General features: G+C 72.2%; 50 protein-coding genes. 21 read left to right on the top strand and 29 right to left on the bottom strand.

What is annotated here, in order from left to right:
• Window positions 1-64 precede the first annotated feature (64 nt).
• The 6 genes from ACIRF9_RS34410 to ACIRF9_RS34385 form a co-directional block, all read right to left on the bottom strand.
• Window positions 65-1,192 (bottom strand): LOG family protein, encoded by a 1,128-nt coding sequence (locus ACIRF9_RS34410; RefSeq protein ID WP_403830304.1) that lies wholly within the window; start codon window positions 1,190-1,192, stop codon window positions 65-67.
• A 45-nt stretch (window positions 1,193-1,237) separates the two neighbouring features.
• Window positions 1,238-1,657, bottom strand: coding sequence for a VOC family protein (locus tag ACIRF9_RS34405; RefSeq protein ID WP_403830302.1), 420 nt, complete (start codon window positions 1,655-1,657; stop codon window positions 1,238-1,240).
• Between the two features lie 124 nt (window positions 1,658-1,781).
• A complete protein-coding gene (locus tag ACIRF9_RS34400; protein ID WP_403830300.1) occupies window positions 1,782-3,266 on the bottom strand; it encodes a hypothetical protein in 1,485 nt (494 codons plus the stop codon).
• Window positions 3,248-4,033, bottom strand: a complete 786-nt coding sequence (locus ACIRF9_RS34395) for an ABC transporter ATP-binding protein (protein WP_403830298.1) — start codon at window positions 4,031-4,033, stop codon at window positions 3,248-3,250. Before ACIRF9_RS34395 ends, ACIRF9_RS34400 begins: the two co-directional genes overlap by 19 nt.
• Before the next feature lie 191 nt (window positions 4,034-4,224).
• Complete coding sequence (locus ACIRF9_RS34390; protein ID WP_403830296.1) at window positions 4,225-5,589, bottom strand: aspartate aminotransferase family protein; 1,365 nt, start codon at window positions 5,587-5,589, stop codon at window positions 4,225-4,227.
• A gap of 19 nt (window positions 5,590-5,608) precedes the next feature.
• Complete coding sequence (locus ACIRF9_RS34385; RefSeq protein ID WP_403830294.1) at window positions 5,609-6,124, bottom strand: Lrp/AsnC family transcriptional regulator; 516 nt, start codon at window positions 6,122-6,124, stop codon at window positions 5,609-5,611.
• A 191-nt stretch (window positions 6,125-6,315) separates the two neighbouring features.
• Between ACIRF9_RS34385 and ACIRF9_RS34380 the strand changes: the two genes are divergently transcribed.
• The gene (locus ACIRF9_RS34380; protein ID WP_403830292.1) at window positions 6,316-7,755 is read left to right on the top strand and encodes a gamma-aminobutyraldehyde dehydrogenase; all 1,440 of its coding nucleotides are present in this window, start codon (window positions 6,316-6,318) and stop codon (window positions 7,753-7,755) included.
• Window positions 7,756-7,846: 91 nt separating this feature from the next.
• Window positions 7,847-9,049 carry a PotD/PotF family extracellular solute-binding protein gene (locus tag ACIRF9_RS34375; protein WP_403830290.1) on the top strand — a complete coding sequence of 401 codons (1,203 nt, stop codon included), beginning with the start codon at window positions 7,847-7,849 and terminating at the stop codon, window positions 9,047-9,049.
• A gap of 305 nt (window positions 9,050-9,354) precedes the next feature.
• Here the strand turns inward: ACIRF9_RS34375 and ACIRF9_RS34370 are convergent, their stop codons facing one another.
• The 4 genes from ACIRF9_RS34370 to ACIRF9_RS34355 form a co-directional block, all read right to left on the bottom strand.
• Entirely contained in the window at window positions 9,355-9,945 is a 591-nt protein-coding gene (locus ACIRF9_RS34370; RefSeq protein ID WP_403830288.1) for a hypothetical protein, read from the bottom strand.
• A 22-nt stretch (window positions 9,946-9,967) separates the two neighbouring features.
• A complete protein-coding gene (locus ACIRF9_RS34365; RefSeq protein WP_403830286.1) occupies window positions 9,968-10,747 on the bottom strand; it encodes an SDR family oxidoreductase in 780 nt (259 codons plus the stop codon).
• Between the two features lie 111 nt (window positions 10,748-10,858).
• Complete coding sequence (locus tag ACIRF9_RS34360; RefSeq protein ID WP_403830284.1) at window positions 10,859-11,068, bottom strand: hypothetical protein; 210 nt, start codon at window positions 11,066-11,068, stop codon at window positions 10,859-10,861.
• 315 nt (window positions 11,069-11,383) lie between these two features.
• Window positions 11,384-12,154, bottom strand: a complete 771-nt coding sequence (locus ACIRF9_RS34355; RefSeq protein ID WP_403830281.1) for an SDR family NAD(P)-dependent oxidoreductase — start codon at window positions 12,152-12,154, stop codon at window positions 11,384-11,386.
• A 192-nt stretch (window positions 12,155-12,346) separates the two neighbouring features.
• Between ACIRF9_RS34355 and ACIRF9_RS34350 the strand changes: the two genes are divergently transcribed.
• From ACIRF9_RS34350 to ACIRF9_RS34340, 3 genes are all read left to right on the top strand, one after another.
• On the top strand, window positions 12,347-13,000 hold the full coding sequence (locus ACIRF9_RS34350) for a TetR/AcrR family transcriptional regulator (protein WP_403830279.1): 654 nt from the start codon (window positions 12,347-12,349) through the stop codon (window positions 12,998-13,000).
• 670 nt (window positions 13,001-13,670) lie between these two features.
• Window positions 13,671-13,805 carry a hypothetical protein gene (locus tag ACIRF9_RS34345; RefSeq protein ID WP_403830277.1) on the top strand — a complete coding sequence of 45 codons (135 nt, stop codon included), beginning with the start codon at window positions 13,671-13,673 and terminating at the stop codon, window positions 13,803-13,805.
• 267 nt (window positions 13,806-14,072) lie between these two features.
• A complete protein-coding gene (locus ACIRF9_RS34340) occupies window positions 14,073-14,921 on the top strand; it encodes a LuxR C-terminal-related transcriptional regulator (protein WP_403830275.1) in 849 nt (282 codons plus the stop codon).
• A gap of 345 nt (window positions 14,922-15,266) precedes the next feature.
• Here ACIRF9_RS34340 and ACIRF9_RS34335 read toward each other — a convergent pair whose 3' ends face one another.
• Both ACIRF9_RS34335 and ACIRF9_RS34330 read right to left on the bottom strand, forming a co-directional pair.
• The gene (locus ACIRF9_RS34335) at window positions 15,267-16,124 is read right to left on the bottom strand and encodes an amidohydrolase family protein (RefSeq protein WP_403830272.1); all 858 of its coding nucleotides are present in this window, start codon (window positions 16,122-16,124) and stop codon (window positions 15,267-15,269) included.
• Window positions 16,121-17,077 carry a hypothetical protein gene (locus ACIRF9_RS34330; protein WP_403830269.1) on the bottom strand — a complete coding sequence of 319 codons (957 nt, stop codon included), beginning with the start codon at window positions 17,075-17,077 and terminating at the stop codon, window positions 16,121-16,123. The genes ACIRF9_RS34335 and ACIRF9_RS34330 overlap by 4 nt, the downstream gene beginning before the upstream one ends.
• A 255-nt stretch (window positions 17,078-17,332) precedes the next feature.
• Here ACIRF9_RS34330 and ACIRF9_RS34325 point away from each other — a divergent pair, with 255 nt between their 5' ends.
• From ACIRF9_RS34325 to ACIRF9_RS34310, 4 genes are read left to right on the top strand one after another with little or no spacing between them, the layout of a single operon-like run.
• Entirely contained in the window at window positions 17,333-18,196 is an 864-nt protein-coding gene (locus tag ACIRF9_RS34325; RefSeq protein WP_403830267.1) for a DUF1932 domain-containing protein, read from the top strand.
• Window positions 18,197-18,213: 17 nt separating this feature from the next.
• Window positions 18,214-20,127 carry an NAD(P)/FAD-dependent oxidoreductase gene (locus tag ACIRF9_RS34320; protein ID WP_403830265.1) on the top strand — a complete coding sequence of 638 codons (1,914 nt, stop codon included), beginning with the start codon at window positions 18,214-18,216 and terminating at the stop codon, window positions 20,125-20,127.
• 30 nt (window positions 20,128-20,157) lie between these two features.
• Window positions 20,158-21,549: a cation:proton antiporter gene (locus ACIRF9_RS34315; RefSeq protein WP_403830263.1), complete on the top strand. Its 1,392-nt coding sequence runs from the start codon at window positions 20,158-20,160 to the stop codon at window positions 21,547-21,549.
• Window positions 21,550-21,599: 50 nt separating this feature from the next.
• Window positions 21,600-22,223: a hypothetical protein gene (locus ACIRF9_RS34310; RefSeq protein WP_403830260.1), complete on the top strand. Its 624-nt coding sequence runs from the start codon at window positions 21,600-21,602 to the stop codon at window positions 22,221-22,223.
• A 13-nt stretch (window positions 22,224-22,236) separates the two neighbouring features.
• On the opposite strand, the gene ACIRF9_RS34305 is transcribed toward ACIRF9_RS34310, so the two are convergent.
• The gene (locus ACIRF9_RS34305; protein ID WP_403830439.1) at window positions 22,237-22,566 is read right to left on the bottom strand and encodes a hypothetical protein; all 330 of its coding nucleotides are present in this window, start codon (window positions 22,564-22,566) and stop codon (window positions 22,237-22,239) included.
• 233 nt (window positions 22,567-22,799) lie between these two features.
• Between ACIRF9_RS34305 and ACIRF9_RS34300 the strand changes: the two genes are divergently transcribed.
• Window positions 22,800-24,311 (top strand): MFS transporter, encoded by a 1,512-nt coding sequence (locus ACIRF9_RS34300; protein ID WP_403830258.1) that lies wholly within the window; start codon window positions 22,800-22,802, stop codon window positions 24,309-24,311.
• Between the two features lie 121 nt (window positions 24,312-24,432).
• Window positions 24,433-25,095 carry a 1,4-alpha-glucan branching protein gene (locus ACIRF9_RS34295; protein ID WP_403830256.1) on the top strand — a complete coding sequence of 221 codons (663 nt, stop codon included), beginning with the start codon at window positions 24,433-24,435 and terminating at the stop codon, window positions 25,093-25,095.
• Here ACIRF9_RS34295 and ACIRF9_RS34290 read toward each other — a convergent pair.
• The 11 genes from ACIRF9_RS34290 to ACIRF9_RS34240 all read right to left on the bottom strand — a co-directional run bounded on the left by ACIRF9_RS34290 (window position 25,092) and on the right by ACIRF9_RS34240 (window position 36,603).
• A complete protein-coding gene (locus ACIRF9_RS34290) occupies window positions 25,092-25,712 on the bottom strand; it encodes a TetR/AcrR family transcriptional regulator (protein WP_403830254.1) in 621 nt (206 codons plus the stop codon). The genes ACIRF9_RS34295 and ACIRF9_RS34290 overlap by 4 nt on opposite strands.
• A 212-nt stretch (window positions 25,713-25,924) precedes the next feature.
• A complete protein-coding gene (locus tag ACIRF9_RS34285) occupies window positions 25,925-27,163 on the bottom strand; it encodes a glycosyltransferase (protein WP_403830252.1) in 1,239 nt (412 codons plus the stop codon).
• A gap of 157 nt (window positions 27,164-27,320) precedes the next feature.
• Window positions 27,321-27,983 (bottom strand): YceI family protein, encoded by a 663-nt coding sequence (locus ACIRF9_RS34280; protein ID WP_403830249.1) that lies wholly within the window; start codon window positions 27,981-27,983, stop codon window positions 27,321-27,323.
• A 103-nt stretch (window positions 27,984-28,086) separates the two neighbouring features.
• Window positions 28,087-29,304: a hypothetical protein gene (locus tag ACIRF9_RS34275; protein ID WP_403830246.1), complete on the bottom strand. Its 1,218-nt coding sequence runs from the start codon at window positions 29,302-29,304 to the stop codon at window positions 28,087-28,089.
• A 65-nt stretch (window positions 29,305-29,369) separates the two neighbouring features.
• Window positions 29,370-30,200, bottom strand: a complete 831-nt coding sequence (locus ACIRF9_RS34270; protein ID WP_403830243.1) for an IclR family transcriptional regulator — start codon at window positions 30,198-30,200, stop codon at window positions 29,370-29,372.
• Window positions 30,197-30,910, bottom strand: a complete 714-nt coding sequence (locus tag ACIRF9_RS34265; RefSeq protein ID WP_403830240.1) for an MBL fold metallo-hydrolase — start codon at window positions 30,908-30,910, stop codon at window positions 30,197-30,199. Before ACIRF9_RS34265 ends, ACIRF9_RS34270 begins: the two co-directional genes overlap by 4 nt.
• Complete coding sequence (locus ACIRF9_RS34260) at window positions 30,901-32,106, bottom strand: M20 family metallopeptidase (RefSeq protein WP_403830238.1); 1,206 nt, start codon at window positions 32,104-32,106, stop codon at window positions 30,901-30,903. Before ACIRF9_RS34260 ends, ACIRF9_RS34265 begins: the two co-directional genes overlap by 10 nt.
• Entirely contained in the window at window positions 32,103-33,050 is a 948-nt protein-coding gene (locus ACIRF9_RS34255) for an ABC transporter permease (RefSeq protein ID WP_403830236.1), read from the bottom strand. Before ACIRF9_RS34255 ends, ACIRF9_RS34260 begins: the two co-directional genes overlap by 4 nt.
• Window positions 33,047-34,000 carry an ABC transporter permease gene (locus ACIRF9_RS34250; protein ID WP_403830234.1) on the bottom strand — a complete coding sequence of 318 codons (954 nt, stop codon included), beginning with the start codon at window positions 33,998-34,000 and terminating at the stop codon, window positions 33,047-33,049. The genes ACIRF9_RS34255 and ACIRF9_RS34250 overlap by 4 nt, the downstream gene beginning before the upstream one ends.
• Window positions 33,993-35,522: a sugar ABC transporter ATP-binding protein gene (locus ACIRF9_RS34245; protein WP_403830231.1), complete on the bottom strand. Its 1,530-nt coding sequence runs from the start codon at window positions 35,520-35,522 to the stop codon at window positions 33,993-33,995. Before ACIRF9_RS34245 ends, ACIRF9_RS34250 begins: the two co-directional genes overlap by 8 nt.
• Window positions 35,523-35,535: 13 nt before the next feature.
• Window positions 35,536-36,603: an ABC transporter substrate-binding protein gene (locus ACIRF9_RS34240; protein WP_403830228.1), complete on the bottom strand. Its 1,068-nt coding sequence runs from the start codon at window positions 36,601-36,603 to the stop codon at window positions 35,536-35,538.
• 307 nt (window positions 36,604-36,910) lie between these two features.
• On the opposite strand from ACIRF9_RS34240, the gene ACIRF9_RS34235 reads away from it, so the two are divergent.
• The 7 genes from ACIRF9_RS34235 to ACIRF9_RS34205 all read left to right on the top strand — a co-directional run bounded on the left by ACIRF9_RS34235 (window position 36,911) and on the right by ACIRF9_RS34205 (window position 41,539).
• Window positions 36,911-37,267 (top strand): sortase-dependent protein, encoded by a 357-nt coding sequence (locus ACIRF9_RS34235; protein WP_403830437.1) that lies wholly within the window; start codon window positions 36,911-36,913, stop codon window positions 37,265-37,267.
• Window positions 37,264-37,905 (top strand): class F sortase, encoded by a 642-nt coding sequence (locus tag ACIRF9_RS34230; protein WP_403830226.1) that lies wholly within the window; start codon window positions 37,264-37,266, stop codon window positions 37,903-37,905. Before ACIRF9_RS34235 ends, ACIRF9_RS34230 begins: the two co-directional genes overlap by 4 nt.
• Window positions 37,902-38,408 (top strand): RNA polymerase sigma factor, encoded by a 507-nt coding sequence (locus tag ACIRF9_RS34225; protein WP_403830224.1) that lies wholly within the window; start codon window positions 37,902-37,904, stop codon window positions 38,406-38,408. The genes ACIRF9_RS34230 and ACIRF9_RS34225 overlap by 4 nt, the downstream gene beginning before the upstream one ends.
• Window positions 38,392-38,925: a hypothetical protein gene (locus ACIRF9_RS34220; protein WP_403830221.1), complete on the top strand. Its 534-nt coding sequence runs from the start codon at window positions 38,392-38,394 to the stop codon at window positions 38,923-38,925. The genes ACIRF9_RS34225 and ACIRF9_RS34220 overlap by 17 nt, the downstream gene beginning before the upstream one ends.
• 77 nt (window positions 38,926-39,002) lie before the next feature.
• The gene (locus ACIRF9_RS34215; RefSeq protein ID WP_403830219.1) at window positions 39,003-39,962 is read left to right on the top strand and encodes a hypothetical protein; all 960 of its coding nucleotides are present in this window, start codon (window positions 39,003-39,005) and stop codon (window positions 39,960-39,962) included.
• 58 nt (window positions 39,963-40,020) lie between these two features.
• Window positions 40,021-40,683 carry a hypothetical protein gene (locus ACIRF9_RS34210; protein ID WP_403830216.1) on the top strand — a complete coding sequence of 221 codons (663 nt, stop codon included), beginning with the start codon at window positions 40,021-40,023 and terminating at the stop codon, window positions 40,681-40,683.
• A complete protein-coding gene (locus ACIRF9_RS34205) occupies window positions 40,655-41,539 on the top strand; it encodes an inositol monophosphatase family protein (RefSeq protein WP_403830214.1) in 885 nt (294 codons plus the stop codon). Before ACIRF9_RS34210 ends, ACIRF9_RS34205 begins: the two co-directional genes overlap by 29 nt.
• Here the strand turns inward: ACIRF9_RS34205 and ACIRF9_RS34200 are convergent.
• Complete coding sequence (locus tag ACIRF9_RS34200; protein ID WP_403830212.1) at window positions 41,493-42,902, bottom strand: SLC13 family permease; 1,410 nt, start codon at window positions 42,900-42,902, stop codon at window positions 41,493-41,495. The genes ACIRF9_RS34205 and ACIRF9_RS34200 overlap by 47 nt on opposite strands.
• Before the next feature lie 92 nt (window positions 42,903-42,994).
• Between ACIRF9_RS34200 and ACIRF9_RS34195 the strand changes: the two genes are divergently transcribed.
• A complete protein-coding gene (locus ACIRF9_RS34195; RefSeq protein WP_403830210.1) occupies window positions 42,995-48,805 on the top strand; it encodes a TIR domain-containing protein in 5,811 nt (1,936 codons plus the stop codon).
• Between the two features lie 4 nt (window positions 48,806-48,809).
• Here the strand turns inward: ACIRF9_RS34195 and ACIRF9_RS34190 are convergent, their stop codons facing one another.
• Window positions 48,810-49,697, bottom strand: a complete 888-nt coding sequence (locus ACIRF9_RS34190) for a hypothetical protein (protein ID WP_403830207.1) — start codon at window positions 49,695-49,697, stop codon at window positions 48,810-48,812.
• Between the two features lie 89 nt (window positions 49,698-49,786).
• Window positions 49,787-50,947 carry a serine hydrolase domain-containing protein gene (locus ACIRF9_RS34185; RefSeq protein ID WP_403830205.1) on the bottom strand — a complete coding sequence of 387 codons (1,161 nt, stop codon included), beginning with the start codon at window positions 50,945-50,947 and terminating at the stop codon, window positions 49,787-49,789.
• A 259-nt stretch (window positions 50,948-51,206) separates the two neighbouring features.
• Between ACIRF9_RS34185 and ACIRF9_RS34180 the strand changes: the two genes are divergently transcribed.
• On the top strand, window positions 51,207-52,901 hold the full coding sequence (locus tag ACIRF9_RS34180; protein WP_403830202.1) for an RNA polymerase sigma factor: 1,695 nt from the start codon (window positions 51,207-51,209) through the stop codon (window positions 52,899-52,901).
• Between the two features lie 15 nt (window positions 52,902-52,916).
• Here ACIRF9_RS34180 and ACIRF9_RS34175 read toward each other — a convergent pair whose 3' ends face one another.
• On the bottom strand, window positions 52,917-53,603 hold the full coding sequence (locus tag ACIRF9_RS34175) for a glycerophosphodiester phosphodiesterase (protein ID WP_403830199.1): 687 nt from the start codon (window positions 53,601-53,603) through the stop codon (window positions 52,917-52,919).
• Window positions 53,604-53,653: 50 nt separating this feature from the next.
• Window positions 53,654-54,760: an adenosine deaminase gene (locus tag ACIRF9_RS34170; protein WP_403830197.1), complete on the bottom strand. Its 1,107-nt coding sequence runs from the start codon at window positions 54,758-54,760 to the stop codon at window positions 53,654-53,656.
• Window positions 54,761-54,953: 193 nt separating this feature from the next.
• Between ACIRF9_RS34170 and ACIRF9_RS34165 the strand changes: the two genes are divergently transcribed.
• Complete coding sequence (locus ACIRF9_RS34165; RefSeq protein ID WP_403830195.1) at window positions 54,954-56,039, top strand: DUF4190 domain-containing protein; 1,086 nt, start codon at window positions 54,954-54,956, stop codon at window positions 56,037-56,039.
• The last annotated feature ends 316 nt before the right edge of the window (window positions 56,040-56,355 follow it).

Raw genomic sequence — 56,355 nt, 5'->3', positions numbered from 1 at the left:
TATAAGCGTTCCATAAGAAGTGTCAATGCGGGGAGGCCTCTGAGGACTTGGCTTTGCCCGCTTATTAACCACCGAGACGTTTCAACGCCTCCGGAGCCTCCTCGATCCGGTCAACGAGGGCGATACGGGACTCCATCGACCGCTCCCGGGCGAGACTGCGCAAGAGCGGCCAGGCGGGCAGGTGTTCCGTCCAGTGCGCCCGGTCCACGAGCACCATCGGCGTCGGCTCGCCCCGCGACTCGTAGTAGTTGGGCGTCGTGTTGTCGAAGATCTCCTGTACGGTCCCGGCGGCGCCCGGCAGGAAGACCACTCCGGCGTTGCAGCGGGCCAGCAGGCCGTCCTCGCGGGTGGCGTTGGAGAAGTACTTGGCGATGTGCGCCGCGAACGGGTTCGGCGGCTCGTGGCCGTAGAACCAGGTGGGGATGCCCACGGAGGGGCCGCCGCCGGGCCAGTTCGCGCGTACCTCGAAGGCGGCCCGCGCCCAGTCGGTGACCGAGGGCGTGAACTTCGGCGCCTTGGCGAGCAGTCGCAGGGCGTCGGTCAGCATCCCGCCGTCGAACGGGGCGGCGTACGCGCCGAGGTTCGCCGCCTCCATCGCGCCGGGGCCGCCGCCGGTCGCCACCGTGAGCCCCGCGCGGGCGAGTTCACGGCCGAGGCGGGCCGCGCCGGCGTACGCGTCCGTGCCGCGCGCCATGGCGTGGCCGCCCATCACGCCCACCACCCGGGCATCGGCGAGGAGTTCGTCGAGCGCGTCCGAGACGGCGTCGTCGTGGATCGAGCGGAGCATCGAGCCGAAGATGTCGCCGTCGGCCTTCGTCTGCTGGAACCAGGCGTAGGTGCGGGCGTCCGGGGTCGCCTCGTACCCCTCGTCGAGGGTCTCGAACAACTCGTCGGGGGTGTAGACGAATCCGCGGTACGGGTCGAAGGACAGACCCGGTACGGGCGGGAAGACCAGGGCGCCAGAGGCGCGGGCCTTGGCTGCGGCGTCCGGTGCCATCGGGCAGCCCAGGAACAGGGCGGCCGAGGTGTCGAGCGCGAGCAGGACGTCCGTACGGTCCGTCAGGTCGACGGACTGGATCCGGAAGGGGGAGAGGGTGCCGAAGTCGCGGATCACCTCGTCGAACTCGGCGAGGGACTCGATCTCACGGTCGTGGGAACCGTCGAACGGCTGGGCGGGTGTCGTCGGATGCACCCGCCCATGCTAGGCACTGCCGTACGGCGGACCGGCCGGGTTCGGTCAGCTCTCGACGGCCGACGGGTCCATCCAGACGATTTCCCAGATGTGGCCGTCGAGGTCGTCGAAGGAACGGCCGTACATGAAGCCCATGTCCTGCGTCTGGCCACTGGGCGAACCGCCGAGCGACAGCGCCCGGTCGACCAGCTCGTCGACCTTCTCGCGGCTCTCGGCGCTCAGTGCGACGAGGACCTCGCTGGTCTTCGTGGCGTCCGCGATCTCCTTCTTGGTGAAGGTCGAGTAGAACGGCTTGGTGAGCAGCATCGCGACGATCGTGTCGCTGATGACCACGGAGGCGGCGTTGTCGTCGCTGAACTGGGGATTGATCGAGTAGCCCAGTTCCGTGAAGAACTTCTTCGAGGCGTCGAGGTCGTTCACGGGCAGGTTGACGAAGATCATCTGCTGGTAGGCGGGGGTGGTCATCGGGCTCTCCCATCGGGTGCGGTGCGCTGTGTGCGTCTCGTGCGTGCTCGTGCTGTTCGGTGGGGTAGACCGGGGGGTCGCGCGGAACTCATCGGTGGGCGCGATCTTTTTTCGTACGAGTTCTTCAGCGGGCCAGGGGGAGGGACGCGAGCTCCGCCACCAGGAGGGTCAGCGGGACGAAGAGGGTCAGGAGCGCGCCGGTGCGCATCGCGGCGGCGGTGCGCAGTGTCTTCGTGGGGGCGCCGAGGCGGAGCAGGGCGGCGGTGGTGTCGGCGCGGGCCTGCCGTGCCTCCACGGCGGCCGTGAGGAGCGTGGCGAGCGTGCAGCCCGCCACTACGGCGGCGCCGAGGGCGGTGAGGGGGCCGGAGGAGGGGTCCGCGGGGTCGTACAGGGCGGCCACCGTGTACGCGCCCGAGGCGACCGCGCAGACCACGCCCAGGGGGCGGCCGATGCGGGAGGCCTCCTGCATCAGGCCGCGGCCCGCGAGGAGACGGAGGGCGCCGGGGCGGGCGGTCTGCAGGAGGCGGCCACAGAGGTGGGTGAGGCCGGGGCCGGCGAGGGCGAGGCCGATCGCGGTGAGGGTCCAGCCCAGGAGGACCGCGGTGGGGGCGGTGGGGAGGCCGGTGGGGAGGGGGAGGTCGGTGGCGGTCGAGGTACGGCTGGCGTAGCCCTCCACGGCCAGGCCGGTGGCCAGGAGGGCGGCGCCCCAGGGGAGCGCGGTGGGGTTGAGCGGCGGGGCGTCGGGCTGGTGGTCCGGGGTGGGGTGGGTGCCGTCGGCCGGGGCTGGGGGGTGGGCCGCGCTGCCCGGCGCTGTCGGGGTGCCGTCCGTGCCCACCCTCCCCCACTCTCGGCTTCGCTCGAGCGGGGGGACCCCCATCGCCCCAGCGGCACGACTGCCCGCGGGCTGACGAAGGGGCTGGATGCTGCCGTCGGTCGCGGCGTGGGGCGCGGGCTGGTGGTGGGGTTGGGTGCCGTCGTCGGTCGCGGTGTGGGGCGTGGGCTGGTGGGTGCCGTAGCGGGCGTAGTCGCCGAATCTTGCTCTTGGGGACGGGCGTCCGCTTGTGCCCAGGTGTCCGACGCGTGGGGCTGCCAGGCGGGTGTCCCTGGGGCGGAGCATCAGGGACACCGATACCGATGCGGTGGCCGGGACCAGGGAGAGCAGGGTCAGGGCTGCCGGCAGTGGCAGGCGGTGGTCCGCCGCGAGGAAGTCGGCTGCCGCTCCGTCGAAGGGCATGCCCGTGAGGTCGCCGCGGAGGTGGAGGAAGACGAGGAGGGCCAGCATCGAGCCGAGGAGCGTCGACAGGGCTGTCGTCGTGGCCGAGACGGCCATCAGACGGGCCGGGCCCAGGCCGATGGCCGCCAGGCCGGGGCGGGGGCGGGTGCCGGGGTCGGTGCGGGCGACCGCGAGGGCGAGGTGGACCGTCGCGGACAGGGGGACCGCGCACCAGGTGAGACGGAGGAGGGAGGCCGGTGAGGCCTCCGGGTGGGTCAGGGCGTGGCCCAGGGTGGAGAGGAGGAGGAAGCCGGTGGCCGCCGAGGCCGCCGCCACCAGGAGGCGGCGGAGCTGGACGGCGGGGTGGGCGGTGCGGGTCAGACGGAGAGCGAGCACGTGGCCCCCCGGCCTTCCGGTCCGGCCCCCCGGCCTTCCGGCGTGCCCTTCAGCTCGTGCGGTTCTGTGATCGGGGGGAGGTGGAGCGTGTTGACGCGGCGGCCGTCCAGGAGGGTCACCCGGCGGTCGGCCAGGGCCGCGGTTTCCGGGTCGTGGGTGGCCAGGACGACCGTGATGCCGTGGGAGCGGGCGGCCGTGGTGAGGGTGCGCAGGACGTGGGCGCGGTCGGCGCGGTGGAGGGGGGCCGTCGGCTCGTCGGCGAAGAGGACGGAAGGGGCGGGAGCCAGGGCTCGGGTGATGCAGACGCGCTGGCGTTCGGCCTGGGTGAGTTCGTGCGGGCGGCTGCGGGACCTGTCGCCGACGTCGAGGCGTTCCAGCCACTCCAGCGCGGCGACCTTGGCGCGGCGGCGGCTGGTGCCGCGCAGCATCAGGGGGAGGGCCGCGTTCTCCCAGACGTTCAGCTCGGGGACGAGGACCGGGGCCGGGTCGATCCAGCCGAAGCGGTCGCGACGCAGCCGCTCGCGGGCCATCGGGCCCATGGTGTGCACGGGGACGCTGTTGAACCAGACCTCGCCGCGCTGGGTGGGCACCAGGCCGGACAGACAGTGCAGCAGGGTCGTCTTGCCGCTGCCGCGCGGTCCGCTGACGGCGAGGATCTCGCCCTCCCGGACGCCCAGCGAGACTCCGCCGAGCGCCGGTGAGCCGTCGCGGTGCGTGTAGTGCAGCGAGCGTGCCCAGAGCACGTCGTTGTCCGGCGGGGCCTCCATGGGCGTACACCTCGGTTCAGATCCGTAGTTCCCGTGCCTGTCCCCCGTCCGGGGGAACGAAGGCAGGGGCGATCGGTCACGAGCACGCTAAGGAGGTCGCGGCGGGCATCCGCACAGCACACGGCCCCGGGCCGCCGTTTCTCACTCGAACGGCGGACACCGGGGCCGGTGCTGATCACAGGGTCAGTTGATCACAGCTTCGTCCATGCCTCCGTCAGCGTCGCGCGCAGGATCTGCTCGATCTCGTCGAACGTCTCCTGGTTGGAGATCAGCGGCGGGGCGAGCTGGACGACCGGGTCGCCGCGGTCGTCGGCACGGCAGTACAGGCCGTTCTCGAAGAGGGCCTTGGACAGGAAGCCGTACAGGACGCGCTCGGTCTCCTCGGCGTTGAAGGACTCCTTCGTCGCCTTGTCCTTGACGAGCTCGATGCCGTAGAAGAAGCCGTTGCCGCGGACGTCGCCGACGATCGGCAGGTCGTGCAGCTTCTGCAGGGTCTGCAGGAACGCGGACTCGTTGTCGAGGACGTGCTGGTTGAGGCCCTCGCGCTCGAACAGGTCGAGGTTGGCGAGGCCGACCGCCGCCGAGACGGGGTGGCCGCCGAAGGTGTAGCCGTGCAGGAAGGTGTTGTCGCCCTTGTAGAACGGCTCGGCGAGCTTGTCGGAGATGATGCAGGCGCCGATGGGGGAGTACCCGGACGTCATGCCCTTGGCGCAGGTGATCATGTCCGGGACGTAGCCGAACTTGTCGCAGGCGAACATGGTGCCCAGCCGGCCGAAGGCGCAGATGACCTCGTCGGAGACCAGGAGCACGTCGTACTGGTCGCAGATCTCGCGGACGCGCTGGAAGTAGCCGGGCGGGGGCGGGAAGCAGCCGCCCGCGTTCTGTACCGGCTCCAGGAAGACCGCGGCGACGGTGTCGGGGCCCTCGAACAGGATCTGCTGCTCGATCTGGTCGGCGGCCCAGCGGCCGAAGGCCTCCGGGTCGTCGCCGAAGATCGGGGCGCGGTAGATGTTGGTGTTCGGGACCTTGTGCGCGCCGGGGACCAGCGGCTCGAAGGGGGCCTTCAGGCCGGGCAGGCCGGTGATGGACAGGGCGCCCTGCGGGGTGCCGTGGTAGGCGACCGCGCGGGAGATGACCTTGTACTTGGTCGGCTTGCCCTTGAGCTTGAAGTACTGCTTGGCCAGCTTCCACGCGGTCTCGACGGCCTCGCCGCCGCCGGTGGTGAAGAAGACCTTGTTGAGGTCGCCCGGCGCGTAGTCGGCGAGACGCTCCGCCAGCTCGACGGCCTTGGGGTGGGCGTAGGACCAGACCGGGAAGAACGCCAGCTCCTGCGCCTGCTTGAAGGCGGTCTCGGCCAGCTCCGTGCGGCCGTGACCGGCCTGCACCACGAACAGGCCCGCGAGACCGTCGAGGTAGCGCTTGCCCTTGTCGTCGTAGATGTAGGTGCCCTCGCCCCGGACGATCGTCGGAACCGGGGAGTTCTCGTACGAGGACATGCGGGTGAAGTGCATCCACAGGTGGTCGTACGCGGTGCGGCTGAGGTCCTTGGAGCTCACGGTTATCGGGTCCTCACGGTTATCGGGTTCCCCACATGTAGGTCTGCTTCTTGAGCTTCAGATAGACGAAGCTCTCGGTGGAGCGCACGCCGGGCAGGGCACGGATGCGTTTGTTGATGACGTCCAGCAGGTGGTCGTCGTCCTCGCAGACGATCTCGGCGAGGATGTCGAACGAGCCCGCGGTCATCACCACGTACTCGACCTCGGGCATGTCGGTGAGCGCGTCGGCTATGGACTCCACGTCGCCCTCGACGTTGATGCCGACCATCGCCTGCCGGCGGAAGCCCACGGTGAGTGGGTCCGTGACGGCGACGATCTGCATCACGCCCTGGTCGAGCAGCTTCTGGACGCGCTGACGCACGGCCGCCTCGGACAGGCCCACCGCCTTGCCGATCGCGGCGTACGGCCGGCGGCCGTCCTCCTGGAGCTGTTCGATGATGGCGAGGCTGACGGCATCCAGATGCGGGGTGCCGTTCCTGGACTCGCGGGAGTCCCTGTGCTCTGCGCTTCGACTGGCCACGGCCTCACTGTGCACGACGTCTCGACAGTTCCGCAAGGCCGAGGCGATGAAATTCGTTGTTTACGTCATGGAGATCTGCGGAATCCGTAGCCTTGGTGGGATCAGGGGTGTTGAAAACGTCGGGGCAAGGATTAGTGTGGTGTCTCAGTCCATGGACACATGGACTGCATGGACTCATGGCATACGCGAACTTGGAGGGCCGGTCAGTGAGCACCGAGCTGCGTCGTCTGCGGAACTACATCGACGGTGAGTTCCGGGACGCCGCCGACGGACGGACCACCGAGGTGGTCAACCCCGCGACGGGCGAGGCGTACGCCAGCGCGCCGCTGTCCGGCGCGGCAGACGTGGACGCCGCGATGGCGGCCGCCGCCGCGGCCTTCCCGGGCTGGCGCGACACCACCCCCGCCGAGCGCCAGAAGGCCCTGCTGAAGATCGCGGACGCCTTCGAGGAGCGCGCCGAGGAACTCATCGCGGCCGAGGTGGAGAACACGGGCAAGCCGATCGGGCTGACCCGCTCCGAGGAGATCCCGCCGATGGTCGACCAGATCCGCTTCTTCGCGGGCGCGGCCCGGATGCTGGAGGGGCGCAGCGCGGGCGAGTACATGGACGGGATGACGTCCATCGTCCGCCGCGAGCCGGTCGGCGTCTGCGCGCAGGTCGCGCCGTGGAACTACCCGATGATGATGGCCGTGTGGAAGTTCGCCCCGGCGATCGCGGCCGGCAACACGGTCGTCCTGAAGCCGTCCGACACCACCCCGGCCTCCACCGTCCTGATCGCCGAGATCCTCGGCTCGATCCTGCCCAAGGGCGTCTTCAACGTCGTCACCGGCGACCGTGACACCGGCCGGCTGATGGTGGAGCACCCGACCCCGGCGATGGCCTCCATCACCGGCTCGGTGCGGGCCGGCATGTCGGTCGCCGAGTCGGCGGCCAAGGACGTCAAGCGCGTCCACCTGGAGCTGGGCGGCAAGGCGCCGGTCGTCGTCTTCGAGGACACCGACATCGCCAAGGCCGTCGAGGACATCTCCGTGGCGGGCTTCTTCAACGCCGGCCAGGACTGTACGGCGGCCACCCGCGTCCTCGTCCAGGCGTCGATCCACGACGAGTTCGTGGCCGCGCTCGCGAAGGCCGCGTCCGAGACGAAGACCGGGCAGCCGGACGACGAGGACGTGCTGTACGGGCCGCTGAACAACCCCAACCAGCTGAAGCAGGTCACCGGCTTCATCGAGCGCCTCCCCGCGCACGCCAAGGTCGAGGCGGGCGGCCACCAGGTCGGCGACAAGGGCTACTTCTACGCGCCGACCGTCGTCTCCGGCCTGAAGCAGGACGACGAGATCATCCAGAAGGAGGTCTTCGGCCCGGTCATCACCGTCCAGTCCTTCTCGGACGAGGAGCAGGCCGTGACGTGGGCCAACGGCGTCGAGTACGCCCTCGCCTCCTCGGTGTGGACCAAGGACCACGGGCGTGCGATGCGCATGTCCAAGAAGCTCGACTTCGGCTGCGTCTGGATCAACACCCACATCCCGCTCGTCGCCGAGATGCCGCACGGCGGCTTCAAGAAGTCCGGGTACGGCAAGGACCTGTCGGGGTACGGCTTCGACGACTACACGCGGATCAAGCACGTCATGACGTCCCTGGACGCGTAGCGCTCCGCGGGTTGGCCGGTTTTCGTCTGCGGGCCCGCTGTGGCTGGTCGCGCAGTTCCCCGCGCCCCTTCGGGGGCGCGGGGTGTGCGACATGCTGCTTCAGGAGGCCCGATTGACCTCGCCCTCGTCCCTCTCCCGCCGCTCGCTTCTGCGTGCCGCCGGCTCCACCACCGCCCTGGGGGCCCTCGCAGGGTGCGGGGTGCGGGCCGCCTATGTGCAGCCCGGTGAGCGGGCCGGGGTCGATGTGTCCGCCAGTGACAAGCAACTGACCTGGGCGAACTGGCCGCTGTACATCGACACGGACGACGACGACCCGACGGAGCGGCCGACGCTGGAGGCGTTCACGAAGCGCACCGGCATCTCCGTCGACTACGCCGAGGAGATCAACGACAACGACGAGTTCTTCGGCAAGATCAGCCCCGCGCTGATGAACCATCAACAGACCGGCCGGGACCTGATCGTCACCAGCGACTGGATGTGCGCGCGGTTCGTACGGCTGGGCTGGGTGCAGGAGATGGACCGTGCCCGGCAGCCGAACGTCACCAAGTACCTTGATCCGCTTCTGCGTTCCCCCGCCTTCGACCCCGGCCGCGTGTACACCGTGCCGTGGCAGTCCGGCATCACGGGCATCGCCTACAACCGGCGCAGGCTCGGCCGCGAGATACGCAGCGTGTCGGAGCTGTGGGCGAGCGACTTGAAGGGCCGCGTCACCCTCCTCTCCGGTCTGGACGAGGCGTTCGCGCTGCTGATGCAGGGCAACGGCGTCGACATCACGAAGTGGACGGCCGACGACTTCCACACGGTGTGCGACGAGGTGGAGAAGCAGGTCGGGAACGGCCAGATACGCCGCTTCACCGGCAACGACTACACCAAGGACCTGGTGAGCGGTGACGTCCTGGCCTGCCAGGCGTACTCCGGTGACGTCATCCAGCTCCAGGCGGACAACCCCGACATCCGCTTCGTCGTCCCCGAGGAGGGCGCGGAGCTGTGGTCGGACTCCCTGATGATCCCCGACCTCGCCCGCCACAAGACCAATGCCGAGCGGCTCGTCGACTACTACTACGAGCCCGAGGTGGCCGCCGAGCTCGCGGCCTGGGTCAACTACGTCTGCCCCGTCCCCGCCGCACAGGCGGTCCTCGCCGACTCCGACGACGAGGAGACGGCCGCCCTCGCCGACAACCCGCTGATCTTCCCCGACACGGCCATGCGCGACCGCCTCGCCATCGCCCGCGACATCACCTCGACGGAACGGCTGGAGTTCACCAGGCGGTGGAACGTGATCGTGGGGCTGTGAGCCGAGGCGGTCGGTGGCTGTGACGAGGATTTTCGGTTGGCACGAAAGAGGGATGGTTGGCGCTGGACGGCGTGTGTGCGGGCTCACTGCGACGTAGAGATCAAGGCGCCGCCGCACGCGCACTCTCGCGCCGCGCACTTCCGAAGTGATGGGGTTGAGAGCCCGGATGACAGGTGGGTGGCCCCGGCGGGACCAGGTGCGGGCGTGCCGGTGGCATGCCTGTTCCTCCCTGGCCGAGCCTGACAGGCTTCGCGGCTGTCATCGGCCGGCGCGGCCGAGGGCCAACCACTCCCGGCACGTACCGCTCAGGCCGCGAGGAACCGGAGCTGCTCGACGACTTCGCCGTGCTCCCGCCGGGTGAAGGTGGCCGAACGCCTGCCCACCTCGCTGCCGCGGACGACGACACTCCAGCCGGGCCGTACGTCGACCGACACCTGGAGCAGGTGACTGTCGGGGCTGGTGATCGTGATGAACGGCTCTTCGTCGGCGTACGGGTCGGGCTCACCCTCGGTCAGCGCTCGACCGAACCAGTACTCCTCGACCATCTTCCCCCCGCGGTGGCGGTGGACGGCTGCCGTGGACGTGGCGTCGGGGCCGAAGCCGACCTGGTGGACGACTGACGCGGTCCATTCCCCCTCGGCCACCGGCGGGGTGTGTTGCCGGATCAGCATGTCGGGGTATTCCTTGATCACGTTCTGCATGTCGGCGATGTGTTTCTCGACGCCGGTGGTCGCCACTCCCAGCATTTCCACGTAGACATCGGACGAGTGGTAGTGCGCGTGCATGTCCCACTTGCGGTTGTTCCAGCCGACGAAGTCCACCAGGAAGAACTGGATGCAGTTGTCCCTCTCCAGCTCGTATCCGTCGTCCTGAGGCCGCCGGTCCAACGATTCCATGACCCTCCTTCACCAGTCGGATTCAGACGGTCTTGATGGTGCCGCCGTCGATGACGTAGTCGGCGCCGGTGATGTTGCCGGCCACGTCGGACAGGAGGAACGCGATCAGGGCCGCCACTTCCTCCGCTTCGGTCATGCGGCCGGTCGTGACGTTCTGGCCCTTCACCATCTGCCGGCGGAAGTCGGCAAGACTCATGCCGGACGCGGCGGCCCACTGGGCAACCGCGCCGCCCGGGTCCGAGTAGACGGAGGTGTTGACCAAGCCGGGGGAAATGGTGTTCACCCGTACACCCTGGGGACCGAACTCCTCGGACAGCGCCTTGCCGATCGCGGTGACCGCCGCCTTGGCCGAGCTGATGGCGGGCGGGAAGCCTCCGGACATCAGCGCCATGATGGACGAGACGTTGACGATCGCTCCACGGCGCTCGATCAGGCTGGGCAGGGCCGCCCGGGTGGCACGGACGGTGCTGAGCACGTTCATGTCGAACGCGCTGGTCCACTCGGACTCGGTGACATCGAGGAAGCCGACGGTCGCCCCGTCCCCGCCTCCCACGTTGTTCACCAGCAGATCGATGCCGCCCAGCTCGGCCAGCGCGCCGTCGATGAGAGCGGAGACCCCTTCCGCGGTGCCCAGGTCCGCCGACACCGCATGCGCACCGGTCTCCTTCAACTCGGGCGTGACGGTACGGGCGGCGCCCACGACACGGACACCCTCGCCGATCAGGGTCCGGACGGTGGCCAGTCCAATGCCCCGGCTGGCGCCGGTGACGACAGCGGTCTTGTTGGTGAGGTTGAGGTTCATGACACTCCAATTTCTCGAACTGTGGATACACAAGGGGGATGGTGAGCAGGCGGGGCGGGCTGGACGCGGCATCCGGTCGTGTCGGGCCCAGCCGCCGACGTATGGCCGTCGTCAGCCGGCGAACCGGGTGCTGGGGGTCGGCTGCGGCAGCGTGAGGCCGGCCTGGTCGGCGACCTTGGCCAGGGCGTCGACGATCTCGGTGCGGCGGGCGTTGGCCGGGTTGGTGGTGTCGAACATCGGCGGGTTGAGCTTGGCGCGGTGGGCGTCGGCGACGTCCCGGCCGCTGAGTCGGCCGTGGCCCGGCGGGCTGTGGCCGAGCACGCCCATGTTGTAGCGCTGCGCGGGGAGGCGCCCTGGTGGTTGCGGTGGTCGGCGCCGGGCGGGCCGAACCTGGTGGCCAGGACGGCCTGGTCGCGGCGCCCCTGGAGCGTCTCGCCCACGATCTCCCGCACGGAGTAGACCGTGGGAGAACTGACGGAGCTCGGCCGCCCTGGACCCGACGACGACTCGACGGCACTGCTGATCGGTCTGCGGGTCAGCCGCGTTCAGCCCGTCGTCCACCCCACCCGCCCGGCAGTTCAGTGCCGGTTGTCCTCGTATCCGGCGGAGTGCGGTCACCCCGGCCAGTGGGGCGCTTCAGTCGCGGATGGTCAGGCCGCCGTCGACCGCCCAGGCCTGCCCGTTGACCCACTCCGCGTCGTCGGACAGCAGGAAGGCGGCGGCCGCGGCCACATCCGCGGGCTTGCCCAGTCGTGGACTGCGCATCGTGGACAGAATCCGGGCCTGCCACTCCTCGCCGATCTGCTCCTTCGCGATTTCGGTCAGGGTCACGCCGACCCCGAGGGTGTTGGCGCGGATGTTCTGCTTGCCCCACGCGGAGGCGACGTGCCGGGCCAGCGAGTTGATGGCGGCCTTGGACGCCCCGTAGGCCGGGCGCTCGGGCTCACCGATCCAGGCCGCGCCCGCCGAGGTGTTGAGGATCGCCCCGCCGCCCTGCTGCAGCAGGTGGGGGATGACCTCACGGATGGCGATGGCGTAGCCGAACAGGTTTACCTCGAAGGTACGCCGCCACACGGCCACATCCATGTCCAGCAGGTTCTTGTCCCGGGCCAGGTGCTGGGCGGAGAGTTCGGCGCCGACGTTGAACAGCCCGTCGATCCCGCCGAACTCCGTGGCGGCGGTGTCGACGAGCGCCTTGATCGAGTCCTCGTCGGCCAGGTCGAACTTCACTGCGATCGCCTTGCCGCCGGCCTCGTTCAGACGCTTGGCCAGCACCTGCCCGGCATCGAGGTCTCTGCCACCGATGACGACCGAGGCACCCTCCTCCGAGAGCCGCTCGGCCGTTGCCGCCCCGATCCCGGCGGTAGCCCCGGCGATGACGATCCGCTTGCCCTTCAAACCCTTCATGTCTCTTTCCCTCTGCTCTGTGGCCTGTGCACCGCTTCCTGATCGGTCCACGGCATGGATGAGGCCGTTGTCCGTCGCGATGACGTTCCGGGCTCCACGTTAACCCACACTTGTTGGTTTACAAACACTCGATGGAAAAACGACATGTGTTGTATTTATAGGGTCGGGCGCGGTAGGCTACGGAGGATGTCCATGACCAAGAGCAGCAGCGCCCAGCCGGGTGACCGACGCGTACGGCGCACCCGGGCGGCCCTGCAGCGCGCCCTGATCGACCTCGTCGAGGAGCGCGACCTCTCGCAGATCGGCGTCGCCGACGTCGTCGAGCGGGCCGAGGTGAACCGCTCGACGTTCTACGCCCACTACCAGGACGTGCACGAACTGGCCGAGGCCGCCTGCACCTCGATGATCGACGACTTGATCGGGGTGGTCCTCGCCATCGACCCGGCCCGCGCGAACCCGTCGACCCCCTCGGAGAACCCGGAGGACCCCGACCCGCCACTGACGGCCTTCTTCGCACACTTCGCCGAACACGCCGGCCTCTACCGCAGCCTGCTCGGACCGATGGGAAGCGCCCGCGTCATCGAGCACGTACGGCTGCGCACCACGGCAGCCGCCCACGCCTCCGGGCAGATTCCCGCCACGGACGACACCCCGACGCTGGACACCGCGGACGCGTCCGTGATCCCGCACGACGTGCCCGCGGCATTCGTGGCCGGCGCGCTCATCGGCGTGGCCACCGACTGGCTGCAGCGCGGATGCCCGCGAACGCCGACCGAAATGACGATCGCGACCAAGCCACTCCTGCTCGCTCTGTCAACCGGAACCGAGGCACCGGCCACTTCGTAATACCGGCAACCAGCGTCCAAGGGCGGCCCCGCACCCGTTGGGCACGCCCTCTTTTGCGTCCGGCCACGGCGACCACCGCTCGGGAGCGGGTAGCGAAGGCTGAACGGCGCTTCACCTCCGGGAACAGACCGCCTCCGCCGTAGGGTTTCTCCCTTGTTCGGGGCGCATCGAGTCGTGATCTTCTCCGGCGGCTGGGGGACCGGGTACGGCTCGGCGGTCGTGCCCGAACTGACGGTCCTGCGGCAGTCCGCCGGACTCCCCGCGACCGTCAGTGCGCTGTGGGTCTGCGACGTGGTGCTCTGGATGCATCACCGTACGGATCATCAACAGAGAAGCCGGATCGGGACCTGCCAACTATCGATCCTGGTCACACGGTGCCGCGACTGCGGTCGCGGTGTCTCGTGGAAGTGGTTCGTCGCACCTCACCCGCCCGTCGCCGTCGTCGCCTGCTCACCGTAGGGGCGTGCGGGCGGGGCGGGAGCGTCCGGCGGGGAGAGTGTGTCCGATCGGCCCGCCGGGGGTGGGCGGGGACGAATCCTTCGGCCAGTCGGAGGGGCGCCGTCCGGCTGTGTGATTCACGCCGTGGGGGCTGAGAAGCGACGAGGGGTGGTATATACCAATGGCCGCCGAGTGCGGCCCGCGGACCAGCAGCAACACATGTGGAGGGTCTGTGTCGAACACCAATCAGGGCCTGGTTCCCGCCCGACGGGCGCGGCACGCCGACGGGCAGGAGCCCGCCGCGCCCACCCATGTCGTCCCGGTGCACGGGGCCGCGGTGGAGGCGGCCGCGGGGCGACCTTCGTGACCCCAGGGTCGCGGCCGATCCGCCCGTCCCGCTGTGCCACGGCCGTCGTGGCAGGTCCACCGCCCGGATCGGGGCGGACGAAGCGCCTTTCCGACCGAACCAACGTCGTGTTTCGGTCGTGTCGACAGCGGGGCCCGCATCGGGCGGCCCCCTGGTGATGACGATGCCGGGTCCCGCGCATCGAGGTACGCCCCGTCCGAGCGGGCAGAGACCGGCAGCGGCGCCGGGAGCGCTGCCCGACGCACCATGCGTTTGTGAGGAGTCGACATGGCACAACCCCCGCTCCGGACCGAGTGGCCGTTGGGCCCGGCCAACGTCACGAGGCCGGCCGCCGTGCGGGACGTCCGGACCGCCGCCGCCCTCGCCGCGCGGCGCGCGGCGCATCCTCAAGGGACACCGACCGAAAGCATCGTCCAGCGTGCCGAGACGACCGTCGTGGTGGGCATAGCCGACCACGAGGTGCTGGTACGCGGCGGCATCCGGGCGGCGCTCGAGCGGGCCCACGGCATCGACGTCGTCGCGGACACGGGCGACGAGGGCGCCGCGATCGAGATGACGCTGCGTCACCAGCTCGGCGTGCTGCTGATCGACAGCGGCATGGCGGGCACGCGCGGGGCCTGGGTCACGCGCACCGTGCGCCGCCTGTCCCCCTCGACGGCCGTGGTGGTGCTCGCGACCTCGGCGGGCGGCGGCCACCTCGACCGTGTCCTGCGGGCCGGTGTCGCCGGCTGCCTGCTCAAGAGCGGCAACCCGCAGGACCTGGTCGCGGCGGTACGGGTGGTGGCCACGGGCGGAGCGGTCCTGTGCCCGGAGGTCGCCCGGCACGTCCTCGACAGCGTCGCCCGGATCGACACCGAACGCGTCGAGCGGGCGCGTGAACTCATCGGCGGCCTCACCCCGCGGGAGCGCGAGGTCCTGGCGCTCGTCGCCCAGGGCATGGCGAACAGCGAGATCGGACGCGCGCTGCATCTGAGCGAGGGTGGCGTGAAGGCCCACATCAGCCGTCTGCTGACCAAGCTCGGCTGCGGGAACCGGGTGCGCGCCGCCCTCATCGCCCAGGACGCGGGGCTCACCGAGGGCCTCGCGGCCGACCCGGCCTGCCCACGGCCGGTCTGAGCCCCGTTCGGCCCGAGTCTGTCCGGCCCGAGTCTGTCCGGGCCGAGTTCGTTCGGGCCGGGTCTGTCTGGGCCGGGTCTGTCCGGGCCGAGTCCGTTCGGGCCGAGTCTGTCCGGGCCGAGTTCGTTCGGGCCGAGTTCGTTCGGGCCGAGTTCGTTCGGGCCGAGTTCGTTCGGGCCGAGTTCGTTCGGGCCGGGTCTGTCTGGGCCGGGTCTGTCCGGGCCGAGTCCGTTCGGGCCGAGTCCGTTCGGGCCGAGTTCATCAAGGCCGCGTCGTCCAGCCGGAGTTCATCCGGTGCCGAGAGAGTGAGGGAGGGCGCGGACGTCTGCCCGCCGCGGTCGCAGGTCAGGTCGCTGAGGGACTGGCCGGCCAGTCCAGCCAGTCCAGCCAGTCCAGGACCGCGTCTCCCATGATCCATCGGAGGTCGTCCGCGCTCAGGAACGACAGGGCCTCGGTGAACAGCTCGACGTTCTCCCGATAGGGACACGGCAGCCGGGTCCAGTCGCTGCCCCAGAGCATCCGGCGCGGGCCGAAGGCGTCGAACACGCGCTCCAAGGGCTCGTGGAGGTCGGGGAACGGAAACGGCAGCCGCGAATGACAGGGCAGGGCCGTGGCCTTGACCGCGACCCGAGGATGCCGGGCGAGCCCGATCAGGTCGGTGAGGTGTGCGAACGCCTCGGGGGACCGGGCGTCCACCGGCACGGCCAAGTGGTCGACGATCAGGCGCAGGTCCGGGAAGCGCCGCGCGACCTCGCCCAGCGCCGCGCTCATACCGGGTGCGTAGACCATGACCGGCAGCGCGGCGGCGTTCGCCGCGGTCCAGAACCAGTCCAGGTCGCCGGCTCGGAACCGGGCCCGCCACGGGTCGCGGTGCAGCGTGATCCGGACGCCCAGGCTGCCCGGGCGGTCCCGCCAGCGGGCCAGCAGCCCTGCGTTCGCGGGGACGGTCAGCGGGATCCTGCCCATCACCGCCAGCCGGTCGGGATGCCGCGCCGCGGCCGCCCACGCCAGATCGTTGCGGTCGCCTTCCCAGGACGGCGGCACGAGAACCGCGCGGTGCACTCCCACGGCGTCCAGCACCGCGAGGGTCTCGCGCGCCGTGACCGGTTCGGAGCGGTGGGCGGTCGCCGCGCCACCGGCCGGCCACGGCCGGGCCGGTGTGTCGGCGCCCCAGATGTGGACCTGCGCGTCGACCAGCCTCATGCCTTCGCGGGCACGCAGCGGTGCGGCGACAGGTCGCTGATGTACTTCGCCTCGCTGCCCGACTTGGCCAGGTACTCCAGGCACAGCGCGACGCGCTGGACGCGCTGGCGGATGGTGTTCTCGTTGACCGGGTCGTGCGGGTGGGACTGGGCGCTCGCCCCGATCTTCAGCATCATTGGCGCGCAGATCTGCACCAGTTCGGGCACCTCGTAGAAGCGGATGAAGCCGCCCTTGCTGCCGTAGACGTCCGTCGGCAGATCGATGGTCAGCCGCGGGGAGCCCTTGCGGATCTCCTGGAGCACCGCGAGCCCGAGGTCGTGGGTGGTGGTGACGCTGTCCGCACCGTTCTCCGCGTAGATCCGTGAAGTCATCGGGTTCGACACGATGCAGTGCGAGGACGCCTTGAGCATGAGGTCGGCGGGCAGTTCGCCGGCGGCGCGCATGTCCGACAGCAGCCTGATGACGCCGAGATCGTACGAGATCAGGCCGCGGCAGCCCAGCTCGGTCAGCCGGTACGCCTCCTCGACGCTCTGCGCGATCGCGTCGTTGTTGTTGATCCGCCGGCCCTGGGAGGCGCCGAATCCGCCACGGTAGAAGGCCGCCTTGCGGTCGTACTCCGGGCGGGGGCCGAGCGCGAACACCATCCCGACGCCGTTCTCCCGGCACAGCCCGAGCATGTCCTTGACCTCGGAGTCGGACAGCAGCATCGCGCCGAGCGTCTCGTTGAAGCGGGTGACCGGAAGTCCCTCGGCCTGCAGCAGGCGGAGCGTCGCGTCGAGCACCTTGAAGCTGTTGACGACCGGGATTTCGACGCCGTAGTGCCCGCCGTCCGCGAATTCCACTCCGGAGGGTTCGAGTTCGATCTCATCGCTGTGAGGAAGGCCATTTTCCATCAGGTACCGGCGGGCCCGTGACGCACCGCGGATGACGGCGGATCCGAAGTCGATCGACATGTTCTCCCCTGCTGATCCCGAAGTGATTCCAGTTCTGAATCCTGAAGTGATTTCAGCTGCCGGCACGTTTGTGGGCGGCCATCGCGATCCGAGGCTAGCGGCGGCGTCCGGCCCGGCGGGTATTCCCGCGAATCTGTAGCCGAAATTCCTGTCCGCGCAGGCTTCGATGTATCCGAAAGATTCAAAATCTCGACATCTGTTTTCACGTCGGGTACCCGTAGCTGCAATGGATTTCGGCCCACAAGGAGGGCACGGATGAGCCATGCCGATGCCGCGACGGTCGGCCTGCTGCACCCCGGCCGGATGGGCGCCGGGTTCGGCGGCGCGCTGGCCGACGCGGGTCACCGGGTGCTGTGGTGCCGAGCGGATCGAAGCGCCGCCACGGCGCGGCGGGCCGAGGAGTTCGGCCTGGAAGCAGTGGACGACCTCGAGCAACTCGCGGCGCACAGTGACGTGATCGTCTCGATCTGCCCGCCGCACGGTGCGCCACAGGTCGCCGCGGCGGTCGCCGAGGCCGGATTTCGGGGACTGTTCCTGGACGCCAACGGCACGACCCGCGCGGTGCTCCTCGACCTGGCCGGGAAACTCTCCGCGGCGGACATCCGCGTCGTCGACGGCTGCGTCATCGGACCTTGTCCCCAGGACGCTCCGGGCGTCCGACTGCACCTCGCCGGCGACAAGGACGATGTCGCGCGGATCATCTCGCTGTTCGAAGGAACCGGGATTCGGGTGCTGGACACCGGCGGTTCGCTCGGTGCCGCCTCGGCCCTCAAGACGTCCTACGCCACGTATCAAAAGGCTGCATACGTGTTGGCAGGAATCGCATACGCATACGCAGACGCCCACGGCGTCATCGAACCCCTCGTCGGGGAGGCATCGTTGATAACCCGTTCGCCTTTGACCGAAGTACTCGAAGACGCAATGCTGCCCAGCGTCGCGTCACGCGCCTGGCGATGGGGGCCCGAGCTCGCGCAATGTGCTGATGCCCTGCGCGAGGAAGGTCTCCCGGGCGACGTCGCCGATGCCGCGGTGCGGGTGCTCCAACGCTGGTTGCCGGTCCGCGACGCCTTCGACGGGGACACCCGCCGCGCCCTCGACCTGTTGGGCGGGCGGCTGTGAGCGCGCCGGAAGCGCCCGTGCGCGCGGAGGCCGTGGTCGTCGGGGCCGGGCTGATCGGCATGTTCACCGCTTTGTCGCTGGCCCAGCGCGGCATCGACGTCGTGCTGATCGACGACGTCGTCCACCAGAAGCGCAGCTTCAAGGTGGGCGAGTCGTTCCTGGTGTCCACGGCCCTGCCGCGCACCATCGGCCGGCTCGACACCTTCCTCGACGAGGAGTGCTTCGTCAAGCTCGGGGTCTGGTTCACCGAGGGCATGGAGGGCGCCGAGAGCTTCGCCCCCCGCAGCGAATGGAGCATCGCGCCCCTCAGCGAGCACACCCTCGCCCATCAGTCGGAAGACCACCGGGACCACTACCTCTTCCAAAGCGCCGAGGACAAGCTGTGGTTCCGATGCCTGGCGGTGGACCAGCAGATCGTGCGCCCGGAGGCCGAGGACGAGCTCCGCACCACGGTGCGGGCACACAAGCACATCCGCTTCCTCGACAGCGCACGCGTCGTGGACGTACACGTCGAGGCCGACGCTCCGAACACCGTGCGCTGGGCCGACCGCAACGCATCGAAAACCGGGGAAGTGGTCGCCGACTGGATCGTGGACTGCTCGGGCCGCAACCGGATGCTCGCGCGCAAGTTCGGCCACGCGATCGAGAAGGAGATCATCGCGCAGGACGGATTCCAGACGACCTCGATCTGGGGCCAGTTCACCGACATCACCGACGAGCAGTTCGCGCCGGTCTGGGAGTACCAGGATCCGAACGGCGGATCGACCCCGCGTGACAAGTACACCGTCCACCTGTGGGGCGAGGGCTACTGGATCTGGGTCATCCGCCTGTCGAAGGACCGCATCAGTGTCGGCGTGATCTTCGACCAGCGCACCCCGCTGCCCGGCGACACGCCCCGCGAGCAGTTCTTCGGTCTGATCGACCGCTATCCGGTGCTGCGTGACGTGCTGACCGAGCCGCGGCTGCTGGAGTTCCGGATGTACCGCAACACCCAGTACATGACCGACACGTTCGTGCACCCGCACGGCTACGGCATGGTCGGGGACTCCTCCTCGATCATCGACGCCTACTACAGCCAGGGCATCGGCCTTTCCTGCCAGCAGCTGTGGCACCTCACGAACGTCATCGAGGCGCACGTGCGCGGCGGCACGCTCGAGCGCGCGTACATCGACCGGATCAACCGCAACGCGCGGCAGGACTGGCTGATGATCCGCAACATGCTGCGAGAGAAGTTCACGCGTGCCATCCACGACCCGCGCTACTTCCTGCTCACGCATCTGCTGGACCTGGTCGTGCTCTGGTCCACCGGAACCGCCCGCTCGGACTTCGCCACCTGGCTCGTGCACACCGACGGCGAGACGCAGCGTGAGGGCGCGCGCGAACGGCGGTTGCGCCGACGCCTGAGCAAGCGCCTGTTCTACAGCAGGTCCCAGCCCTGGGCCTGGCTGCCGCCGGAGACGGTGCAACGCGTCCAGTCGCACGTGCAGCGGAAGATCGCCGAACGGGCGCGGTGGCGGCTGGACCACGGCAGCGAGGTCCCCGGCTTCCACTGCCAGATCTCGATCGCGCGTCCGCTGCCGCGGCTGTGGCGTGTGTTCACGGCCCGCGCGACAAGCGTCGTGGACGTCTCGCCGCTCGACCGGATCGCGCCCGCGGCGATGCGGCGGCCCTCAGCTCGTCGCCCCCTGACGCACTGGATTCCGATGACCGTCAACACGCGCCTGACCTGGGTTCTCAACCTGCGTACCCATGGCGTCATCGCGATCTTCGTGTACGGATACCTGCTGGACGCGGCGGACACGGCGGTACGCAAAGCCCGCTACCGCTTCTCGGGCCGCCGCCCGGTCACGGTCCCGGCGGCCGCCGCCGACACGGCCGAGGCGGAGGTGCCAGCCGAGGCTCTCCCGCCCACCTCCACGACGTCCTCATGACGGCCGATCGGTAAAGGAGGCAGGTCCACGATGGCCGACGACTCGACGATTGCCGCGGTTCTCGCCGCGCTCGCCGTGGCCGCGTTCGCGTGCGCGCTCTTCGGCGCAGGGGCACGTGCACTGCGCCAGCCCCCGGTGATCGGACAGATCCTGGCCGGGATCGCGCTCGGCCCGAGCCTGCTGGGCCGGCTGCCCGGCGATCCGACCGCGAGGCTGTTCCCGGCGCACGTCCTGCCGTACCTCGGCATGCTCGGGCAGGTCGCGGTGACGGTCTTCATGTTCTCCGTCGGATACGAGCTGACCGCGCACCGCCGCCAGGCGGCCGGCCGCGCCGTGGCCGCGGTCGCGGCCGGCGCCCTCGTGGTGCCGATGGGCCTCGGTGCCGCCATGGCCGTGCTGGGGCGCGCCGAGTTCGGCGCCGCCGGAGAACCGCATGCCGGCAGCGGCACATTCGTCCTCTTCCTGGCGGTGGCCGTCTCCATCACCGCGCTGCCGGTACTCGCCGCGATCGTCCGAGACCGCGATCTCGACGGCACGCGCGCGGGTACGGTGGCGCTGGCCTCGTCGGGCCTGATGGACGTGGTGGCCTGGCTCACCCTCGCGGCGATCACGCTCGGCGCCGGAACCACGGACGGGCGGCGGGCGGGGGTGCAGCAGGTGGGCCTGCGGCTGGTCCTGCTGCTCGCGCTCGCCGCGGCGCTGCTCGGCGTCGTCAGACCCCTGCTGCGCCGTTGGATGCGGGGCTCCGCCACGGTGCCGTATCACCTGCCCGTCGCGTTCGCCCTCGCCGCGGGTGCGGCGGCCGCGACCACCGCCCTCGGACTGCACGCGGTTTTCGGCGGTCTGCTCGCGGGTGCCGCCATGCCCCACCCGCACGCGCACCCCGATCCAAGGTCCGCTCCGAGTTCCGGTTCGCGCTCCGATCGCGCCGCCGTCCCCTTCCTGACCGCCGCTCTCCATGCCGTCGAATCCCTCCTCCTCCCCCTGTTCTTCGTCACCACCGGCCTCGCCCTCGACGTCGGAGCGCTGCGCCCGGGCGACTTCGTCCTCCTCGCGGTGGTCTGCGCCGTCGCCTGCGCGGGCAAGCTCGGCGGCGGATACGTCGGTGCCCGCTTCGGCGGCCTGCCCCGGCGGCCGAGCGCGACCGTCGCCGTCCTGCTGAACACGCGGGGCCTGACCGAACTCATCGCCCTCAACCTCGGCCTGGCCTCGGGCGTCATCCACAAGCGCCTGTTCACCGTCCTGGTGCTGATGGCGGTCATCACGACGCTGATGACCAGTCCGCTCCTGACCGCCCTCGGCGATCGCGCGAACCCTCGACGCAAGCGCGGGTCCCGCCCCGTCGAACCCGCCGCGGCATCGACGTCCGCGGAAACGGATCCGGTCTCGGACCGGGAAATCCAGGCTGGGCACGTGTCCTGACGCCGCGTTGACGGAAACGACTCTCCACGTCCCCGGGGGATGATCCCGCAGTGATCGATCCTGCCGACATCGACCTGACCGCACTGCTGAGCCAGTGGTACGGCCCCCCTGCCAGGGACGAGGTCCCGCTCCCCGATTCCTGCGCGTGGCTGCCCGAACCGCTCCGGAGGTGGCACAGGGCGGTGCGCCGCTGGGAAGTCCGCGTGCTCGCCGACCACCGGATGCCCGCCCCGGAGGACATGCGGCCCGGCGCCGACGGCACGGCCGTGTTCATGACCGACCACACCGGCGACTGGCACTGGGCCTTCTCCGTGGACGAGCCGGACGGCGTCGTCAACGGCGAGCCGGGTGGTCCATGGCATGCGAACCCCGAGCGGCTCGCCGCCTTCCTCGGCCACATGATCCTGAAGCAGATCTTCTTCACCGGCCCCGTCCGGATGCGGGCGATCTCCGTCCCGGACGGGCCCGTGGCGGAGATCGTCGCCGGGCTCGAACCCTTCGACGTGTCGTCGTGGATGTGGGGGGAGCCGGACGACCGGATCCTGCGCGGCGAGGACCTGCTGGTCGAGGCGTTCCGGACCGGGCCCGGACCGGGCTGGTACGTCCAGGTGGCCGCGACCCGCACCCAGACCCTGAACCGGCTGAAGGGCATCGCCGGCGTCGACTGGTGGTAGCGGGCGAACGCGGTCACCTCAGGGGCGCGGTGCCGGGAGTGTCGAGGAAGCCGAGCAGTACGGCGGCCTCCGCGCGGAGTCGGGCCGCTCGGTCGGCGTGTGCGGGGGCGGTCAACCGCGCCGCGGCCTCCAGTCGTTCGGCGGCCTCGGCGCGTACGACGTCCACCACGCCGTGCTCGCTCAGCTCACGCCGGGCCGCTTCGGTGGCGCCGACACCGACCGGCGACTGCTCGAGGGCCGAGCCCCTGAGCTCCGCCTCGGTCAGGGGCACCGCCTCGGCGTTGTCCAGCGCGGCAAGGGTCGAGCGCAGGGCGCTCACCGCGACCCTGTCACGGGCCCGCATCGCTTCCGGCAGTGCTTGACGCATACGAAGACGTAAGGACATGCCCGTGATCCTAGGGCGGCGTCCTTGGGCCCACGGCGCGGTCAGGGGGGCGGGTGATCCGCCGAAGCTCATCGAAACGATTGCGTTTCGCTCGGACATGGCCTAAGGTTCAGTACGAAACGGTTTCGTTTCGCTGGTCTGCCGGTCAGGTTCGGCCAGGTCGATCCCCAGCACGACGGGAGTACGTCCCCATGTCGCAGAAAACCGCCCCGCCGAACACGGCGCCGCTCCGGGCGACCGCCGACCGACCCGAGGAGGCCGGATCGCGCCACCGCTGGTGGATCCTCGCCGTCATCGGGCTCGCCCAGCTGATGGTCGTGCTGGACGCGACGATCGTGAACATCGCCCTGCCGTCAGCGCAGGCCGACCTCGGCTTCTCCGACGGCAACCGGACCTGGATCGTCACCGCCTACTCCCTGGCCTTCGGCAGCCTGCTGCTCCTCGGCGGCCGGATCGCCGACCTCTTCGGCCGTAAGCCCGCCTTCCTGGTCGGTGTGAGCGGCTTCGCGCTCGCCTCGGCCGTGGCCGGTGCCGCCACCAACTTCGAGATGCTGGTCACGGGCCGTGCCCTCCAGGGACTGTTCGGCGCGCTCCTCGCGCCTGCCGCGCTCTCCCTGCTGACCACCACGTTCACCGACGCCAGGGAACGGGCCAGGGCCTTCGGCGTCTTCGGTGCCATCGCCGGCTCGGGCGCGGCCGTGGGCCTGCTGCTGGGCGGTGTCCTCACCGAGTACCTGAACTGGCGCTGGACCCTCTACGTCAACCTGTTCTTCGCCGTGTTCGCCATCGTCGGCGGCATGCTGCTGCTCCAGCGGACGCCGCGCGACCGGAGCGCCAAGCTCGACGTCCCCGGCACGCTCCTGGTCACCACCGGTCTGTTCGGCATCGTCTACGGCTTCTCCAACGCCGAGTCCCACGACTGGAACTCCCCGCTGTCCTGGGGCTTCCTCACCGCCGGCGCCGTACTCCTCGCGGCCTTCACCTGGTGGCAGACCAAGGCCGCGCATCCGCTGCTGCCGCTGCGCGTGCTGCTCGACCGCAACCGCGGCGCCTCCTTCGCGGCCATGCTGATCTCCAGCGCCGGGATGTTCGGCGTCTTCCTCTTCCTCACCTACTACCTGCAGCTCAGCCTCGGCTTCTCCGCGATCCAGACCGGTCTGGCCTTCCTCCCGATGGTCGGCGCCCTGATGGTCAGCGCGACCGCCTCCACCAACTTCCTGCTCACCCGCGTCAGCCCCAAGATCGTGGTCTCGCTCGGCATGCTCCTCGGCGCGGCCGGCCTGGCCTGGATCACCGGCCTCGGCCTGGACAGCACCTACGCCGCGAACGTCCTGCCCCCGCTGCTCGTCATCGGACTGGGCATCGGCATGATCATGGCCCCCGCGATGAGCCTCGCCACGGCCGGTGTGGCCGCGGAGGACGCGGGTGTCGCCTCGGCCGCCGTCAACACCATGCAGCAGATCGGCGGCTCCATCGGCACCGCCCTCCTCAACACCCTCGCCGCGAGCGCCGCCACGGACTACCTGGTCGGCAAGGACCCCACGAACAAGCTCGTCCAGGCGAACGCCGCGCTGGAGTCCTACTCCACCGCCTACTGGTGGTCGGCCGCCTTCTTCGCGGCCGGCGCGCTGATCGCCGTACTCCTCTACCGCCGCGGCATCCCGGAGACCGACCCGGACGCCGCCCCCACAGTCCACATGTGAGCGGCATGTGGGAACCCGCGCCCACCTGTGGGGACGGGGAGGGTGCGGGCAACGGGCCCGGTGCTTGCGAGCACCGGGCCCGCGCTCTTGAAGGAACAGGGAACAGGGGACAATCCTCGGCATGGCCGTCATCCACCACACCGCCCTCAAGCCGACCAAGCTGGAACTGCTCACCGCCTGGCTGCCCACCCGACCGTGGTACGTCGGCGGCGCGGGCGAACCGCGACTGGCCAAGGCCGGCGGCTTCCGGCTGGACGACCCGCAGGGGGAGGTGGGGATCGAGTTCATGGTGGTCACCGACACCTCCGGCACTCACCCCGCCGCCTACCTGGTGCCGCTCACCTATCGCGGCACCCCGCTCGACGGGGCGGAGCACGCCCTCGTCGGCACCATGGAGCACGGGGTGCTGGGGCGGCGCTGGGCCTACGACGGCTGTCACGACCCGGTGCTGGCAGGCCAGTTGTCGGCCCTGATCGAGGGCCGGGTCCAGGCTCAGGACCAGAACGCCAGCGACACCCCCGACCGGGACGTCACCCGCTCCTGCTCCGATGACGCCCCCGGCCTCACCGCCCTCGCCGACGCCACCGACGACCGGGACGGCACCGAGCTGCGCGCACCGCACGGCGCGACACTCCGCCTGCACCGGGTCCTGCGCCCCGCCCCCGACGACCGGCCTCTCCTGCCACCGCGGGCGACCGGCCACGTCGCCGGCACCTGGCACCTGCCGGACGGCACGCGTGCACGGGGGCTGTTCGCCACCGTGCACGCGGGCCTTCGCGCCTAGGGAGTGTCTTTCCCGGCGGGCACCCGCACCTGCCGGGTCACCCGCCGGACCAGGTCCACCCAGGTGGCCTGGAGGCGGGCGACGGGGACCCCGCGGCACTCGCGCAGATAGTCCGCCGTCTCGAAGCAGGTGAAGGCGAGCAGGGCGTGGGCAAGCATGTCGTGGTCGCCGTCGGCTCCCGCCTCCCGCAGCAGCTCCGCGACATGACGATGGAAGGACCGGCCGGTGTCCGTGCCGTGCCGGCGTGCGTAGACCATGTGGCGCACGAGGTCGGCGCCGAGGTCCCCGTCGGCGGCGGTGCGTTCGATCAGGGCGTTGCCGAACGCCTCCAGCCGTTCCCTCGCGGGCGCGCCCGGTCCCAGCGGTGGGGGACCCGAGGTGTACGCCTCCTCGAACTCGCCCTCGACCTCCCGCAGAAGGGCGAGCAGCAGCCCGTCGCGGTCCCCGAAGCGGCGGAACAGCGTGGCCTTCCCCACGCCGGCCGCCTCGGCGACCTCGTGCATCGTCAGGTGCTCGGCCCCTCGTTCGGCGACCAGCCGGCCGGCCGCCGCCAGCAACCGGGCCCGATTGCGGGCGGCGTCGGCCCGCTCGCGAGTGCCGTCGGCCGGCGCCGTCACGACGGACCGCCCGGCACACGGGGGCGGCTGACCGCACGGATGGTGGAACAGGTGGTGCCGGGCATCGCTCTCCTTCGGTCCACAGGAGTGCATCGGGCGGGCGGCGACGCCCTCACCCGGAGCGGCACAGGTGAGTACGGGGGCGCCCACCCTAGTGACCCGGACCGGTGCCGGGAACCTACCTGGGCCCGAGCCGGCCTACACCCATGGGACTAGTCCTCGCTCCGGGAGCGGGCATGGACCATGTCGAGCAACAGGTGAGCGGCGACCGTGGCACCGTCGGTGCGGATCGTGCCGGCCACCGCCTTCGCACGGTCGCGTGTCTCGGGGGCCAGGGCCGTGGTGAGGGCGGCCGACAGGGACGCGTAGGTCGGGGTGGGGCCGTCGTGCGCCGCGCCGATGCCCAGCTCGGCCACCCGGGCGGCCCAGTACGGCTGGTCCACGAGCTGGGGCACGATCACCTGCGGCGCGCCGGCCCGGGCGGCCGTCGTCGTGGTGCCCGCGCCGCCGTGGTGCACGACCGCGGCCACCCGCTCGAACAGCGCCTGCTGGTTGACCTCGCCGACGCTGAAGCAGTCGTCCAGGTCGTCGATCAACGTCAGGTCGGCCCAGCCGCGCCCGACGAGGACACGGCGGCCCTGCGCGCGCACCGCCTCGACGGCCACCCGGGCGACGTCCGCCGACTCGAGCATGGGCATACTGCCGAAGCCCACGTACACCGGCGGCTCACCCGCCTCCAGGAACGCCTCCAGCTCCGGCGACAGCGCACGCTCGTCCGGCAGGATCCACGCCCCCGTCTGCACGACGTCGAGGCCCGCCGCCCTTGGCCAGGGGCCCAGGACCGGGTCCGCCGCCAGCCACGGCCGGTCGGTGTGGACATGGCCGCGGACGTCGTCCATCGGCGGCAGGCCGATCGACTCCCGGTGCGCGTTCAGCCCCGGGCCGAACAGCGCGGCGAAGCTCTCCGCGTGCAGGTCCCACAGCGCCCGGTTGTCGGTCACGTCCGGCGGGAACGGAGAGCCCGGCAACGCGTGCGGCGCGTGGTGGGGCGACGGCAGCATCGTCGCGAAGAAGCTCACGTACGCGAAGGGGACGCCCAGTTGCTCGGCCACCGACTGCGCCCCGGCCACGGCCGGGGGCAGCCCGGTCGCCACCACCGCGTCACAGCCGCCCTCGGCCGCCCCCGCGACCGCCTCGTACTGCGCGGCCACCAGCCAGGCCGCGCGCCGGGGCAGGCCCTCCGGCAACGGCACCGTCCCGGTCACCAGCGCCCGCACCGACTCGGCGACCGGCACCAGCTCCACGCCGACCCCCGCCAGCAGCTTCGCGAACTCCTCGTCCGGCGGCGCGCACACCCGCACCTCCGCGCCCAATTCCCTTAACCGCACGGCGAGTCCGGCCATCGGCTGGACATCCCCGCGCGACCCATACGTCGACAGCACCACACGCACTTCGCGACTCCCGTTTCAGCGGTTTCCGGCTTCGGCGGGTGATTCTGCGGGACGCCGGGGGCCTTGCCGCAAGCCCCCGGTCGCGCTATATGTTGACCATGGCAAGGAGCCGGTGAGCTCCTTGCCTTTGTCTTTGCCGCCCTTGTCGCCGCCTCCGTCAGCCGCCCGGCATCGTGCGGATCGCGGCGATGTCGAACTGCAGGCGCACCTTCTCGCTCACCATCGCGCCGCCCTCCGCCAGCCTCTGGTCGTACGTCAGGCCCCATGCGGAGCGACTGATGGTGGTCGTGCCGTCGAAGCCGACCCGCTCGTAGCCGAAGGGGTCGGTGACGTGCCCCAGGTAGGTCAGGTCCAGGTCGACGGGGCGGGTGGTGTCCTTGATGGTGAGGTCGCCGGTCATGCGGTAGACGTCGTGGCCGACGAGCCGCACCCCCGTACTCGTGAAGCGCATACGGGGATAGGCCGCGGAGTCCAGGAAGTCACGGCCGGTGAGGTGGGCGTCGCGTTGCTCCACCCCCGTGTCGACGGAAGCCGTGGACAGGACGATCTCGGCCCGTGAGCGGGCCGGATCGCCGCCGTCGAACCAGAGCCGGCTCCGGTACTCGGTGAACGCCCCGCGCACGGTCGTCACCAGGGCATGGCGGACGGAGAAACCGATACGACTGTGGGCGGGGTCGATCATCCATTCCCCGGTCAGCGTCGCCAGGGCCGGATCGGGCAGTCCGCCCGCGGGGGCGAACGACGTTTGTTCGTGGGGGAGTTGGGTGGCTGTGGGGGGAGCCGGGCGGCGCCGGGACGCAGCACGGGTGAACAGGTTCATGATTCACGTAGTTACGGCACGGGGGAAAGCCCCGCAAGGGTGCTCCGGTATTGCTCCCGCATTGCTCCAGGAATCGCGCACATGTTCCCCACGACCCGTCCGCTCAGCGTGACTTGAGCGCCACCGGGACACGCTCCAGCACCGGGAACGGCACCAGGCCGTAGTGGTAGAAATCCACGGCGTCGGCCCCGCCCGGCCCCCCGGCCGCCGCGGTCTTCGCGGCCAGGTGCTCGGCCGAGTGGGTGTCGGGAGTTCCCGGGCGCAGCACCGCGCGCAGCGAGCAGCGGGCCGGGAGGGCGGCCCGGTAGGCGACGGTGTCGGCCGCGACGCGCTCCGGGTCCCGGGCGTAGGCGAGCACGGCGTAACCGGGGACGACGGAGCCGACCGCGGCCGGGTCGACACCGGTCCGCCAGGCCTCGTCGACGGCGAGCGCCCCCGTCGGCAGGCCGTTGCCGTAGCCCTTGATCGCGCCCGTCAGATCGAGGAAGACCAGCTGTGATCCCTCGGCGGCCACCGCGTCGGCCACGGTCGCGGCGAGCGAGGTGACGGTGGCGGTGCGGGTGCGGACGTACGCGGCGACAGGTCCCGGCAGCCCGTCGGGGGTGAGCTCGCCGGCGTGCGGATCCGCGCCGTCCAGAACCCGGGCCACCACCCGGGCGGCCTCGGCGCGCGCGGCGGCGGCGTCCACCCCGGCGGCCGCGGCGCGCTCGGCGCAGTACGGGCAGAAGCACAGGCCCAGCAGGAAGTCCTCCAGCGGGCCCAGCGGGACGAAGCTGCGTTCGTGGTGGTAGCCGTGGCCGAACGTGCCGTAGTGCAGGGACTCGGCGACCACCGCGTCCACGCCGAGGCGGGCCACCGAGCGGGCCAGCGCCACGGCGTACGCCCGGACATCGGGGTGGGCCGGGCACAGGTCGGCCGGAGCCGCCCGGTCGCCGAAGCAGTTCTGCTGGGTGACGTCGGGGTGCGCCAGGCCGAGCGTGGTGTTGTGCAGGAACACGGTCCAGCCGTGCAGCGCCGCACCCCGCTCGGCGGTGAGCCGGCGCACCTCGCGCAGCGGCTCCTCCTCGGCACCGGCCTGGACGGGCGGGGTGAGACGCAGCCCGTCGAACAGGTCGGACGGCGGCACGAAGTGGGCGCCGTCGCGGCGCAGGGTGACCCGGGCCGGGCCGTGCGGGGTGACGTCCCGGGCGCGGTGGTAGGCGGCGGCGACGGTGAGGGTGTCGCAGCCGTACGTGCCGAGGACGCGGTCGAGGACCGCGTCGGTGCCCTCGGCGCGCAGGTCCTCGACGAAGGCGTAGACGGCTGACGTGGACGTTTCCATACGGGGGCTCCTCCGGGGAGTCAGTGGAGTCAGCGGAGTCGGTGAAGTCAGCGGAGTCGGTGAAGTCAGTGGCTGCCGTTGTCCCGGACCCGGGAGGAACCGAGGACGTGGGAGATCTCCAGGCCGGTGCGCACCACCATCGGACCCACCTCCCGGACCCGCGCGGGAGTCATCCGGGTGGTGAGGCCGGAGACGCTGACCGCCCCGACCGCCGCGTCGGTGTGGTCGAACACGGGAGCGGCGACGCACCGCACCTCCGGCTCGTTCTCGCGGTCGTCGATGGCGTAGCCCTGCCGCCGGACCCGGTCCAGCTCGGCGCGCAGCCGCTGCGGGTCGGTGGTGGTGTGCGGGGTGACCGGCGGCATCCCGGCGGCGACCACCACCCGGAACTCCTCCTCGCCCAGCCAGGCGAGGATGGCCTTGCCGACGGCGGTGCGGTAGGCGGGGACCCGGCTGCCGATCCGGGAGGCCATCCGGACGTTGGTCTCGTTCTCCACCTTGTCGACGTAGACGACGTCCGGCGGCTCGTACACCACCAGATGGCAGGTCTCGCCCACCGCGTGCTGCAGCAGCCGCAGCGGCTCCGTGGCCACGGTCCGCAGGTCGAGCGAGGAGAGATAGGCCTGGCCGAGCCGCAGGGTGCCGTGGCCGAGCCGGAACCACCCCGTCTCGCGGTCGCGGACCAGCAGGTCGGCCTCCATGAGCGGGGCGGCGAGCCGCAGCACCGTGCTCTTGTTGATGCCGAGTTCCTCCGCGAGCCGGGTCAGCGAGATGCCCCGCCCGGTGCCGGCGTGGTCGCGGATGTGCTCCAGCACGGTGAGGGCACGCCGCAGCGAGGAGGACTGGTTGCGGCGGGCCGGAGAACCCGAAGAAGGAGAACTCGAAGGGGCGGTCATGTCGTACTCCTCGGCAGCAGTCCGCGGGCGACGGTGTCACGGGCGGCGGCCAGATGCCGCCCGGCCCGGGCCAGGGAGATCTCGTGGTGTCCCGGGAAGAGCGCGTCGACGTCGAGCGAGGCCAGCAGGGTCAGACTGGCCGCGTACTCGGGCACCCGGCAGTCGTGCAGATTCTGCAGCGAGACGCGGCCGCCGGTGAAGACGCAGTCCCCGGAGAAGAGGGCACGGTAGGCGGGGGTGCGCAGGTGGTAGCACATATGGCCGTCGGCGTGACCGGGTGTCGCGACGGCCCTCAGGACCAATCCGCCGCCGAGGTCGAACTCCTCGCCGTCGGCGACCGGTTCCACGCGGGGGCAGGGGGTGAAGGTGTAGTCGGGTGGGTACACGCCGGCGGCCTTCCCCTTGTCGACGCTGAGGCCTTGTTCGTCACCGGTGGCGATCCACCGCGCGGCGGGTTCACCGGCCAGCACGCGCAGTCCGGGGAACCGCTCGGCGAGTCCGGCGGCTCCGCCCGCGTGGTCGGCGTGGCCGTGGGTGAGGAGGAGGTGGTCGGGTTGCGCCAGGGTGAGGGGCGAGCGTCCGGCTCCCGCGTCGATCAGCGCGGTGCGCCGACTGCCGCGTACCAGGTACACATGGCAGTCCAGGGGGTCGGTGAGGTCGAAGCCGGCTGCTCCGCTGGCGACGAGGGTTATATGGTCGGTCAGGCGCATGTCGGGGGCCTTTCCGATGGTGGGCGAGTGCGGGTTGTCCGCGGCTGGTCGCGCCCCGCGGCGGAGCCGCAAATGGACACAGCCCCGCGCCCCTTCAACGCGGTCAGCACCACCCTCGTTGCCAGGTGCACCTCCGCCAACTCCACCGACTCCGTCGCCGCGTGCGCGTCCACCACCGACCCCGGGCCGAAGACCACCGACGGGATTCCGGCCCCGGCGAGCTTGCTGGCGTCCGTGCCGAAGGGCATGCCCTGGACCTCCGACGGGCGGCCGTGGGCGGCGAGGGCACGGCACAGGGCGGTGACGATCTCGGCGTCCGGGCGCGTGTCCAGGGCCGGGTCGACGGTGAACGGTGGATCCAACTCGGCGCCGAGTGCGGCCAGTTCGGTGCGGTCTTGCTGCCATACCGACTGCGGATCCTCGCCCGGAAGCGTGCGGCGGTCCACGTCCACCTCGCACACGCCGGGGATCGTGTTGGGGCCGGTGCCGCCCCGCACGCGGGTGACCGAGCGGGTCGCCGGGCCGAGGAGGGGATGGGGCGGTACGGACGGAGGGTGCGCGGCGAGATGGGCGATGACCGGCGCCATCAGCGTGATCGCGTTCACCGCCTCCTCAGGGCGCGAACTGTGCCCGGCGCGCCCCCTGGTGCGGGCCGTGTAGCGGACGACCCCCTTGTGCGCCACGGCCGGGACCAGCCCGGTCGGCTCGCCGACGATCGCGCCCAGGACCGGGCGGTCCGCCAGGGTGTCCAGCAGATGCAGGACACCCCGGTAGGCGTGCTCCTCGTCGCAGACCCCGGCCAGCACGACCGTGTACGGCGGCGGCTCGCCCGCGGCGAGTTCGGCGACCGCCAGTATGAAGGCCGCCAGCGGTCCCTTCGCGTCACAGGCACCCCGCCCGTACAGGCGGCCGTCCCTGATGACGCCGTCGTGGGGATCGACGGTCATGCCGTCCGTCTCGACCGTGTCGAGGTGCGACTCCAGCAGGACCGCCGACGGGCTCCGGCCCGGTACGACGGCCACGACGTTGCAGCGCCCCGGCAGCACTTCGTACAACTCGGCCCGCACACCCCGCCGTCGCAGCCAGTCCCGGACGTACTCCGCCACGGCCGTCTCGCCGCCGTCGCCCGCCCCGCCCCGGGGGTTGACGCTCGGGATCCGTACCAGGTCCCGCAGCAGATCCTCGGCCCCTGTCATGTACGGCGCTCCCTCGCGTACACCAGCAGCAGACCGATGATCAGCACGCCGAGCACGACCTGCCGTACGCCCTCCGAGAGGTTCCAGGAGGTCAGCAGGGCGGTGAGCAGGGTGAGCAGCAGGGCGCCGCCGACCGTGCCGAGGAGGTGGCCGCGGCCGCCGAGGATGGAGGTGCCGCCGAGCACGACGGAGGCGATGGACAGGAGCTGGTAGGGGTTTCCCATGGTCAGCGAGCTGGTGCCGGTGAAGCCGAGCAGCACCAGGCCCGCCACTCCGGCGAGGAGCGCGCAGGAGACGTACGCGGTGAACGCCGTGCTGACGAGCGGTACGCCGGAGGCCCGGGCGGCGTCCTCGCCGGCGCCGAGCGCGAACGCGTTGCGGCCGGTGCGGGACAGGTGCAGCAGCCAGAAGGCGGCGGCCGTGACGGCCAGCCACAGCACGAACGCCCAGGGGACGCCCAGCAGACGGCCGTTGGCGATCGTGTCCAGCAGGGGCAGCCGGGCCGAGCTGGGGGAGCCGTCCGTGTAGACGAGCAGGGCGCCGGCCAGGATCGTGCCGGTGGCCAGCGTCATCACCATCGGCGGGACGCGCAGCCACACCACTCCGGCCGCGTTCACCGCACCCACCAGCGCGCTCAGCAGCAGCGCGACCAGGACGCCGGTCGTGCCGCCGCCCCTGCCGGAGGCGACCTCGGCGCACACCACCGCCGACAGGGCCACCACCCCGGACACCGACAGGTCGATGCCGCTCATCATGACGACGAGGGTCTGGCCGACGGCGACGATGCCCAGGAACGACGCCGTCTGCACCAGGTAGCGGAAGCTGGAGACGCTGTCGAAGCCGTCCGCGAGGAGGACCGCCGCGAGCCAGGTGACCGCGAGCACGCCGAACGCCCAGGCCGCCCGGCTGCCGCGCAGCGCTGCCACCGACACAAGGCCGCTCATACGGCCGCCTCCCTCGTGAGGTACGTCTTCAGGGCGAGCGCCACGACGAGGATCACGCCCTGCGCGACGAGCTGGTAGAAGGGCGAGATCCCGGTGAACAGCAGCAGGTTGGTGAGCAGGCCGATGACGAGCGCGCCCAGGACCGTGCCGCGCATCCGGCCGACCCCGCCGAAGAAGCTGATGCCGCCGAGCACGGAGGCGGCGATGGAGTTGAGGGTGTACGGGGCGCCGATCGTCGGGTCCGCCGAACCGGTCTGGATCGCGAGCCCGATCCCGGCGAGCCCGGTGAACGCGCCCGCCAGCGCGTACCCGGAGATCTTCACGCCCCGGGTGTGCAGGCCGCCGGCGTAGGCGCCGTGCTCGTTGCCGCCGACGGCGTAGAGGGCGAGCCCGTGCCGGGTGGTGCGCAGCAGCTTCCAGACGGCCAGCACCACCGCGAGGGCGACCGCGGGCAGGGCGATCCCGTTCCAGCCGTTGTTGTACGCGTTGACCAGCCCGCCCGGCACCTGTCCACCGGGCTGCGGCAGGACCACCAGGGTGACCCCGCCCCACAGGAACGAGGCGGCGAGGGTGACGACGATGGGCGGCAGTCCGGCGTACGCCACCAGCGCCCCGTTGACCGCGCCCGCCCCGACGGCCACGCACACGGCCAGCAGGGCCGCCGTGACCACACCGCCGGCGCCCTGGGCGTCGTACGTCGCGAACACGGCCATGGCGAGGGCGAGCACGGCGCCCAGCGACAGGTCGATCCCGCCGAGCAGCATCACGCTGGTCTGCCCGGCGGCGGCCAGGATCAGTGGCAGGAACTGGGCGGACAGGATGGTGACGGACGCGGGGGTGAGCAGGCTGGAGTCGTAGTGCTGGTAGGCGATCAGGAGCGCCAGGAGGAGGGCGGTGAGGGAGAGGAGGTCGGTGTTGCCGCGGGCGGCACCGGCGAGGCGCTCACGCATGGACCACGCTCCCGGGACCGGACGTCCCCGGCGTCCCCATCACCGAGGACCTGACCAGGCGTTCCTCCGTCAGCTCGGGTCCGGCGACGCGGTCGACGACCGTCCCCTCGTACATCACCGCCACCTCGTCGCACAGGCCGACCAGTTCCATGGTGTCTCCGGAGGTGACGAGCACCGCGAGGCCGTCGTCGGCCAGGCGGCGCAGCAGGTGGTAGATCTCGCGTTTCGTGCCGATGTCGATGCCCCGGGTCGGTTCGGCGAGCAGCAGGACGCGGGGTTCGGTGGGCAGCCACTTGGCGAGCGCGACCTTCTGCTGGTTGCCGCCGGAGAGGCGGCGGACCTCCTGCGCGGGGGAGGCGGTCTTGATGCGCAGCCGGTCGATCAGTTCGCCGACGAGCGTGGCCTCGGCGCCCCGCGCGACGGTGGTGAGGCGACGGGCCGGGGCGAGGGCCCGCATGCTGGGCAGCGCGAGGTTGTCCCGCACACCGCGCACGGTGTGGACGCCCTCGGTCTTCCTGTCCTCGGGGACGTACGCGATCCGGTGCCGGATCGCGTCCCGGGGGGAGGACAGCCGGACCGCCCGGCCCTCGAAGGTGATCCCGCCGCTGTGCCGGGCCAGCCCGAACAGGGCCCGCAGCACCTCCCGCTGTCCCTGGCCCTGCAGCCCGCCGAGGCCGGTGATGCGCCCGGGAGTCAGGTCGAGGCGGACGCCGGAGCAGGCGCGGGGGACGGTGAGGTCGCGTACCTCCAGCACGGGTGCGGCGGGGGCGGCCGCGGCCTTCGCCGGGAACAGGTCCGACAGCTCGCGTCCCACCATCAGCCGGACGATGTCGTCGTGATCGGTCCGCTCCCGTTCCCGGGTCGCCGTCACCGCCCCGTCCTTCAGGACCGTCAACCGGTCGCTGACGGCGAAGAGCTCGGACATGCGGTGGCTCACGAGGATCACCGAGCCGCCCTGGTCGCGCAGGTCGCGGACCACCCGGAAGACGGCACCCACCTGGTCCTCGTCCAGGGCCGAGGTGGCCTCGTCCAGGATGAGCAGCCGGGGTTCGCCCGCCAGGGCCTTGGCCAGTTCGACGAGTTGCCGGCGGCCCAGCGGCAGCCGCCCGGCCGGGGTGCGCGGATCGACGTCGAGGCCGACCCGCTCGAGCAGCGGCCGGGCCCGGGCCGCGAGGTCACGGTGGAGCACGAGGCCCCGGCGGCTGGGCCAGGCGCCCAGGAAGACGTTCTCCGCGACGCTCTGGTGCGGGTTCAGGCTCAGTTCCTGGTGGACGGAGCCGACCCCGGCGGCCCGGGCGCGGTGGGGAGACCACGCCCGGGGGACGGGGGTGCCGTCGTAGCGGACCTGGCCGGAGTCGGGGGTCAGGAGCCCGGTGACGAGGGAGAGCACGGTGGACTTGCCGGCCCCGTTCTCGCCGACCAGGGCCAGGACCTCCCCCGGCTCGACCTCGAAACTCACGTCCGTGAGCACCCGGTTGCCCGCGAACGACTTCGACACCTGTTCCACGCTCAGCAGCGGCACGGTTCTCCCTCGCTCACTTGCCGATGAGCTTGTCGACCTCGGCCTGCGAGATGTCGTTGATCGGGTAGGAGTCGTCGGGCTCACCGGCCTTGGCGTACTGCGCGAGATTGCCGTCGGTGATCTCGGGGAGCGGGACGTCGATGTCCTGCGGCACCTTCACGCCCTCCCGCTGGGCGACGGCCGCCTCCAGGGCGATCACCGAGAGGTAGTTGGGCTGGGCGGTGGCCAGGGAGGAGAATCCTTCCTTCTGCTTGCTCTGCCACAGCTTCAGGAAGCCGTTGTAGTTCTCGCCGGTGATCGGGACGAGCTTCTTGTCCTGCTTGACCAGCGTCTGCAGCGCGGCCGCCGACAGCGCGCCGCCCTGCGAGAAGACCCCCTGGATGCCGGGGTGCGCGGAGTACGCCGAGGCGAAGGCCTGGGCGGCCGGGGCGAGGTTGTACTCGCTGTGCACATTGCTGACGATCTTGATGTCGGGGTACTTCTTGAAGACCTCGGCGGCCCCCGCCCACCGGTCCTCGCTGACGGCCACGCCGGCCGGGCCGTTCATGGCGATGATGTCGCCCTTGCCGCCGAGCTTCTCCGCCAGCCAGGTCGCCATCATCGAGCCCCAGGCCTTCTGGTCCGTGCCGACTCTGATCACCTTGGTGGAGGTCGGCAGCGAGTCGAAGGCGACCACCGTGATGCCCGAGGCGACCGCCTGCTCCAGCGCCGGGTTGAGCGCGGTGGAGGAGCCGGCGTCGACGAGGATCACGTCGTACTTCTGCTGGATCATGGCGCGGATCTGGGCGATCTGCTGCGAGGTGTCGCCGTTGGCGTTGAACGTCTTGAACGAGGACACCTTGCCCGCCGACTTCAGCTTGTCGACGTCCGTCTGCAGCATCTTCAGCGTCTGCTGCATCCACGACGGCGTCAGATAGATCGTCGACCAGCCGACCTTGAGGTCCTTGGCCTGAGCGGGAGACGCGCTGTCCTCGGCGGCCGCCGCGTCGGTGCCGGACTGGACGTTGCACGCGGTGACCCCGGTCAGCGCGCAGAGGGAGGCGGCGACCGCCACCGCACCACGTACGGAACGTGCGTTCATCGAAGTTCCTCGAATCCCTCGGAAGGTGTGCCCGGGCCGTAGAAACGGCCCGGATGACAGGTGGGTTGGGGGGAGGACCGGTCTGTTGAGAGGGGAACGTAGGAGGTTCGCCAGGCCGGGCACCACGTCTGCAACACAAAATTTCGCATTGCACAACATGCCCCCTCACCTCCCCTTTTTCGACTTTGCCAGTTCTTTACAACCTGCTTCCCGGTTGCCTCGTCTCTCCGCTCGATCCGTCAACGGGCCGCTGACCGACGGCCCCGCGACGACGGACCGATGAAAGAGAGAGCGACACATGCGACTCATGTCCCGAACCGGCCTTGCCGCCCTGGCGTTCACGGGGACCGCCCTGCTGGCCGGCGCGGCCCCGGCCTTCGCCGACGGGGCGCCGTCCGCGGTTCCCAGCACCTCCGACGTGGCCGAGGCGAGCAAGGCGCCCACCGACGCCACCCCCGCCCCCGCCGAGGACTCCACCACGGCTCCGTCCGCCGTGCCGAGCCAGGTCGGCGTCGTGCCCAGGGGCGCCGCCGACACGGGCGTCGGGGAGACCTCCGAGGGCCACGGCGGGCTGATCGGCGGCGGCGCCGCGGCCGTCGGCGTGTTCGCCGCGGCAGGCGCGGGCGTCTTCGTCGTACGGCGCCGGAGGGCGACCGGCGCATGAGCCCCCTCTCCAGGCGCGCCCTGGCCGCCGCGGCCCTCGCCGTCCTGCTCACGGGCTGCGGCGGCACCGCGGCCGACCGGACCGACGACCGGGCCGGCGCCCCCACCACCCCCAACGCCTCCCCGCCGTCCCCCACGCGGACCACGCAGGCCGCGCGTCCCCTCGCGCGCTCGGTGCCGGTCACGCTGCGGATCCCGGCCATCGGGGTCGACACCCCGGTGATGCGGCTGGGACTGGCGGCGGACGGCACGGTGCAGGTGCCCCCGGTCGAGGCAGACGACCGGGCGGGCTGGTACGGGCACTCGCCGACGCCGGGACAGACCGGACCGTCGGTGATCCTCGGCCATGTCACCGTCGGCCGGTACGGCGACGGTGTCTTCCGGCACCTCGACCGGCTGCGCCGGGGCGACCGGATCGCGGCGCGCCTGGGGAACGGCTCGACGGCCGAGTTCGCCGTCACCGAGGTACGGACCGTCGACAAGGCGGACTTCCCGACCGAGGACGTCTACGGGAACGTGGACGGGCCGGAGCTGCGTCTCATCACGTGCGGCGGTCCCCGCAGCGGGGACGGCTACCGCGACAACGTGATCGTCTTCGCCGCGCTGACCTCCGCCTCGACCTCCGCGGGAGAACGTTGAAACGGCCCGCTCGCTCCCGTGAGCGTGAGAGGGCGGCGTCCGAACTGTTCGCCGCCCTCTACCCGCGCCTCGCCGGCTGGTGCCGCCGGCTCGTCGACGACGACGGGACCGCCCACGAGATCGCCTCGGAGGCGTTCACCCGGCTCTGGGCCCGCTGGACGTCCGTGGCGGAGCCCCAGGGCTTCCTCTACGTCACCGCCGCCAACCTGGTCCGCGACCACTGGCGCAAGCTGGAACGCGAACGCCGGGCCGTGCGCCGGGCGACCGTGGAGGCCGCGGTGAGCCCGGCCGCCGAGGCGGACGACCCGTCCGTCCGCCTGCTCGTGCAGTCGCTGCCCGACCGGCTGCGCGTGCCGATCATGCTGCACTACTACGCTGACATGCCGATCCGGGAGGTGTCCGTGCTGACCGGGCGCAAGGAAGGAACCGTCAAGGCCGACCTGCACGCGGCCCGCGAACTGCTCCGCGCCCACTTGAGGAGAAGCCTTGATCACACCCGCTGACGACTTCGACGACGGCCCGGACCTCGACCGCCCCGACCCCGACGACCCGCTCACCGTCATCCTGCGGCCGGCCCAGGGCCGTCTCGCCCCGCCGCCCGGCCGGTTCGAGGAGATCCGCCGGGGCGCGGTCCGCCGCCGGGTGCTGCGCACGGCGGCCGGGGTCGGCGCGACCTGCGCCGTCGCCGCCCTCGCCGTGCTGCTGCCGCTGCGGCTGACGGCGCAGGAGTCGCCCGCCCGCCCGACGGTCCCGCTCGCCCCACCACCGGTGAGCGGCAGCCCGTCGACCGGAACCGACGCGTCCACCGGCCCCGACCCGTCGACCGTGCCGAGCCCGTCGACCGCTCAGGACCAGTCGGCGACACCCGCACCGAGCATGCCGACCCCCTCCAAGGACTCCGGGACCCCCGGTGTCCGCGACGCCACCGACAGCCCCAGTGCCGTTCCGGACAGCGTCCGGTCGTCCACCACCGCGGGTGCGCCGTCGGAAGCGCCGTCGGCGTCGAGTCCGCGCCGTTGAGGCCGATTTACACGCCGTAGCCGTCGACCGGTCGATGCTTCTACCATGGAAGTCGCCGTCGGGGGAGGGTGGGGGACGTGTCGCGCAGCACACCGCAGCCGTCGGGGCGCCGGCTGGAGGACTCGATCGCCTGGGCGGTCCGCAACGCCGACGGAGTCGTCGCCATCGGAGTGGCCCTGACCGTGGGCCTGCTGGACCTCACGGACGAGGGCTTCGACAAGGGCAACGACATCGCCAGCAGCGCCATCCTGCTGGTCCTGGCCGCGCTGGTGTTCGGCTCCCTGACCGAGCGCCGGCGACGGATGGCCGACATCCGGGCCGCCACCGCCGAGACCGGCCGGGCGATCGAGGACCTGGCCATGGTGCGCACGCTGGCCGGACCCGAGGTGGGCATGGCCCACGAACAGGCCCGCCGCACCACCGCCCGCTGGGTGTTCAAGGGCGGCACCGGCACCTATCTGCGGGCCGTCACCCTGCCGCAGTGCGTCCTGGAGGCCCAGCGGCAGCGCCGCGCCCTCAGCATGAAGATCGACATCGTCAACCCGGCCGACGAACGGGTCTGCGAGGCCTACGCCCGCTTCCGGCGCACCTTCGGCCACGGCGACACCGCCGGCTGGACCACCGAACGCACCCGCAAGGAGTCGTACGCCACCGTCCTGGCCGCCGGCTGGCACCGGCAGCGGCTGGACACCCTGGAGATCGACGTGCACCTGAGCTCCGTGGCCCCGGCCCTGCGCTTCGACCTCTCCGACACCTGTCTGATCATCACCCAGGACGACCCGCGCCGCGTCAGCCTGTACGTGGAGCGGGACCGGCCGCTGTACGACTACTACGTCACCGAGTTGCACCAGAGCCGCGAGCAGGCCGTCAAGCTCGATCTGCGGGAGGCCACCGAGCTGAGCGACGAGCCGACCGTCGACGAGGTCAGACGTCTGCTGGACCGGCTCGGGCTGCCCCTGCCGACGAGTTACACCGACCGTGACGTCGGCGACATCATCGACAAGGCGCTGCGCGCGGAGGACCCCTACCGCAGGTGAGCCCCCGCGGGTGCGAGCGCCGTTCTTCGGTCTTTCGAGTTCGGTCGAGGGGGAGACGATGGACTACCCGGCCCTGGAACGGGCCGCCCGGCGGGGTGAGTCCGCCGAGCTGGTGCGGCACGCCGCATCGGAACTGCAGCAGGTCGTGTCCGGCCACCGCCCCCTGCGCGCGGTGCGCCATCCACTGGGGTTCGTCTGTCTGCCCGTGCTGAGGGACGGGGCGGACGGCGTCTGCGTCCATGTCTTCGGACCGACGGACCCGATCCTGACGGACCACCAAGTGCACTCGCACAGCTGGGACCTGATCAGCACCGTGCTGTACGGACAGCTGGACAACCGGCGGATGGGCGTGGCCGAGGAGAGCGCGCGGCCCACCCACCGGGTGTTCGAGGTGCACAGCCGGCCCACCGGCGTGGACGAACTGCGGCCCACCAGACGGCTGGTGCGCTGTGAGCCGGGCCCCGGCCAGACGAGCTCACGGGGCCAGACCTACGCCCTTCCGGCGGGTGAGTTCCACACCACCGTGGTGCCGGACGGCCGTCCGACCGCCACCCTGGTGCTGGGGCGGACGCTGCCCGGCCGGGCGGACCTCTCCCTGGGCCCGTTACGGGCCCCGGGCCACCGGGTGGTCCGCAGGATGTGCGACGCGGCCCAGACCGCCCGGATCGCCCAGGCCGCGCTCAGGAGGATCCATGAGCCCGAACTCCCGCCCGACGTCTGACTTCACCGGGGAGTGCCGTACGGCCGTGGCGGCCGCCGAGGCGGCGGGGGCGCTGCTGCGCTCCCGCTTCCCGGACGGCTTCACGGCCCGCCCCAAGGGCGAACGCGGCGACGTCGTCACCGACCTGGACCTGCTGGCCGAACGCCTGGTGGTCGACCGGATCCGCGCCGACTTCCCGCACGACCGGATCCTCGCGGAGGAGACGGGCGACGCGGCCGCCGGCGACGGAGGCGCCCGCACCTGGCTGGTGGACCCCCTCGACGGCAGCAACAACGTGGTGATCGGGCTGCCCGTCTACGTCGTCGGCATCGCCCTGTGCGTCGACGCGCTCCCGGTGGTCGGGGTCGTGCACGAACCGGTGACCGGCCGCACCTGGTCGGCCCGGCACGGCGCCGGCACCTACGGCCCCGCCGGCCGCCTCGCCCCCGCCCCCCGCCCCCCGTCCCCCTCGGGACCGCTCCTCGCCTGGACCCAGGGCCATGCCGTGGGCCGCCACGACCCCGCCGCCCGCGCCCTGCGGCACACCCTGGAACTCCGCTCCCGGCGGCTGCTCCAGCTCTGGGCCCCGCTGGTCGCCTGGACCATGCTCGCCCGGGGCGACATCGACGGCTTCGTCGGCTACCGCGCCGAGGCGATCGACCTGCCGGCCGGCGCCCTGCTGGCCCGCGAGGCCGGGGTGGCCCTGCGCCGGCTGGACGGCCGCCACTTCACCGCCGGCCACACCGGCCCCGATACGGACCGCTCCTTCGTCGCCGGCCGCCCCGAGATCCTGCCGACCCTGCTGGACCTGGTGGCCACCGCGGCTGCGGCTACCGCGTCAGCGCCAGTGCTGTCACCGACGCCGCGACCGCGCTGACCGCCAGGACCGCGCCCGTGCCCATCAGCCGGGCCACCGGGACCCGTACGCCGTACGCGACGCACCGCTCGTACCAGAGCAGGGTCGCCAGGGAGGCCCACGGCGTCACCACCGGACCGGCGTTGGTGCCGATCAGGAGGGCGAGGAGCTGGTCGTGGTTGCCCACCGGGACCGCGCCCTCGCCCGCCAGGTAGACGGGCAGGTTGTTCAGGGCGTTCGACAGCCCGGCGCCGACCGCCGCCGCGCGGAACAGGCCCAGGGTGCCGCCGTCGTGGCCGACCGCCGAGGCCAGCAGTTCGTGCAGCCCGTGCGCGTTGACCGTTTCCACCACCAGGAACATCCCCGGCACCATCACCAGCAGCCGCCACGGCACGAGGGACCAGCGCAGCGCCGTACGGTCGCGCACCGCGAACACCCCGACGGCCACCGCCGCGGCCGTCGCCGACGCGATCCACAGCTCCACGTCCGCCACCAGGATGGCCAGCAGGAAACCCCCGCAGGCCAGCGCACAGGCCCGGAACACGACGGGGTCCGCGGGCCGGTGCGGGCCGGGCGGCACATAGCGGTCGTCGCCCTCCGAAGCCTCGGGACCCTCAGCCCGTACGTCCTCCACCCGCGCGGCCCCCGGGCCGCCTCCCGGAGCGTTCCCCGGAGTTCTCTCGGCCTTGCTTCCCGGGGTTCTCTCGGCCTGGCCTCCCGGAGCCTTCCCCGGAGTACTCTCCGCCTTGCCTACCGGCGTGTTTCCCGCCCTGTCCCGCGGCCCGTCCCCGGGGCGTCCGGCGGGCGCGGCCGTGCGCCGTCCCCGGCGCCAGAAGAACCCCCACAGACAGGCCATCGTCACCGCGATCGCGGCCAGCTGCGGTGCCCACATCCGGCTGGCGAGCCCCAGGGGCGACAGCGCCACCCGGTCCGCGGCCAGCAGGTTCGTCAGATTGGAGACGGGCAGGAGCAGGCTCGCCGTGTTGGCCAGCCACACCGTCGTCATGGCGAGCGGGACCGCCGCGATGCCGACCCGGCCGGCCAGCGCCAGCATCACGGGCGTCAGGAGCACCGCCGTGGTGTCCAGATTGAGCGCGACGGTCGTCACGGACGCGAAGGCCACGCACAGCAGGAACAGCAGCGGATAGCTGCCCCGCCCCGCCCGCGCGACCCGGGCGGCCACCACGTCGAACACCTCGGCCCTGCTGGTCAGTTCGGCCAGCACGATCACCGTGCCGAGGAAGGCCAGCAGCGGAGCGATCCGGATCGTCGCGTCGCCCGCGTCGGCGGTCGGCAGCAACCCCGAGGCCACGCACACCAGCCCGGTCACGAGCAGCCCGATCGCCACCCGGTCCAGGACATGCAGACGCCTTAAGACAGACACGGGGGAAGGGTCGCACAAATGTGCTCCCGCGTGACCAGGGGGTTGGCGTGAAACCAGTCCAAAACGACGCTCGTCCATTGCATCATGAATATATGGGGGACCGTCAGATGACCGGTGACACCGGGCCGTTGGACTTTTTCGTCAGTTACTCGCCCGCCGACGAGCGCTGGGCGTCCTGGATCGCCTGGACGCTGGAGGAAGCCGGGTACAGAACCGTACTCCAGGCCTGGGACTTCGTGCCGGGCACGAACTTCGTCGACTTCATGGACCGGGGCGTGAGCGAGTCCGCGGCCGTCATCGCCGTCCTCTCGCGCAACTACGAACGGTCCCGGTACGGCCGGATGGAGTGGCAGGCCGCCCTGCGCGCCGACCCGGACGTGCCCGAGCGGCGGCTGATCACCGTCCGGGTCGAGGACATCCCGGTGGAGGGGCTGCTCGCCACCATCACCTACGTCGACCTGGTGCCGGTCACCGACCCGTCCGCCGCCCGCGACCTGCTGCTCACCCGCGTCCGGCAGGCCCTCGACGGCCGGGCCCGGCCCAGCCTGCGCCCCGACTACCCGGGCAACGGCCGGGCCGTGCCGCCCGCCCCCGCCGTCCCGGTCGCCCCGCGCACCGGCCGGCCGCTCGGACGACCCGGATGGGCCGGTCGCCGCAGGCCCGCCGCGCAGCCGGCCTACCCACGAGTCGCCGGGGACCTCGCGGTGCGCGAGGCGGTCACCGTGCTGCACCTCGCCGGGCCCGCCTTCGGACGCGGACAGGATCCGGCCGAATTGCAGGCGGCGATCTGGGGAGACCTCGTCGAGCTCACCGACGCCGGCGCGCCCTCCCCGGACCTGCTGGTCGTCACCGGCGACCTCACCGCCTCCGGCAGCCCCCGCGAGTTCGACCAGGCCCTCGCCTTCCTCACCGGACTGCGCGCCCTGCTCGGCCTCGAACCGCACCGCGTCGCCCTCGTCCCCGGCGGCCACGACGTCAACCAGGCCGCCTGCCGGGCCTACTTCAGCACGTGCGAGGCCGACGAGATGCCGCCCCGGCCGCCCTACTGGCCCAAGTGGCGCCACTTCGCCCGGGTCTTCCAGGAGCTCTACCAGGGGCTCGACGCCGTCTTCGACAGCGACCAGCCCTGGACCCTGTTCCCGGTGCCCGAACTGCACACCGTCGTCGCCGGACTCAACTCCTCCATGGCGTACAGCCACCGGCCCGACGACCAGTACGGCATGGTCGGACCCGAGCAGGCCGCGTGGTTCGCGCAGGCCCTGAGGCCCTACGAGGAGGAGGGCTGGCTGCGGATCGGCGCGCTGCGCCACGCCCCGGGGACGGCCCGGCAGGGCGCGCCGCGCGGGGCCGCCCAGGACGGCTCCGGGCCGCTGCGCGACAGCGAGGTGCTGGCCCGCCTCACCGCACCCCGCCTCCACCTGCTGCTGCACGGCCCGGCCGGGGCCGGCGCCCGCCCGGTGCTGACCACCGCCTCCGGCGAACTGCCGCTGCTCGGCGCCGGCGCACCCGCCCGGCACCAGCTGCTGCGCATCACCCGGGACGGCCTCGCGACCTGGCCGGGACCCGGCGCACCGCGGCGCGACCGGGTCGAGTGGCGCCGCGCCCACCGCGCCTTCGGCCCCGAGGACAGCACCGCGGCCGATCCGGAGGCGGGCCTCGCCCCCGGCCCCACCTCCGACCCCGAGCCGCGGGCCGTGCGCTCCCCGGCGGAGGTGCTGCTCGCCCGCGTCGCCGAGGTCTGCCGCACCCGGCACGAGGGCGCCCAGATCCGCCCGGTCGACGGACCCGTGCCCCAGCTGCTCGTCACCTGGACCCAGTCGGGCTTCGTCCGCCAGCAGCGCGTGGCCGTGCACACCGGCACCCCCACCGCCCAGGACGTCGACCGGGTCGTCGCCCTGGTCCACGCGGCCGACTCCGAGACCGAGGCCGAACTCGTCCACGACGGCCCTCCCCCGGCCCGGGACCTGCGCGACCTGGCCCGCCGCAGAGGCGTGCGGGTGCGCAGCTTCACCGAGTTCCAGGGCCTGCTCGACCTGCGCACCTACGTCGGCGCCCAGAGCGAACGGCTGCGCACCGACCCCCGCTACCCCCCGGGCATGTACCTGCCCCAGCGCTACCGGGAGGTCGAGCGGCTCGACGCCGAGGACCGCGACGGCCTGGTCGACGACATGCTCCGCCTCCTCGACTCCGACCAGGGCCGCTTCCTGCTGCTGCTCGGCGACTTCGGCCACGGCAAGACCTTCGCGCTGCGCGAACTGGCCCGCCGCATCCCGTCCGAACTCCCGCACCTCGTCCCGCTGCTGGTCGAGCTGAACGCGCTCGACCGGGCCTACTCCTTCGAGGGCCTGGTCGCCGCCCACCTCGCCGCGCACGGCGTCGACAACATCGACCTGCGGGCCTTCAGGTACATGCTCCAGCAGGGCCGGATCGTGCTCCTCTTCGACGGCTTCGACGAACTCGTCACCCGCGTCACCTACGACCGCGCCGCCGAACGCCTCCAGGTGCTCCTGGACTCGGCCGTCGACAACGCCAAGATCGTCGTCAGCAGCCGCACCCAGCACTTCCGCTCCCAGGGCCAGGTGCTCACCGCCCTCGGCGAACGCGTCGGCCTGCTCCCGCACCGCCGCGTCCTGGCCGTCCAGGAGTTCACCCCGCAGCAGATCCACGCCTACCTGGTCAACCGGTACGACGGCGACGAACGCGCCGCCGACCGCCGGGTGCGCCTGCTCGACGCCATCCCCGACCTGCTCGCCCTGTGCCGCAACCCCCGTCTCCTCGGCTTCGTCGCCGACCTCGACGACGACCAGCTGCGGGCGGTCGCCGGCGCCGGCCGCGCCCTCAGCCCCGCCGGCCTCTACCAGGAGGTCCTCACCGCCTGGCTCACGTTCGAGCAGCACCGGGCGACCGGCGGGCCCGGCCGCACCCCCGGACTCAGCCTCGACCAGCTGTGGAACGCCGTCACCGCGCTCGCCCTGCGGCTGTGGCAGAGCGGCCAGGAGTCGCTGCGGCTCGACGAGCTGACCGACGTGGCCGAGACCCTCACCGGTCTCGCCGACAGCCGGCTGTCCGCCGGGCAGGCCGCGCACGCCGTCGGCTCCGGCAGTCTCCTCGTCCGCAGCGAGGCCGGGGTGTTCCGGTTCATCCACGGCTCGGTGGTGGAGTGGCTCATCGCCCGCGAGTGCGCGGTACGGCTGGTCGCCGGGGACAGCGCCCTGCTCGCCCGGCGGCAACTCAGCCAGCTCGCCGTCGAGTTCCTCTGCGACCTCGCCGATCACCGCGCCTGCCAGGAATGGGCCGAACGCACCCTCGACGCCGCCGACGACGAGGTGGCCCGAGCCAACGCCGTGAAGATCCTCTCCCGGCTGCGGGTGCCCGCCCACACCGATCTGCGCGGCGCCGCACTCGCCGGGGAGGACCTCTCCTACCGGGACTTCTCCGGCGTCGACCTCACCCGCGCCGACCTGACCGACGCCCGGCTGATCGGCGCCAACCTCTCCGGGGCGGTCCTGCGCGACGCCCGGCTGACCGGCGCCCGGCTCGACGGCGCCGACCTCACCGGCGCCGATCTGCGCGGCGCCGACCTGCGCCGGGCCCGGCTGATCCGCACCGATCTGACCGGCGTCCGGGTCGCGGGCGGCCGCTGGCAGCGGGCCGCGCTCATCCGGGCGACCACCGATCCCGATCTGCCCGACGCCCCCGAGCTGACGCCGGCCGCCCTCGCCCCGGGCATGGCCGTCGACTCCGGCTTCCGGCCCTCCGCGGTCGGTGTCCCGTACGGCTTCGACATGCGCACCAGCCGGCTGCCCGAGCCCATCTCCTACAGCCCCGACGGCGAACTCCTCGCCGTCGGCGCCGAGGACGGCGGGGTGCTGGTCTGCGACGCCGCCACCGGCACCGCCCTGCGGACCCTGGAGGGCCACACCGACCGCGTCTACGCCGTCAAGTTCCGCGAGCGGGTCCTCGCCACCGGCAGCGCCGACGGCACCGTACGCCTGTGGGACCCCGTCTCCGGCCGCTGCCGGCATCTGCTGCCGATCCACCCGCGCGGGGTGTGGCCCCTCGCCCTGGACGCCGACGGCTCCCTGATGGCCACCGGCGACGCCGACGGGGTGGTCACCGTCTGGGACACCGGCTCGGGCACCGCCCTGCACCGGCTGCCCGGCCACTCCGCACCCGTCTACACCGTGGCCTTCGGACCGGGCAACGCCACCCTGGTCACCGGGGACGCCTCCACCGCCGTACGGCTGTGGGACCTGGCGACCGGGCGGCGGATCGGTGAACTGCCCGGCCACCACAGCGCCGTGTACCGGGCGCGGTTCAGCCCCGACGGCACCCTGCTCGCCACCGGCGACCGCGGGGACGGGCGGCTGGGCGGCACGGTGCGGATCTGGGACCTCGCCGACCGCTCCCTGCGGCACGAGTTCACCGGGCACACCGGCCGTGTCTACACCCTCGACTTCCATCCCGGCGGCCGGTTCCTGGTGAGCGGGGACACCGAGGGGGAGGTGCGGCTGTGGGACCTGACCGCGGGGGCGGGTGCCGGACTGCTCGGCGGCTGCCGGGGGGCTGTGTACCAGGTCCTCTTCGACCCCGACGGCACCCTGCTCGCCGCCGGGGACAGCCAGGGCGTGGTCCGGCTCTGGCGCATCGCGCCCGAGGCCGACCCGGTGGCCGTGCCGCTCACCCGGCAGCCCGCCGAGCACCGCGGCTCGGTCTGGGTCTGCAAGTTCCGCCCGCACGGCGACACCCCCGCCCCGGACACCGGAGCCCTGCTCGTGACCGGCGGCAACGACGGCGTCGTACGGCTCCACGACCCCGCCACCAGCCAGGGCCGCCGCATCCTGCGCGGCCACGGGCGGCGGATCGGGACGCTCTCCTTCAGCGCCGACGGCGCGATCCTCGCGGCCGGCGGCAACGACGGGGTGATCCGTCTGTGGGACTCCGTCACCGGACGGCGGCTGCGGGAGCTGACCGGCCAGAGCGACCGCCTGGTCTCGGCCGTGTTCAGCGCCGGCGGCAGCCTGCTGGCCACCGCGAGCAGCGACGGCGACATGTACCTGTGGAACGCCTCGACGGGTGAGTACCAGCGCGAGATGGACGTCGAGACGGACCACGTCTGGGCCGAGGCGTTCAGCCCTGACGGCGAACTGCTCGCCACCGCCAACGACGACGACACCGTACGGCTGTGGTACCGGGCCACCGGGGCGCATGTCGTCACCATCGGCGAGCACTTCGGGCGGGTCCGCTCCATCGCCTTCCGGCCCGACGGGGAGGCCCTGGCCACCGGCTGCGACGACCGCAAGGTGCGCGTCTGGCACCTGGCCGAGCGCCGGATCACCGCCGTCCTCGACGGCCACACCGACCGGGTGTACGCCGTGGCGTTCGCCCCCGACGGCTCCTGGCTGGCCAGCGCCTCCTGGGACGGCGACGCCGTGATCTGGCGGGACGGTGTGGCAGTGCACCGGCTTTCCCGGCACACCGGCAAGCTGTGGACGGCCGCCGCGCACCCGCTGCGCCCGCTGCTCGCGACGGCCGGCGACGACCGCACGGTCCGCCTGTGGGACGCGCACACCGGCCGGGAGACGGCCGCGCTGAGCGGCCACACCGGGCGCGTCCTGGCGGTCGCCTTCAGTCCCGACGGCTCGCTGCTGGCCAGCGGCGGCGAGGACGGCACGGTCCGGCTGTGGGACGTTCCGGCCGACCGCCCGGCGGCCCTGCGCGCCACCCTGGTCGGCCTGCCGGGCGGCTGGGCCGCGCTGGCGCCGTCCGGCGGCTACAAGTACGAGGGGGACGTCACCGGCGAGTTCTGGCACGCGGTCGGCATGTGCCGGTTCGAGCCGGGGGAGCTGGACGGCCATCTGCCGGGGGTGCGCAATGTGCCGCCGGAGGAGCCGCTGAGGTGAGTGGTCAGTGGCCGGTGCGCACGGTGAACGCCGCCGTGTGCACCGTGTCGCCCGCCTTGAAGTCCAGGAACAGCCGGTAGGTGCCGGCGCTGGGCGTGGTCGCGGCGAAGGAGACGTCGGGTCCTGACGTACGACCGTCCTCCGCCTCGTCGTGCGGGTGCACGTGCAGGTAGGCGAGGTCGCCGGAGCGCAGGGCGACCAGGTGGCCGTAGGCGCCGAGGTAGGGCTGGAGGGCGGTGACCGGCCGGCCGTCGCGTTCGACGGTGAAGGTGAGGTCGCTCTCCGCGCCGGCCTCGAGGCTCCCGCCGAGGGTGACGGTGTAGCCGTCGACGGTGGTCGTGGCGGAGGGCGGGGGCGGTGCGGTCGCCTCGTACCGCCCGGTGACGGTGAGGTCGGAGCCCAGGGTGAGGCCCTCCTGCGCCCCGGCCGGGCGGAAGTCGGCGAAGACGCGGTAGGAGCCCGCCGCCGGGAGGTCGACCGGTGTGCTCCAGGTGCCGTCCGGGTCCCGGGTGGGGTGGAGGTGGCGGTAGGCGGTCAGATCGCGGGAGGCGACGATCAGGTGGAGCTGCTTGGTGTGCTCGGTCTCGTAGGCGGTGACCGGGTCGCCGTGCGCGTCCCGGACGGTGAGGCGCAAGGTGCCCGGGCGGCCGGCGGACAGGCTCCTGGTCTCGAGATCGAGGGTGTAGCCGCTCTCGGAGACCTGGAGCCCGGCCGGCGTGAGGCGGACCGGTTCCGCCGTCGCCGGGTTCGTCGTCTCTGCGTGCGCCTCCCCGTGGGCGGCGGGCCGGGACGGCGGGGAGCCCGATCCGAACGCCGCCCCGATGCCGTAGGCGGCGCCGAACACCACGGCGAGCGTGGCGGTGAACGCGCCGATCGTCTGGAGGGGTTTCATCGCGGGCTCCCGTCGCTGCTTGATACCCCCGAGGGGTATCCGGAAGCTCAGGCTATACCCCTAGGGGGTACCCCGCCACTCCTCCGCCACTACTTCAGCGCGGCCAGGGCGATCCGCTGTGCCACCGGGTTCATGCCCTCCCCCTTCGCATTCGTGGAGTTGACCGAGTACACGAGTGTCCGGCTGAGATCGCGGGTCGCGCCGAGCATCGTGCTGTAGCCGTAACGGGCGCCCGTCTTGAGCCACAGGACCTTCCCCCCGTACTCGAAGCGCTGGAGTCCCGCGCTGTAGGAGGCGCCCTCGATGCCCGTCGGGACGGTGAACATCTCCCGCAGCTGCGGCCCGGGGACGATCCGGCCCCGGAAGAGGGAGGTGAGCAGGCGCTCCAGGTCGGCGGTCGTGGAGATCATGCCGCCGGCCGCCTCGTCGGCGGGGATCCAGTCGGTGACGTCGACGAACCGCGTGCTCCCGTCGGCCTGCTCCACCGCCTGGTAGCCGTGGTTGTGCGGGCCGAGGATGCGCGCGGAGGTGCCGGGCAGGTACGTCCGCGTCATCCCGGCGGGGCGGAACACCCGCCGGGCGGCCTCCGAGGAGTACGAGTGCCCGGTCACCTTCTCGATCAGCAGGCCGAGGAGGGTGTAGTTGATGTTCAGGTAGTGCTGTCGTGTCCCCGGCGCGAACTCCGGCCCCTTCGCCGCCGCCGAGGCCACGACCTCCTGGGGGGTCTGGTACTCGAAGCGGTGCGCGTACAGCTCCTCGAAGGAGTACCCGAGGCCGTCGCCCGCCGGGATCCCGCTGGTGTGGTTCAGCAACTGCCGTACGGTGATCGGCTCGAAGTCCCGGCCCAGGAGCCCGGGCAGATAACGCTGGACGGCAGTGTCCAGGCCGACCCTGCCCTCCGCCGCGAGCTGCAGGACGACAGCCGCCGTCACCACCTTCGTCGTCGAACCGGCCCGGAAGCGGGCGTCCGGATCCGCCGCCCTGCCGCTCGCCAGGTCGTGCACGCCCGCGCTGGAGCGCCAGGTGCCGTCCGTGCCGCCCACACGGACGAGGGCGGCGGTCGCGTTGGCGTCGGGGAGGCCGGAGATCGCGGCGGCGAGGGCCTGTTCGTCGAGGGCCTGTTCGTCGAGCGTGTCCGCCCGCTGGACGACGGGTGCGGCGAACGCGGGGGCGGCGGCCAGCGGTCCGGCCGCCGCGAGGGCGAGGACGAGGGAGGCGGCGAGGACGGTGGTGCGGCGGCGAGCGCGCATGCGGGATGTCTCCTGAAAGGGTCGGCGGATCGAAGGTTCGTGATGATCTTCCGGCGGGGCGCGCGGGAACGGATCCTCACCGAGGAGGGCGCCCGCCCCTGACCGAACCCGGAGCAACTGCCCTGGCAAATGGTGGAGTTGTGGGGGCCGTCCCCTACGGGTGCGGAGAAAAGTGTTATCCGGAGGCCGTCCCTCCCGTCCCCTCGGGTGTGATCTCCGACATTGCCAACAGCGGGGGCCCGGCTGAGAGGGTGCGGGCATGAGGACGTACGCCGAGGCCGGCCGGCACTGGCACGCCACCATCGCCGCCGCGCAGGCCGGTGACCGGCAGGCGCTGGACGAGCTGGTGGCGGGCTGGCTGCCGCTGGTCTACAACATCGTCGGCCGCGCCCTGAACGGCCACGCCGACGTCGACGACGTCGTCCAGGAGACCATGCTGCGCGCCGTCGACAACCTCGGCTCGCTGCGCGACCCCGACAGCTTCCGCTCCTGGCTGGTGGCCATCGCCATGCGACAGATCCGCGACCGCGCCCGCCGCAGGACGGATCGGCACCTCGACGAGAGCGCGGCCCACGACGGCGCCTCCGACTTCGCCGAACTCACCGTGCTGAAACTCCAGTTGGAAGGACAGCGGCGCGAGGTCGCGGAGGCGGTGCGCTGGCTCGACGACGAGGACCGGCAACTGCTCTCCCTGTGGTGGCTGGAGGTGGCCGGCGAACTCACCCGGCGCGAGCTGGCCGCGGCCGTCGGCATCAGCCGGCAGCACGCCGCCGTGCGCGTCCAGCGGGTGAAGGAACGCCTGGAGGTCTCCCGGGGCATCGTGCGCGCCCTCGACGGCGCCTGCCCTGACCTGCGCGAGCTGACCGCCCGCTGGAACGGCCGCCCCGACTCCGTCTGGCGCAAGCGGCTGGCCCGGCACATCCGGGGCTGCGGCTACTGCGGCGACGCCCGCGAATCCGTCGTACCGGCCGAACGGCTCCTCGTCGGCATCGCGCTCGTCCCCGTCCCGGTCGGCTTCACGCTCTCCCTCGGTCTCGGCGGCAAGACCGCGGTGGCCGCCGCGGGTTCCGCCTCCGTCGGCTGGTCCGCGAAGGTGCTGGGCGTGCTCACCAAACCGGCCGTCGCGGTGACGGCCGGGGCGACCCTCGCGGCGGGCGGCGCCTACGTCGTCGTACAGACGCCCGACGACCCGCCCCCGCGCGCGGCCACCGTCCCCACGGCGGCGAGCACGCCGGCCCGACCGCCGTCCTCACCCACCCCGTCCCCGTCCGCCTCACCGTCGGCGTCCCCCTCCCCGTCGCCGTCCGCGACCAGGAAGAACACGGCCCGCTACGGCGGTGTCGTCGACGCCGTCGACCGGGCGCCGGACCCGGACACCCCGCCCGGGGCCCTGCCGCACCGGCCCGCGTCCGGCCTCACCAGCACCGGCGGCGCGCACGCCACCATGAACCACCGCGGGGACAGCGTCACACTCAGCGGCCAGGGCTATGTCCTGGTGCGCTGGCAGATCTCGCCGCAGTACCGGGCCGGCAGCCTGGTCATGCCGAGCTGGACCGGACTGCGGGGCAAGGTCTTCCACGTGGCCTCGGGCGGCGGCCGCCGCATGGACGACCCCGTCAGCAGCACCGACCCCACCTCCACCGGCATGGGCAACTCCGCCACCGGCTACGCCGTCCTGCCCGCCGGCACCCAGCAGATGTGGCAGAACGAGTACTTCTACGTCGACGGCAGCGTCACCCTCACCGTGAACGAGCGGGGCGCCGACTACGGCCTGAACGTCTTCCCCACCACCTGGGACAAGGTCGAGGAGGACATCACCTACGGCCCCGACCGGGGCGCCACGCGCTACGGCCTCGTCCGCGACACCGGCGGCGACGACACCCCCGTACCGCAGTACCTCACCCGGACGACCCCGTCCGACCCGGCGACGGTGGCCCAGCGCTCGAGCGTGTAGCGGTGCAGTGGGCTGTCAGAGCTGCTTGCGCAGAGCGGTGAGGACGTCGATGCGATTGGTGGTGATCGAGTCGACGCCCAGGTCGACGAGGCGGCGCATGGAGCGGCGGGTGTCCGGGGTCCACACGGAGAGCAGGTAGCCGTCGTGGTGGACGCGGGCGGCCAGGTCGCGGTCGACGAGGGAGAAGCGGTAGTTGAGCCAGCGGGGCCTGACCGCGGCGAGCAGGGCGGGACGGGGCGGAGCCAGGCTGGTCCGGGTCAGGGCGATCTCGGCGGAGGGGTCCGCGGCACGGACCGACAGCATCTCGGCGGCGCCGGCACAGTAGTAGACGCGCTCGGCCGCCCCCGCTTCCCGGACGGCGTCCACGACCCGGCGGGCCTCGCGCTCGGTGCGGGTCCCCGGCAGGTCCACCATCACCCGGCTGCCCTCCGTCACCGCGAGCGCCTCGGCGAGGGTCGGCACCCCGCCCGCCGTCAGCCCGCGCACCTCGGCGGCCGACAGCGAGCGCAGCGGCCGGTCCAGCTCCCACAGCCGCTTCAGCGTCTCGTCGTGCAGCAGCACGGGCACACCGTCCCTGGTGAGCCGTACGTCGAACTCGACGGCGTCCGCGCCCAGGGCGAGCGCGGAACGCAGTGAGTCGAGCGTGTTCTCACGGAAGCGGTAGGGGTCGCCGCGATGGGCCACGGCCGTCAGGTTCTGCATGGGGGCCATTGTGTCCGGGGTCCCTCATGTCCGGGGGCCTCAGGGGATGGTCAGGGGGCGAGCCAGTCGGCCGTGAAGGTGTCGATCTCGTCCTTGATCCGGCTCTTGCCGGCCTCGTCCAGGAAGGACGCCTCGACCGCGTTCTTGGCGAGGTCGGCGAGGCCGTGCTCGTCCAGGTCGAGGAGGCGGGCGGCGACGGCGTACTCGTTGTTGAGGTCGGTGCCGAACATCGGCGGGTCGTCGGAGTTGATCGTGACCAGGACCCCGGCCCGTACGAAGTCCTTGAGCGGGTGCTCGTCGAGGGTGCGGACCGCGCGGGTGGCGATGTTGGAGGTGGGGCACACCTCCAGCGCGATGCGGTGCTCGGCGAGGTGCGCGAGCAGCTTCTCGTCGCGCGCCGAGCTGGTGCCGTGCCCGATGCGCTCGGCCCGCAGGTAGGTCAGCGCGTCCCACACGGTCTCGGGGCCGGTCGTCTCACCGGCGTGCGGCACCGACCGCAGCCCGGCGGCGATCGCCCGGTCGAAGTACGGCTTGAACTGCGGCCGCGGTACGCCGATCTCCGGACCGCCCAGGCCGAAGGAGACCAGTCCCTCGGGGCGGATGCGGTCGTCGGTGGCGAGCCGCGCGGTCTCCTCGGCGGACTCGAGCCCGGCCTCGCCCGGGATGTCGAAGCACCATCGCAGCGCGGTGCCGAACTCCGCCTCGGCGGCCTTCCGGGCGTCCTCGATCGCTTCCATGAACGCCAGTTCGTCGATCCCGCGCCGGGTCGAGGAGAACGGCGTGATCGTCAGCTCGGCGTACCGCACCTGCTGCCGGGCCAGGTCCCGGGCGACCTCGTACGTCAGCAGCCGGACGTCCTCCGGGGTGCGGATGAGGTCCACGACCGAGAGGTACACCTCGATGAAGTGGGCGAAGTCCGTGAACGTGAAGTAGTCGGCCAGGGCCTCGGGGTCCGAGGGCACCCTGGAGTCGGGGTGCCGGGCGGCGAGCTCGGCGACGATGCGGGGGGAGGCGGAGCCGACGTGGTGGACGTGCAGTTCGGCCTTGGGCAGCCCGGCGATGAAGGCGTGCAGATCGCGGGGACCGGCAGCGGCGGCGTCCGCGGTGGGGCCGGCGGGGGCGCCTGCGGAGGTGGAGGCGTCGAGGCGGTCGGTCAAGGGGTCCTCCCCGGGACGGCGTCCCGGGCCGTGAGAGGGCCGGACGGGACGCGGGTGATCGGCTGATCGGTGGGTCAGGATCATCGTAGGCGGGGAGGAGGGGAGAGGGGCGGGGCGGGCCCTGGCCGGTTTGCGTGGGCGCGCCTGCTCGGGCCGTAGCATGACGGAACGTACGACAGAGGGGATCCCTTGCATGTCCGACGACGCGCCGACTCCGGCCGCGCCCGCACCCGACCCGACGGACGGGCCACGGGACGCGGCTCCCGAGGTGCCGTTGGACAAGGTGCCCTTGGACAAGCCGCGGTCGGACGAGTCGCCGTCGGGCACGGGTTCCCCGCCCGACCCCGCGACCATACCCGGTGACGGCACGGCCCACTTCGGCACCGCGACCGAGCCGCAGGCCCCTGTAGGCGACGTGACAGCGCAGCCTGCGGCGGCCGCCGACGCCCCGCAGCCGCCTCCGGTGGCCGACGCGACTGTGCAGCCCCCGGCGAGCGCCGTCACCTCGCTGCCTCGGGCGTCCGAGGCAGCCGTACCCCCTCCGGCGGCCGCCGGGGTGCCGCTGCCTCCGGTAGGCGACGTAACAGTGCAGCCCCCGGCGAGCGCCGTCACCTCGCAGCCTCGGGCGTCCGAGGCAGCCGTACCCCCTCCGGCGGCCGCCGGGGTGCCGCTGCCTCCGATAGCCGACGGCACAGCCCGGCCCCCGGCGAACGGCGTGCCCCCGACCCCCGTCGACGGCGCCCCCCAGCCCTGGGCCAGTCCCGTCGTTCCCTCCGGGAACGGGGCCTTCGCCTCCTTCCCGCCGCCGAATGCGGCCACGGTGGCGGGCGGACCGCCGCCGCACCCCGTGATGGGGGCCGGCGGGCCGCCGCCCAACCCCTTCGCGCCGCCCCTCGCCCACACCGGCGCAGTGCCGCCGCCACCGATCTCCCCGGACGGCCCGGGACAGCTTCCGTACGGCTACCCCGGCGGCTACGGCTACCCCTCTCCTCCACCCCCGGCTGGTTACTACTGGCCCGGTGCGCCGCAGGGCGAGAGCAACGGGATGGGGATCGCCGGGATGGTGCTGGGGATCGTCTCGGCCGTGGTCTTCTGCCTGTGGCCGCTGGCCATCGTCCTGGGCATCCTGGGCATCGTCTTCGGCGCGATCGGCCGCAGAAAGGCCACCCGGGGCGAGGCCACCAACCCGGGCCAGGCCCTGGCCGGCATCATCTGCGGCACCGCAGGCATCGCGCTCGGCGTGGGCCTGGGCGCCCTGGTCATCCTCGCCCCGGTGTAGACGGCCCGCCCGCGCCGCGGGCCCCGGCAGGCCTCGGGCCTCGCTCGCCGGGGTAACGCTCCGGCGGGCGATGTTCCGGGCGGCCGGTTTCCGCGGCCCTCCGCCCGGCTGCTGCGGGCCCCGCAGGCTCGCGGGCCTCGCTCGCCGTGTCGGTGGTCTGGCGGGCGATGTTCTGGGCGTGGCCAGTCGCTGTGGCCTTCCGCGCGGCTGCTGCGGGCCTCGCAGGCTCGCGGGCCTCGCTCGCCGTGTCGGTGGTCTGGCGGGCGATGTTCTGGGCGTGGCCAGTCGCTGTGGCCTTCCGCGCGGCTGCTGCGGG

The sequence above is a fragment of the Streptomyces sp. NPDC096132 genome (assembly GCF_044763345.1).
GTDB lineage: Bacteria > Actinomycetota > Actinomycetes > Streptomycetales > Streptomycetaceae > Streptomyces.
This window is presented reverse-complemented; position numbering and strand designations above follow the sequence as displayed.

Excerpts from the sequence above, each read along its gene's own strand:
- ACIRF9_RS34175 (WP_403830199.1), bottom strand. The coding sequence starts at position 53,603 with ATGCAGAACCTGACGGCCGTGGCCCATCGCGGCGACCCCTACCGCTTC.
- ACIRF9_RS34210 (WP_403830216.1), top strand. The coding sequence starts at position 40,021 with ATGGACTACCCGGCCCTGGAACGGGCCGCCCGGCGGGGTGAGTCCGCC.
- ACIRF9_RS34240 (WP_403830228.1), bottom strand. The coding sequence starts at position 36,603 with ATGAACGCACGTTCCGTACGTGGTGCGGTGGCGGTCGCCGCCTCCCTC.
- ACIRF9_RS34205 (WP_403830214.1), top strand. The coding sequence starts at position 40,655 with ATGAGCCCGAACTCCCGCCCGACGTCTGACTTCACCGGGGAGTGCCGT.
- ACIRF9_RS34365 (WP_403830286.1), bottom strand. The coding sequence starts at position 10,747 with ATGAACCTCAACCTCACCAACAAGACCGCTGTCGTCACCGGCGCCAGC.
- ACIRF9_RS34280 (WP_403830249.1), bottom strand. The coding sequence starts at position 27,983 with ATGAACCTGTTCACCCGTGCTGCGTCCCGGCGCCGCCCGGCTCCCCCC.
- ACIRF9_RS34300 (WP_403830258.1), top strand. The coding sequence starts at position 22,800 with ATGTCGCAGAAAACCGCCCCGCCGAACACGGCGCCGCTCCGGGCGACC.
- ACIRF9_RS34165 (WP_403830195.1), top strand. The coding sequence starts at position 54,954 with ATGTCCGACGACGCGCCGACTCCGGCCGCGCCCGCACCCGACCCGACG.
- ACIRF9_RS34395 (WP_403830298.1), bottom strand. The coding sequence starts at position 4,033 with ATGGAGGCCCCGCCGGACAACGACGTGCTCTGGGCACGCTCGCTGCAC.
- ACIRF9_RS34190 (WP_403830207.1), bottom strand. The coding sequence starts at position 49,697 with ATGAAACCCCTCCAGACGATCGGCGCGTTCACCGCCACGCTCGCCGTG.
- ACIRF9_RS34375 (WP_403830290.1), top strand. The coding sequence starts at position 7,847 with ATGCTGCTTCAGGAGGCCCGATTGACCTCGCCCTCGTCCCTCTCCCGC.
- ACIRF9_RS34195 (WP_403830210.1), top strand. The coding sequence starts at position 42,995 with ATGGGGGACCGTCAGATGACCGGTGACACCGGGCCGTTGGACTTTTTC.
- ACIRF9_RS34270 (WP_403830243.1), bottom strand. The coding sequence starts at position 30,200 with ATGACCGCCCCTTCGAGTTCTCCTTCTTCGGGTTCTCCGGCCCGCCGC.
- ACIRF9_RS34305 (WP_403830439.1), bottom strand. The coding sequence starts at position 22,566 with ATGCGGGCCCGTGACAGGGTCGCGGTGAGCGCCCTGCGCTCGACCCTT.
- ACIRF9_RS34180 (WP_403830202.1), top strand. The coding sequence starts at position 51,207 with ATGAGGACGTACGCCGAGGCCGGCCGGCACTGGCACGCCACCATCGCC.
- ACIRF9_RS34405 (WP_403830302.1), bottom strand. The coding sequence starts at position 1,657 with ATGACCACCCCCGCCTACCAGCAGATGATCTTCGTCAACCTGCCCGTG.
- ACIRF9_RS34260 (WP_403830238.1), bottom strand. The coding sequence starts at position 32,106 with ATGACAGGGGCCGAGGATCTGCTGCGGGACCTGGTACGGATCCCGAGC.
- ACIRF9_RS34255 (WP_403830236.1), bottom strand. The coding sequence starts at position 33,050 with ATGAGCGGCCTTGTGTCGGTGGCAGCGCTGCGCGGCAGCCGGGCGGCC.
- ACIRF9_RS34295 (WP_403830256.1), top strand. The coding sequence starts at position 24,433 with ATGGCCGTCATCCACCACACCGCCCTCAAGCCGACCAAGCTGGAACTG.
- ACIRF9_RS34275 (WP_403830246.1), bottom strand. The coding sequence starts at position 29,304 with ATGGAAACGTCCACGTCAGCCGTCTACGCCTTCGTCGAGGACCTGCGC.
- ACIRF9_RS34335 (WP_403830272.1), bottom strand. The coding sequence starts at position 16,124 with ATGAGGCTGGTCGACGCGCAGGTCCACATCTGGGGCGCCGACACACCG.
- ACIRF9_RS34235 (WP_403830437.1), top strand. The coding sequence starts at position 36,911 with ATGTCCCGAACCGGCCTTGCCGCCCTGGCGTTCACGGGGACCGCCCTG.
- ACIRF9_RS34325 (WP_403830267.1), top strand. The coding sequence starts at position 17,333 with ATGAGCCATGCCGATGCCGCGACGGTCGGCCTGCTGCACCCCGGCCGG.
- ACIRF9_RS34370 (WP_403830288.1), bottom strand. The coding sequence starts at position 9,945 with ATGGAATCGTTGGACCGGCGGCCTCAGGACGACGGATACGAGCTGGAG.
- ACIRF9_RS34330 (WP_403830269.1), bottom strand. The coding sequence starts at position 17,077 with ATGTCGATCGACTTCGGATCCGCCGTCATCCGCGGTGCGTCACGGGCC.
- ACIRF9_RS34355 (WP_403830281.1), bottom strand. The coding sequence starts at position 12,154 with ATGAAGGGTTTGAAGGGCAAGCGGATCGTCATCGCCGGGGCTACCGCC.
- ACIRF9_RS34250 (WP_403830234.1), bottom strand. The coding sequence starts at position 34,000 with ATGCGTGAGCGCCTCGCCGGTGCCGCCCGCGGCAACACCGACCTCCTC.
- ACIRF9_RS34185 (WP_403830205.1), bottom strand. The coding sequence starts at position 50,947 with ATGCGCGCTCGCCGCCGCACCACCGTCCTCGCCGCCTCCCTCGTCCTC.
- ACIRF9_RS34350 (WP_403830279.1), top strand. The coding sequence starts at position 12,347 with ATGACCAAGAGCAGCAGCGCCCAGCCGGGTGACCGACGCGTACGGCGC.
- ACIRF9_RS34230 (WP_403830226.1), top strand. The coding sequence starts at position 37,264 with ATGAGCCCCCTCTCCAGGCGCGCCCTGGCCGCCGCGGCCCTCGCCGTC.
- ACIRF9_RS34315 (WP_403830263.1), top strand. The coding sequence starts at position 20,158 with ATGGCCGACGACTCGACGATTGCCGCGGTTCTCGCCGCGCTCGCCGTG.
- ACIRF9_RS34340 (WP_403830275.1), top strand. The coding sequence starts at position 14,073 with ATGGCACAACCCCCGCTCCGGACCGAGTGGCCGTTGGGCCCGGCCAAC.
- ACIRF9_RS34265 (WP_403830240.1), bottom strand. The coding sequence starts at position 30,910 with ATGCGCCTGACCGACCATATAACCCTCGTCGCCAGCGGAGCAGCCGGC.